The organism is Pseudoalteromonas sp. XMcav11-Q (assembly GCF_040104525.1).
Lineage (GTDB): Bacteria > Pseudomonadota > Gammaproteobacteria > Enterobacterales > Alteromonadaceae > Pseudoalteromonas.
Genome location: NZ_JBECOX010000022.1, coordinates 1 through 57,671 on the forward strand (window position 1 = coordinate 1; position 57,671 = coordinate 57,671).

A 57,671-nucleotide genomic window follows, 5' to 3' on the forward strand; every position below is an offset into this window, starting at 1 on the left:
CAATTATCCGCTGAAAAACACGCTCAACTACAGGCAGCGATAATTCACCTTTTACAGTCAAGGCCACTGGCATGTTGTACTCTGGTGAGCCTCCTTTGAGATGATCTATAAACCATAAACGCTGCTGCGAAAATGACGTTGGTAACGTCTGGCTTTCTCTTGGATAGGCTTGAACTGTTCTATCTAAGTTGCTCTGGGTTAACTGTAGTTCTAAGTGCTCGATAACAAGGTCTTTGTTAGCAACTACCATTGCTTTTATATCGTCGGGAAAACTCCCTTTGTTTAATTTATACGCTAACCGACCATCTTTTAAATAGAGGTGAACACCGCTCTTGACTGCATTAATTATTATATTTTCAGCTTTCATAATTATCTTAGAGGTAATCTACTCATTCCTTGCCCCTCCAAATCCACATGTAAGCAGATTTGGAGGGTTTTTATTGTTCTTGTTGTACGATTCAATACACGTTCTTATAAAAAGAACTCTTCTTCGTCTTCTTTGAGAGAAACTTCCCCTCTACTCAATTGAATAGACTCAATATAGGAAGCAATTGTCCGCACCGTGGCACTTTCAAAAAGCATAGAGAGCGGTAACTGCACTTTAAACTCTTGCTCAACGAAACTAGCAAATCTTGTTGCTAAGATTGAGTGGCCACCAGAGTCGAAGAAGCTCGCTTCAACACTAATTTTTTCTACTCCCAAAAGAGTTTCCCACTGCTTACAGAGACTGCTTTCAATTTCTGTGTCGGGGGCAACATAAACTACTGTTGAATTGACTTCTCCCACCTTGGGCAAGGCTTTCCGATCTATCTTTCCATTGCTATTGATTGGCATTTGCTCAAGTTTTTGAATAACGCTTGGAAGCATATAAGAAGGGATCATCTCGCGTAAGCGCTCTTTTAGCTCTTGCTCGGATATATCGGATGATTCATAAAAAGCAAGTAACTGAGTCCCTCCGAGCGTATCTTCGTGTGTCGTAACCGCAGCTAATTCGATGTTACACGCTAAAATGGCAGCTTCCACTTCATTTAAATCGATTCGGTAGCCTCTTATTTTAACCTGTGAGTCTTTCCTTCCGACAAACTGCAATACCCCATCAACGCTCGCTTTCACAAGGTCGCCACTGCGATATACTGGCCATTCCAGGCCTGCTTCAGCACATACACTTTGGCTTAGAAATGCTTCGTCATCTACCGAGTTAATATAACCTTTAGCCACCCCAAATCCGCTAATGTAAAGCTCGCCTACAACCCCTGCAGGTACAGCTCTCATTTCATTGTCTAATATCGATAGATTTACATTGAGTATGGGTGAGCCAATATGAGGGCTTGAGTTTGTTGTTATTTCTCCCCAACAAGTGTTGATGCTACATTCAGTTGGACCATACATATTAAAGGCTTTTCTTGCTATAGATTGCTGATACTTGGCTACTTTATTCCACATCACAGGATCAATTGCATCCCCTCCGATAAGCCAATTTACTTGAGGTATTTCAGCTAGCCTGAAGATTTCATTTATCATCACAGGAGTACTATCTACAATATCAGCCTTTAGTAACTGTAGCTCTGAACACAATATGCTAGGGTTATACCTAGCTTGTTCGGACACCATACAAAGTGAAATACCGTTTAATAAAGCAGATATACCCTTCATCGCCCCATCAAATGCACCTGATAGTGTCCAGCCCCAGCGACTCGCTCCGGTTGCTTCCAGAATGTCTGCCTTTAGTGCTGTACTATGGTTTACCAAATTTTGGTGACTTACAACGACTCCCTTAGGCCGACCAGTAGAGCCCGAAGTGAAAATCACATAAGCTGCACTTTTGGCATCAATAGTCGTTGGTTGTGGTTCTGAGGTATAGCTTGTAGCCTCCTCGATGCATAAATCCAAGTTAGCAAAAGGTGCGCTGACCTTTTTTGACAGCTCGTCATGATCACCTAGAACAACTGTCACATTAGCTTGGTCACATATGTAGCTCACTCGCTCTGTTGGGTAACTTGGATCAATGGGTACAAAGGCTGCACCACATTTCAAGACAGCTAGAACTGCAACGACATAGCTCTGTGAACGATTGACGACAATACCGACAAATTTGTTTTCTTTAACACCATGAGTTTGGCGTAAGTAATTTGCTAACTGATTCGCCGATTTATTAAGCTCAGCGAAAGACAGTGTATTTTGCGTTGTAACCACTGCATCCACATCAGGCGTCTGAACGGCAGTCGCTTCAAACAGGTTGTGCGCTAAGGGTATTTCTTTACAGCTCTTAGGCCACCCCGTTTTAGATGTTATTTTGGGAAGCTCACTACTAGGTAAGCAAGCTAGCTTCGTAACTTCTCCAGCATGACCAGATACTAGCGCCGAGCAAATACTTGCCATCGCAGATGCAAAAATATTTTGCACTCTTGAGGCGTACTCTCCCATCGCTTTAACTTCAACGGTGAACGACTTCTTATCATTGAAATCATCAACTGAGACAACCAAAGGGTAGTTCGTTGTTTCCTTCAGGGATAAGCTACGCAGACCTAAAGTACTTTGCACCGCACTCTCAGATTTTGACCGTCTATAATTAAATAGCGAACTAAACAAAGGAGTATCCGAAGTTAACCCACTCTGTTGCTGCGCTATAGCCAAAGGTACATGCTCAAATAAAACGAGTTCATTTAAGCATGCTTCCGTTTTTCGCAACAGCATTTCGGCACTCAGGTTCTTAAGTTCTAAGTGTACTGGGACAGTATTTATCATCGTCCCCATCACTTTATCAACCCCACTTACACCATCAAGCCTACCCGACATCACCGTCCCGAATATCACTCGACTACTAGCACTTGCAATAGAGATTGTTAGAGATAAAGCCATGTGGAATAGAATAGCGGGAGATACACGATATGCTCGAGATAATGCTCTGATTTCTGCACTCAATTTTTCAGATAAATCATGATTCAACTGAACAACATCGCTACCATCACCATGGACACTCGACAAGTTAAATGGATAACAACCTTGCGTTACATCATTTAAGTAATCTTTATAAAATGCCTTTGCCGCTTCTAAGTCACAGTGTTCCTTAATAAACGCTATTTGCTCTCTAAACTGATGCGCAGGCGCTTTTAATTCTTGCCCATTTAAAATTGCAGCAAGCTCTTGACCAATCATCTCTAAACCAGCGTGATCTACGATAAGGTGATGGCACTGAATAACTAAATAAGACTTTGTAGTCGTTGAATTTCTTGCCAAGGTTATATTTACTAAAGGTGCTTGGCTAATTGTCATCTTTGAGCGTAACGACGGTGCTATCACTTCTAAAACGTCGGTATCATCGTCATCGCAACTGAACTCCCATTCATCCACAACGAATTCAACTTCTTTACATACAACTTGCACAGGTTCAGCAACGCCTTGCCACTGAACTTGCGTTCTTAGTACATCATGCCTTAATAGAATGACCTCAAAGGCCTGCTGCAACGTTGATAAAGAAGTTGTTTGTGGTAATTCGATGACAGAATTTAGAATATAAGGATCCACGTCAGCGCCAAGCATATAGTGGAATAGAAACCCTTCTTGAACAGGGCTCAGTGGATAGATGTCCTGAATATTATCAATTCCTTTAGGAACTAGCTTCGCAATACTTTCGAGCTCACTGTTAGAAAGGTTTACAAGTGTCAAATGTTCGGGTTTAAGACTTTCTCCATCTTGCAACTCCTTGTTCTTAGGCGCTTGATACAGCCGCTTTTCACCTTCATTTACGCTCACTACATCCGCTAACTCTGCTAACGTATTTACGGAAAACAAGTGGCGAGCTTCTATAATGATGCCTTTACGCTTAGCTTTTGAGATCAGCTCCATACCTAAAACAGAATGCCCACCAAGAGAAAAGAAGTTATCTTTCCTTCCTACTTTTTCCAATCCCAAACATTCTGCAAAAAGCTCACACAATAGGGCTTCAATTTTATTTTTGGGAGCTTCATACTCAGCGAGTGCTTGGCTAAAGTCAGGTTCAGGTAAAGCTTTGCGGTCAAGCTTCCCATTTGCGGTCAACGGGAAGCTTGGCAACAACATAATTGCACTTGGCACCATATAATCAGGTAAGGTACCGAACAGATACTCGCGAATACGTGATGGCTTCCATTCTTCTGTCATTACAACGTATGCAACTAACTGAATGTTTTTTGACTTGTCTGGTACAGCTACGACATGCGCACCTTCAACTTTTGGATGAGCAAGCAACTGACTTTCAATATCACCTATCTCAACTCGGAATCCCCTAACCTTTAGTTGATTATCTAAGCGACCTACAAACTCAATGTTACCGTCTGGTAAATAACGTCCTAAATCACCTGTTCGATAGATTTTTTGTTGTAATTCAGGATGGTATAAGAAATGCTTTTCGGTGATTTCACTCGCATTGTAGTATTCACGAGCAACACCTTTTCCGCCGATAAACAACTCGCCCGTCACACCGGTAGGACAGTGTTGGAGCTGCGAATTAAGTATATAGAATGCTTGATTACCTAAAGGCTTACCGTATGGCACACTTCGACGATCGCTCAAATCCTCAGTAATGGGGTAATGAATCGACCAAATCGACCCCTCCGTTGCTCCTCCAAGACTAAAGAGTTTTGCATTCCTAAAGCGACGCCATATACGCTTAGGTAATGAGGTTGGGATCCAATCTCCACTCATCAACACGATACGTAAAGGCGCAATATCTTGTCGGTTATCAGCTTCGAGTAACTCAGTGATTAGTCCCATAGATAAGGGTACTGTATTCCAAACTGTTATTTCATGCTTTTCCAGCATGTCAAGCCAGTGATGAGGGTCTTTCGCCAATTCAGGAGCTGGAAAGACTAGCACTCCACCGACCGCTAACATACCAAAAATATCATATACAGACAGGTCGAAGCTCAATGCAGATACACATAAAACTTTATCCTTATGCGTAACCTCATATTTACTGTTGATATCAAGTAAAGTGTTAACTACAGCTTGATGTTCAATCGCTACCCCTTTAGGTACACCTGTTGAACCTGATGTGAAAATGACATAGGCCAACTGATTTATCTGTTGCGGAGCTCGATAATTTTCAAAGTATGCAATAACCTCTTTGGTAGAAATACCTGTGTTGTCGATGCGGCTCAAGTCGATATATTGATACTCTTCTGATGATAATAACTGCTGTTGACTATCAACTAAACAGACTTTTACCTGTGCCTGCACTAAAATATCGCGACACCTTTCAACCGGCCAGCTGGTTTCAAGAGGCAAATATGCCCCTCCTGCAATCAAAATAGCTAATGTGGCAATGACCTGCGCTCTACCTTTTTCAGCTCTTACAGCAACCAGCTCCTCGACAGTAATCTGCCCAGATAGCTTGCTCGCAACGAGCAAAGCATGTCTTAGCAAATCAAAATAGGTCATCTCCCCTTGAGAGTCTACGAGTGCTATGGCAGCTGGAGTTTTTAGTGCTTGCTGTATAAACAATTCATGCATACACAGGTCTTCAAGATAAGCAACAGAAGTCGCATTCCATTTATTTACAACTGTCTCGTACTCAGATGCTGTCAGCAAAGGCATTGTATCTAGTGAGGCGTTGGGGTTAGCTACCGCTTGAGTGATTAGCTGGTTAAAATGCCCTGCCATCACTTTAATCGTATCATCATTGAATAACGCTGTTGCATACTCCCATGTGAACTCTATCTGCTCACCAACTTCTCTCACATGCACTGTTAAATCAAACTTCGTCGTGGTTATTGGCTGTTCCACGTTACTCAATGCCAAATTAGGCAGCTTGAGTGCCTCCTGATCATTATTTTGCATCGCCAACATAACCTGAAATATAGGATGATATGCAGGGCTTCTTTCGATATTTAGAATTTCAACTAAGTTCTCAAAGGGAATAGCTTGGTGCTCAAAGGCTTCAAATATGGTGTTCCGGCTTACTTCTAGCGCCTTAACTAAACTTAATTTGGCAGGGTTGATAGTTCGTAAAACAAGAGTATTGACAAACAACCCAATTAGTCTTGCAAGCTCAGCATTATCCCTTCCCGCGACAGGGGTTCCTATAACAACATCATTTTCATTACTGTAGCGAGACATCAATGCAGCGAAAAGCGCATGAACTCCGGCAAAAAGTGATGCATTTTGCTCAACACAGAATGTTTTCAAAGCCTTACTTTGTGATGCGGGAAGTTGAATACTAAATGTCGTACCTTGGTTATCCGGTCTTTGTGGTCTCGGTTTATCAAGTGGCAAGCTATGCGCCATAGGTATGTCTGCAAGCTGCGTTTTCCAGTAGCTACCGAGTTGATCTAGTAACGTTCCGCGCAACTGTGCCTTCTGCCACACCGCAAAGTCTGAATATTGGATAGGCAATTCAGGTAAGCTTACATCACGATGTTCGAGCACTGCACTATAGCACTCTACAAATTCGTTTATTAAGATCCCTAACGACCAACCATCAGAGGCAATATGATGCATGTTCACCCCAACAACATATTTGTTATTGGAGAGCTTGATGAGATGACAACGGATCATAAGATCATTTTCTAAATCAAAACTTCTAGATGCCTCTAGGCTGAGCAGTTCAGTGAGCTTTTTATTTACCAGCTCCGCACTTAAATGCTCGATAGAGGTTTGCTTGATAGGGAAACTTTCAATATCGTGGACCTGCAAAGTAACTTGACCATCTAGTTCATGGTATGTTGTGCGTAGTACTTCATGTCGCTGTATAACTTCTACAAACGCCCGTTCAATAGCGTGTAAATCTATTTCACCCTCTAACTGAAAAGCACCTGGCATGTTATAGTGGGCGCTTCCGCCTTCAATATTATCAATCAACCAAAAGCGCTGTTGGGCGAAAGATACCGATGCCTCAGATGCTTTCTCGATAGCATCTTGAGTACTGTAACCGGGACTTGAATTTAAACTTGATAATCCTTCAAAAAAGGCAATGATTTCATTTTTATTTTGAATAATTTTTTGCTTTAGCTGTTCTGGAAACTCATCTACAGATAGTTCATATTTCAACTGTCCTGCTTCATCTAATGAGAGAAAAACCCCTGCCGACGCAGCATCATTAATTAATTCCTTCACCATTATCATACTCCTTAATAAGTGACTGGTGAGCACAAAAACTCAGGCCGGCTTGAAAGAGACTTGCTTACGTTACTCACTTTGTTGTAGGTCAGAATAAGCAATCGTCTATCCGTTGGCCCTAAGTTATTAGGGCTACCATGAATAGTTTGTGGATGGAAAACGATGACATCGCCTTTTTTACCTATTGCGGGAGCAACACCATTCATCTGAATTTGCTTGTCAACTTCTTCAATTGGCACTTGGAAAGTAAGCGCTGAAGCCACATCATTCGACCATGATTTATCAGGCTGAGCTTCAAGCGTTATATTTTGGCAGAGGTTCCCTTGCGTATGCGAGTTTGGAATAAACCACAAAGGACCAGAAATAAAGTCCACATCATCGAGAAATATGGCGATATTGACTAGTTCTTCTTTCTCTATATGGTCATTATTATGCCAAAACACAAAATCTTGATGCCATGGCCAGAATTCCCCAACCCCTTTTTTCTTAACATTTACTTTGGATTGATGCACATAGCAGTTGTCACCTAGGGTTTTCCGAACGATACCAAGTAATTTTTCCTGTTTTACTAATGTGGAGAAAAACTCATGGTACAAGTGAATACCATGAATGCCGCGTACCGTAACTCCATCTTGCTCATAGACAACCCCCCGTTTTTCAACACCAATATGATCTCGAAGGTGCATTTCTAAGGTCTCAATATCGTTTTGAGAAAACACGCCCTCTAACTTAACCACGCCTTCATGTAGATAATTTTCTAGTGATAGTTTAAGTTCTTTCATAGCACCCCCTCCTCCTTGATTGTTTGTCCAGCCTTTAGGCTCTCAACATTCTGCAAATAATTTAGCTCATCGAATAAGCGCGCTTGCTCCCTCAAAATAGGGGCTTCCATAATCGTTTTTACTGATAGTTTTATGCCGGTTTCTTGCTGGATCCCAGCAGAGAGTTGTGATGCAAGTAACGAGTGCCCACCTAAGTTAAAAAAGTTATCATTACGGCCTACTTTTTCAACATTGAGCAATGATTGCCACGCACCTTGAAGGCGGTACTCTGTCGGAGTTTCAGGTTCACTATAGTGACTTTCTAGTACCGAGAAATCAGCCTTAGGCAACGCATTTTTGTCTACTTTTCCGTTGATATTAAATGTAAATGAAGTGACTTCGATAAATAAGCTTGGACACATGTAGTAAGGTAGCTTGGAAAGCAAAAATTCATTTAGCTCAGTTTGTGAAGGTGTTCTTCCCTTTACAGTAAAGTAAGCAATTAGCTTGCTATCTCCGTTGAATTCATCACACTTTACGGATGCCATATCTACGTCTGGATGCAATGCTAAGGTAGTCTCCACTTCACTTAGTTCAACTCGGAAGCCTCTCAGTTTCACCTGTTGGTCGCTTCTACCTAAATACTCTAAGTTGCCATTTGACGTCCAACGAACCAAATCTCCCGTACGATAAAATCGCTCACCCAAATGAGGATAATGAGGTAGCTCAGTAAACTTTTCCTTCGTCAGCTCAGGCTCTCCGAGATACTGATCGGCCAAACATGCACCTGTGATATACAACTCCCCCATAGCGCCTACAGGTACTTGATAGCCAAACTCGTCAAGTACCAAGCAGCTCACATTCGCTATTGGCGACCCAATATTAGGTATATCAGCCCAAGTCTCTGGTACTTTTGAGAGATTTAATGCAGTCACAACGTGTGTCTCTGTAGGACCATAATGATTAACAAGTTGTATTCGATTATTGCGTGAAAAGAACTTTCTGATCGCTGGAGTTATTTTTAGTTGCTCAGCCGTAGATATCACACAATTCAGTTGCGCTGGATTGACGTGACTTTCTACCCAATAACTCAATAAAATGTGCAGCATTGAGTGTGGCAAATTTAAAACGCTGACATCATGATCCACAATCGTTTTACTAAGATAGTCCAGGTCACTCATACACTCTCGACGAGTTAATACCAACTTACCATGGTTACTAAGTGCCATAAAAATATCAGTAAAGCTCATATCAAAACCGATTGATGCGTATTGCAACCAAGTAGGCTGTTTCGTTAAAAGAGGTTGAGCAACCCCAATGGTCACAATCAAATTCAACAGCGCTTTATGTGACATCTGTACCGCTTTTGGCTTACCTGTAGAGCCTGAGGTGTGTAAAACATAGCAGGGCGACTCTAGTAGCCCCACTTCGAGCACCGGATTAGTAACTGGGTAATTACTCAAAATTAGCGATGACAGTTGCCTTTTATTATTGTGCTCACTGATGCACGCCTGAGAGCAGTCTCCATATATCAACAAGCTATTTGGGTAATTTTGTAATATCTGATCAATACGCTCTAAAGGTAATGCTTCGTCGATTGGAATATAGCCTGCACCCGCTTTCAATATGGCCATCAACGTTATGATTTGATCTATGCCCCTCGGAACTAAAAATGCCACTAAATCACCAGGTTTAACATTCTCAGTCTCAATTAAGTAATGGGCTAATTTATTCGCTTGCGCGTTTAAACTGCCATAGCTAATTGTCTCTTCTTTATCAACTAACGCGATACTCTCTGGGTAATCTCTAGCCGTGCTCTCAAATGCTTCTTGCACAGAGGCACCAGCAAGAGGAACCGCTTCTTTCGTCTGTAATTTCTCTAGCTGTATTTGTTGCTTCTTATTAACTATCGAGAAATCTGAACAATTTATTTCGGGATTATTTAAAAAGGTATCAATGAGCAGTATGAAGCTGTCATGCAAACTCTTAATCGTTTCTTCTTTAAAAAGTGCTGTTGCATACATCCAACTAATATTGAGCTCATCATTAAGCTCCGTGATGTGAAGCTCTATATCAAATCGCACAGTATGGGCATCAAAGTTTTTCAGCTCCATTTTTGTGTCAGCGAACTCAAGCATCATCTCAGGCGTGTTTTGCATCACAAATAGCACCTGAAATAGATTTGAACCGCCTACCAAGCGCTCTCCCGCCCTCTCAGAAATAAGCACATCGATTGGCACTTCTTGATGCGAAAAGTCATTCAATAGATTAGTTTTATTCTGTCGAAGAATATCAATTAAGCTTTGTTTAGCATCAATTTGTACTCTTGTTGGTAAGGTATTAACAAAAAAGCCTATTAATGACTCCAGCTGAGGATTCAGCCTATTTGCAATGGGTGCACCTATAGTGTTGTCGTATTGACCACTCACTTTAGCGATTAGCACACCAAGCAGGCCATGTAACAGCATGAACAAGGTTGTCTCTTCTCGTGCAGCAAGTTTTTTCAGTTTAGCCAGCCTCAGGGAATCAAGCTTAAACTGCTGTGTCCTACCGCTATAATCCAACTGACGTGGGCGTGGAAAATCATATGGAAGTTGATTTACTTTTGGCGCACCCTCTAGCCTTTCAAGCCAATATTCAATCCCTTCATTTTGCATTTCCATCCATTCAGGGGAACGCTGCCAAAATGCATAATCTGCATACTGAATATCTAATGGAGCCAAACTCTCATCTGATTTCTCAACCGCATGAAGATACAATTGACATAGCTCTTTACTACAAACACCACCGGAAAATCCATCTGTTGCGATGTGGTGTATAACAAACAACACTAAATATCTTTCTTTCGTTCTAAATAATTTAACTCTGATAGGAGCATCACGTTCCAAATCAAAATAGATATTTATACTTGTTCTGATCTGCGCTTCTATTTCTTCATCGTTTTTATGAACCACGGAAACAAGCTCGCAGATTTTTGTCATGTCGATACTTTCCATTGGCATCACAAACTGAAACGGCATTCCTAAATTTTCGCCATAACAAGTCCGCAATATTTCATGCCGCTCTATCAACTTGCGCACAGCAAGTTGAAAGCAGGAAAAATCAATCTCACCACTAATATCGAATAAGAAGTGACTGTTGTAATACTCGTTGCCTGACGCAAACTTTTGCGCTAAGTACAAGCTTTGCTGTGAAAATGACAGTGGTATTTCACAAGCTTTATCGACCTTTTGAATCGTGTGGCGTTTCTTATTATCTTTATAAAGCTTATTTAAAAACGACTTCAACGCTTCTTTATTACTTATCAGTGTCGTCTTCAGGCTATCAGGAATTCCCGTTTTTGGTAATTCACAAACCAGCTTGTCACCTTTGATATTTAATTTAACGTGATGAGCCCGAAGCTCTTGTAAAAGTGCCTCAACATTCATAGTTCAAGCACCTCAACAGGTTCAGTCGTATCGGCCTCACTATTTTCTTGCTCAAGTAACCACATCCGAGTTTCAATTAATTCGGAAAGTGCAGAAATAGTTGGTAATTGCAATAATTCCTGAAGTGGTATCTCAAATTCAAACTGCTTGCGCATTTTGGTTACTAAGGCAGCCGCCATTAAGCTATGCCCACCCATTTCAAAGAAATTATCTTCTATTCCAACTGGGCTATACCCCAAAACTTCTTGCCATTGCTGCGCTAGTAGTGATTCAAGCTCCGTTCTTGGTTCAACATAATCAGGCGCAAAACTTGGACGGCTATGATTGGAAGCCAATGCAAGGTCATCACTACTACCATCAATTTGAGACTCTATATTTGCAAACTTTAACTCTAAGCCTTCACCTTTGACATCCATACTACTACCAAGAATAGTCGCAAGCTGCTCTGTAACACCTTGTTGCATCGCCTTGATAGCTGCCAATTGTGCGTCTGACAACGTCGTATGTTGTTCAACCGCTTTTAACTCCCAACGTAATGCCCCCTCTACAAGCGGTTTTGTGGTGCTGGGCATATCAGAATCTTTCGTTAAAATTAAATCAGGTTTAAATAACTGCTTACCTGTTGCTGCAGGTTCAATCCAATATCTTTTTGGCTCAAATGCATAGGTAGGAAGACGAACTCTGTGGCGCTTTTGCGTAGAATAATACTCTTCAAAAGGTAGTGTGATCCCCGCTGCCCATATTTCAGCACGCGTAAATGCGATACTTTCCAGTGTCAACTCTTGCTCTGCAGGTTTAGGTAATGTACTTGCAACATGAGCTTGGTTATTGCTCAACGTCTTTATAAATGATCGTAAGGTAGTCCCTGGGCCAACTTCAACGTACACACGGCTAGTATCCTCAGACCATAATGTCTCTAAGCCATCATTAAATTTCACAGTTTGACGCAGGTGTTTAGCCCAATATTCTGGGCTGCAAACTTCTTCCTCAGCCCAATCACCCGATACATTTGAGATAAACGGGATAGTTGGTTTATTCATCGGTATTGTGCTTGCAAACTCTATGAATGGCTGAAGTGCAGCAGCCATCATCCCGCTGTGAAACGCATGAGATGTATGTAGCAGAGAAGCTTCAATTCCTGCTGCATTTAGTTCAGCTAATAAAGCGTCAACTGCTTCAGGCTGCCCTCCCAAAACCTGTGAATGTTCGCTATTTTGAACGCAATGCCAAACTCCCTCTCTTACCCAGTTAGACACTTCACTTGCAGCGATTGGAATCGACAACATTTTGCCATGTGGCATACCCGCCATGAGCTCACCACGCTTTGCAACGAGTCTTATTGCATTTTCCAGAGTAAATACACCGGACAAACACGCTGCAACATACTCACCGATACTGTGACCAATCATGCTTTGTGGTTTTACATCCCAACTTATTAGCAGTTTAGCTAGTGCATAACTAACACTAAATAAACTTAATTGAGCATTCTGAGTTTGTTTAAGTTGTGTACTGGCAGCAGTTGAATTCTCACAAAACAAAAGTTCTTTTAAGGACAAAGAGCAATGCGTGTGTATTAATTCAAAGCACTGATCTAAATGCTTTTTGAACTCAGCTTCATTTTCATATAAAGCTTTCGCCATACCGACATACTGACTACCTTGACCGGGGAACATAAAACAAATATCTCGCTCTGTTTTGTTCTGGGCACTATGGATCGTGAATCGCTTGTCGTCTCCTGTCAGCTTATTCTTTAATTCATCTATTGAACTGACAACAGTGACAAACTTGTGTTTAAAATTTCTCCTACCGACTTGTAACGTGTAAGCAACGTCAGCAATATTTAGCTCTGGGCAGCACTTCAAGTGCTCAAGCAGGTTTTCTTTCGTTTTTACTAATGAGGATGCTGTTTTTGCAGACAACACGATTAGATGAAGTCCACTAGCTGAATCAGACTTAGGTAACTCAGGCGCTTCTTCTACGATTAAATGTGCATTCGTTCCACCAATGCCAAATGAACTAATACCAGCTCTTAACTTGTCACCTGCACTTGGTTCCCACGGGATCGTTTTATCAACAACGAAAAATGGGCTATTAGCAAAATCAATTTTTGGATTAGGTTGTTCAAAGTTTAGACTTGCAGGTATCTTGTGATGCTCCATCCCCTTCAACGTCTTTATCATACTGGCAACTCCCCCCGCTGATACGAGGTGCCCAATATTTGTTTTCACAGAACCAATGCCACAGAATTGCTTTTTATCCGTATAGCGTTGAAATGCTCTAGTCAAACCAGATACTTCTATCGGATCCCCCAAGTTAGTACCTGTTCCATGTGCTTCTATATAGCTAATCGTCGCAGGATCTATCTCTGCGCTTTCAAGAGCTTCTGTAATACACCTCGATTGCCCTTCTGGGCTTGGCGCGGTATAACTTGCTTTGTCCCCGCCATCGTTATTAATTGCACTGCTCTTTAGTACACCAAGGATCTGATCGCCATCTTCTAGTGCATCTTCCATGCGTTTCAAAGCAACAAGCGCAATACCATTCCCAGCAACTGTACCGGCAGCCCTCGCATCGAAGGCTCTACAGTGACCATCAAAGGACCCTATGCCGCCCTCTTGGTAAAATAAAGCATCTTCTCTTGAGTTTGATATTGTAACTCCTCCAGCTACCGCAATGTCACATTGATATGCAAGCAACGCTTCCCTCGCATAGTGAACAGCAACAGCTGAAGACGAACATAAAGTATTAATATTGATACTAGGTCCAGATAAGCCAAGCTTGTAGCTTGCTCTTGTCGAGACAAAGTCTTGTCCCGTTGAGAGAGAGACTTTAAAGGTCCCAACGTCCCTTACATAGTCTTGGTGTGATAATAAGTTTCTCGACAGATAGGAACTAGCACCGGCTCCACTATAAACACCAATGATGTTGTCGCCTTCTTCAGCACCATAACCCGCTCTTTCTAACAGCTCCCAAATTACCTCAAGGAAGATCCGATGCTGTGGGTCTAACAATTCAGCTTCTCTAGGCGAGAAACCAAAGAATTCAGCATCAAAATTCTCAACGCCTTCAAGTACCCCCTCAGCACCAACAAAGTTCGGGTTTTCTAAAAGTGCAGGATCAACCCCTAAGTTCAATAGCTCTTCTTGACTAAAAAACCTGACTGACTCGACACCATTTTCAAGGTTATGCCAAAACTCTTCGACACTGTTTGCACCGGGGAAGCGACCAGCCATTGAAATAACGGCAATGTCATCCTGATAATATTCTTTTAATTCTTCTGTTGATTTCATTTTCTGTTAGTCCTTTTGTTGTTTTTTTCTGCGGCGAAGGGCTGCTGCTTTTTTCTTCTCAACTCGAGAAGAAACCTGAGATAAAGTATCGTCATCTTCGTTAGATGAAGAGTCTATATATTCGGCGAGTTTTTGAATTGTCGGATAGTTATACAGTTCAACAACCGCTATTTTTTCATCAAATGTTTGTTGTACTTTTTTATGGATCTGCATCAAAACGAGAGAGTCCCCACCAAGCTCAAAGAAGTCGTCTTGAATCCCTACTTTTTCTAATCCAAGCATTTGCTCCCAAATTGACACTAATGATTTTTGAGTGGGAGTTTTTGCTGCAACAAAATCCACTTCCAAATCAGGTCTAGGTCGTGTTTGTTGTGGTAACGCGTCATTCAGGTCGAATAAACCAGTGTCACCATCTGCGGAGTTTTCATAGCGTTTTATAAAATCCGATGCTGCATACAAAGTTACTGGCTGACGGTGAGCTAATGTCTGTTCGATAACACTCATTGCAGTACTATTATCAATGCCTGCAGGCATCGCTTTATGTTTATATACAAATTCACTAAGAGGTATATTGCTTACCTTACTTGAAGAGCTAGCTAAGTCTGTTTCAATTTTCTTCATCGTGAAATTTGAAATAGTTACTAGCTGCTCTCCTGTTAAGCTGAGTAAACAAATATCAAAGCTCATGACTCCCGATTTGCTGTCCTGACTCTGCAACTCGACAAAACTATAAAACTGACCTTCTAGCTTCGAATATTGGGTAAGCTTTGCATAGCTAATTGGTATATAGACGCCACCATCAATAAAAGCTCTCAGATAAGAGGTTGCGCAATCCAGTAAGGCAGGATGTAAACTGTAGTCATTAATATCAGTATCGAACTGTGCAGGTAAGTGCATTTTAGCTAGGCCTGAGCGCTCGCCGATCCACACCTTTTCAAAACAGTTCCATCTCTCACCATACTTCATCAACTGATCGTGCTGCTCTGCATTTCGGCTCACACCAAGAGCTTGAGCCCCAAGGTCTGCAGCACCAGAAACATTGTCGAATACTCTTCCTTGAATTGAATTAATTAGCTCATTAATCGACATGCTTTCTGGCTGCGCGCTCGAAACTCCACTTACCTGCCCTTTCGCATGAATTTGGTACAACTCATTACTCGGCTGATAACTCGTAATTTCGAATTGAGTACCATTGCCATCGACTGTTAGGTTGGTATATAAATCAGACCAATCTCCTGCAGATAGGGCTGCACCAGATAAAAAGTATACGTCTTTTAAAGTGATGTGCTTTGAAGGGGTTGAATGCTGAAATGCAGCTGCAGCCATCTCCAAATAGGTTGCACCAGGAATCGTTGGTAAACCCATAACCCAATGCTCAGCAAGCGGCCAATCCCTCTCTGTATGAAATTGCTTACAGTAGACTGTCTGGCCTGACTCATTGATAATTTGATCGCCCAACAGTGGATGAGTTTGATGCGCTGTAATCCGTCTTCTGCCATTTAATGCCTCTACAGCCATTCCAGCTTCTTTCCAAGCATCCCAGCGAATACTGAAAACTCTATCTATACCTCTACTGTGAGCTGCTTCTGCTATACAATCCAAACCAGCATTGGCTGAGCTATAGTCACTTTGACCCATGCCACCTAAAATCCCCGTAACCGAAGAAAATAGTACGACGAACTCCATCTCTTCACGCTCGCAAATATCAACCCAAGCGTTGGCGGTTCCCAGCTTTGCAGCTAGTACCTTATGCACAATTTCATTTGTTTGGTTCATCACCATCGTTTCACCTGGCAGTCCCGCTAGGTGAAATACACCGCTAACTTGGCCAAACTCAGTGACGGCTTTGTCCCAAATTATTTGAGCTGATCGCGGTGTACTTACATCCGCCTCAAGGCAAGTTACATTGGCACCATAGGAGTTCAATTCAGCAATAAGAGGAGAAGATGAACGGTCTGTTCGACTCACTAACACTAAGTTAGCTTTATATGTTGACGCTAAATAACGAGCAAGTTCTTGTCCTGCACCTCCGAATCCACCTGTAATTACATAAGTCGCATTATCACGAATAACTACAGGTGAACTGCTCTTTTCTAGCTCCTTGCCAATTTTTAGAAACTCTGGTTGCCAAAGATTTCTGCCTCGCACCGCACTTACAGTGGACAATTTTTTAGAACGTATTATTGGAAGTAACTGAGACTGACTAAAACTTGAACTATCAAAGTCAATTTGATGCGCTGAGATGTTCTGATGCTCTTGAGAAATTACTTTCAGTGTGCCGTACACCAGCCCTTGTTCGGGTTTAAGCAACTCTATACCTGTAACGTTACAAGCTTCTGTTGTTATCGCAAACCAACTCATCTCATCTTGGTAAGAGACATTTGAGAATGCTCTTGCTAAATGGAGATATGTGAGGATGCTATGATAGTTGTCAATAGTGCTTAAACTTGGCCAAAATGAGATAATTTTTGTCGGTAATGTCACTAACCGCGTTAATTCCGCAACTAGCTTTTCATAATCTTCAAATATTTCCGCTCTCATAATGTAGCGGTTTTCATCCTCTCGCTTAAATACTTCTCCAACCCTAACAGTCGTTATTGTGCTTGCTGTTTCCAACTCTAACTGCTTGATAATATTTTGGGAAAAATGACTGTTATCATCGAGAACGAGTATATTACCTTTATTGTCACTATCCTGTGATAGGAGTGATAGCGCTTGTTTACTCCACTGTTGCTTATAAAATCCTTCAACATCCTCTTCTGCCGTTTCTCTAAAACCTGAAAACTGAGTTTTATAAACTTTGCTATCAAATTGATAAGGAGGAAGGTCGGCGATCTTGTTAAAACCTTGAAGTACCCTGCTCCAATCAGGTTCAATATCAAGCGTATAAAGCTGCCCTAAACACTTATTGAATGCTGTATGTTCATTCTTTTCGTTTCTTTTTGCGCGGGTGGTATGCAGGACTAAACTCTGACTTTCTAATTGCCCATGGCGTGACACAATGTTGGCTAGCGTATTACCTGGACCAACTTCAACAAAAGCTCGACTTGGTCCTGACAACAGCGTGCTGATACCTTTGTGAAATTGAACCGTATGACGCAAGTGCTTAACCCAATAAGAGGCATCACATAGTTCCTGCTCACCTGCCCAATCACCTGTCACATTTGAGATAATCGGCATATTGGGAGTATTCAGTTGAATCCCTTTGAACTCAGCTTCAAAGTCACTTAACAGTGGATCCATTAATGAAGAGTGAAATGCACTTGATGTATTGAGCTCTGTAGTTTCTAATCCATTGCTTCGTGCATCTGAAATAAATATCTCAATATCCTGGACTGCTCCAGCAACAACATAGTTCTTTTCAGAATTAATAGTCGCAATTGATACATTCGACCACTTTGACGTGTCAAACTGAGTCCAACTGCCATTCACTGCAATCATTTTCCCCGGCGTAGCACGAGACATAATTTGGGCTCTAGCGCTAATTACCTTTATCGCGTCTTGAAGGCTGAATACCCCAGCAACTGTCGCAGCAACATACTCACCAAGACTATGCCCAATTAACGCACTAGGCCGATACCCTTTATCAATTAGACTTTGAGCAATTGCAAACTCAACGGTGAACAGTGTAAGTTGCGCAAGTTTTGTTGCTCGTAACTGTTCGTCACTTGCTATCTGCTCAGTATTTCCCCAAAGTAATTCGCATACATTAACACCTGTGAGCTCATCTATGTGTGTAGAGCATAACTCTGCTACTTCTCTAAATTTTGTATCATTCTTATATAGCCATTGTGCCATCTTAGAGTATTGAGAGCCTTGACCACTAAACATGAATACCAGTGATTCAGGGTGCAGCTCCTTATTAAACGCTGTCGCTATGTATTGATTGTCGGCATCATGAACAAGTGCAGACTTAATACTCTGCTTTGAACGCTTAAATAACATAGTATAAGCAGCAGATAGTGAATCGTTAGTATTTGACCGCAACCAGCTCTGCATTGCGGCTAAGTTACGTTGTAGACTCTCTTTAGAATGACCAGTAACAGGAATAAAGGCAGCACTTTGTTGCACTGATTCCATTGCGGGTTTTCGATACTCTTCTAAAATAATATGCGCGTTTGTTCCACCAATCCCAAACGAGCTGACGCCGGCACGTTTTACCCCTGCTGATGGCCATTGCTGGAAGTGATCCGATACCATTAGCCCAGATTCAGAAAACTGGCACTTCTGATTTGCATCCTTGTAATGCAAGCTTGCTGGAATCCCGCCATGCTTTATAGCGAGTACCGCCTTAATAAACCCAGCGATACCTGCTGCGGTATCTAAATGGCCAAAGTTGCTTTTTACTGAGCCAATTAAACAAGGCGTTGATCTATTAACGCCATATACTTGGTTCAAAGCCTGCACCTCTATAGGGTCTCCCAGCTTTGTTCCTGTTCCATGAGTTTCAATGTAACCGATGCCTTGTGGCTCAACACCAGCAATCTGTAGTGCTGTACTTAACACATCTCGCTGGCCTGCAACACTTGGTGCGGTATATCCTACTTTATTGTTACCATCGTTATTAATTGCTGAACCTTTAATAACAGCATGAATTTGATCACCATCGGTAATTGCATCATGTAGTCGCTTTAAAACGACAAACCCGACTCCATCACTCAAGACCGTCCCCTGAGCACTTTCATCGAATGGCCTACATTGACCATCAGGAGCGAGGATCATTCCCTCTTGATAAACATATCCTTGTATATCTGGTTCAACTAAAGCTGGGTTGGTAGATAATGAAACAGCTCCAGCTAACGCAATATCACTATCCCCACTTAACAGACTTTGACAAGCTTGGTGAATTGCAACTAAGCCTGTTGAACAAGCTGACTGTACCGTCACAGCTGGACCATTTAGATTGAACTTGTATGCCAAACGAGTATTAAAAAAGTCTCGACTAACGAGATTAATTATCTCGTAAGCTTGTGCACCACCTTCAGAAGCGGCTTGGCTAAATTGAGCTGTCCATAATGGGTTTGCTGAAGCTCCACCAAAAACGCCCAGCAACCTCTCATTTAACGTCTCTCTCCCACAACCAGCATCTTCAAGAGCTTGCCAAGCAGTCTCATGATAGAGCCTCAATTGAGGATCCATTAAAATAGCTTCACGCTCACTATATCCAAAAAACTCTGCGTCGAAGGCCATCGCATTTTCCACAACCCCCTTAACTGGAACATAAGAGTCTTGCGATATCAGCTCACTATCCACACCTGCACGCTCTAACTCTTCAGAAGAGAATGTTGACAATCCACACCGGCCTTCTCGCAACAATTGCCAAAACTCTTGTGTCGAGTTCACTTTGGGGAATCGCGAAGACATACCTATGACTGCGATTTCAGCACCATGATAATTTTGATTAGTACTCATTGACTTGTTTCCTTGTATTCAATCTTCTTTGAAGCCTTGATTTGCCTGATTGAAGTTGCTCTGTTCGGCTTTTTGCCTCGGAGTTGCGGGTCGCAGAGGCATCAATGACTTGAGCCAGCGCGTTAAGTGAGGGATAACTAAACATATCGACAACAGTTAGTGACAAACTCAATGCTTCATTCAACTTTGGCACAAGCTCAACCATTTCTTGGGATCTTGCTCCTGCATCAAAAAAGTTTGTCTCTGCATCAAGGTGAGGTATCTGAAGGTGATGGCAAATAACGGCTGCCAGCTCCTGTATCAAACGATCTTCATTTTCAGTTGTGCTTACCTGTGCAAAACTCGAAGGTAGTGAAAGCGACTTACTATCTAGTTTGCCACTTGGTGTTAAAGGAAACGCTTTAAGTGCTTGCCAATGGCTTGGAAGCATATGTAATGGAAGGTATTCAGAAGCGGCGGCTCTCAAATGTTCAGAGGATAACTCATCATTTTCAGAGATATAGTAAGCACATAAACACTGATGACCAGAGTCAGATGTCTTGATTAGAACAACTGCGTCAGAGATATTCGGTAACTTTTTCAGTATTGACTCTATTTCACCTAGTTCTATTCTGTACCCTTGGAATTTAACTTGAGTATCTATTCGTCCTACAAATTCAACACTACCATCTGCCTGTATTTTCGCTAAATCTCCCGTATTATACCAACGCTCTCCATTACAACTAATGAAGCGACTAGCAGTTAGCTCAGGTTGATTAAAGTAGCCTTTTGCCAACCCCTTACCACTGATGTATAACTCACCCGTCCAACCCACAGGCATGAAGCTATGCTGGCTATCTAGAATTGCCATCTGTGTATTAGCGATTGGATGGCCTATTGAATTTACACTCCAACTCTCTTCCACTCGGATACAGCTTGACCAAATTGTTGTTTCAGTTGGCCCATACATATTCCAAAGCGCATCAACCTTGCTTGTTAGCTCAGTTGCTAAATGCTGTGGCAGAGCTTCTCCTCCCACAAGCGCCTTTAAGCTAGGTTTACCTTGCCAGCCAGAAGCTAATACCAACTTCCATGCGCTAGGAGTCATCTGTACGATGCTGGTATCAGGTTTGTTAATTTCATCAACCAAACCTTGCAGATCATGGGTTATACGTGAAGGAAATACTTTGACCGTCGCTCCACTTATTAACGGAAGTAATAGTTCTAAAATAGATATATCAAAACTAAATGGAGTGACGGCTAATAATCTATCTCCACGGCTGATTCCTGGTTTTTTCCTCATTGAGAGCAAAAAGTTAGCTAAAGATAGATTCGAAATTTCAACGCCTTTTGGCGTACCTGTAGAGCCCGAGGTATATATAACATAAGCAGTGCTATCGTTTTTGGCTACGGTAGTCGAGCCAATTTCAACAGCGGTATTTTCACAAAGTGACTCTACAATATAAATCTTATCTGTTAGCTCAAATGCTAACTCAGAGAAATCACTATCGATGACAAGCAATGAAATATTACTGTCATGTGCCATATGCTTTAGGCGGCTAACTGGATAGCTCGGATCCATCGGCACAAAACCAGCTCCAATTTTACTCAGCGCTACAATCGCTTCCACCATTCTTTCTGAGCGATGAAGCATTAGCCCTACGAGATCACCGGCTTTGACCCCGATTTCCTTGAATCTCAATGCAAGCCGCGTTGAAGAAAGATCTAAGGCTTCATAAGTAAGTTCTCTGTTTTGACACGACACAGCTACGGTATTCGGAGATTTCCGCACTTGCTCCAAAAATAAGGTAATAAATGGTTGTATTTCCTCATCAAGTCCAGTGTCGGACAGAGATAACGATTTATTTTTCTCAGATGTAAGCATTAATTCAGAGAGTTTTACCTCTGGATTATTTGAAACTTGTTCTAGAAGAGAAAAAAGTATTTCTAAAAGCTGTGCAATTTCCTCTTTTGAAAAGTACCCCATGTGATAATCCACCTGTAGTTCAACAGGCTGCACTTCTCCATTGTCCCAAATGGTTAAGTTAAAAGGAGTAGTTTGGAAAGGGTTTTCGATATAATGGTAAGATGCATGCGCTTTAGCAAAGCGACAACTATTATTTAATTTTAAGAAGTTCACACACACATCATAGAGACCACTTCTTGCTTCAGGGCCCATATCAGAAACAATATGACCAATTGGGTATTTCTGATGTCGATATATTTTTTTTTGCTCAGAAGCTACATAGCTAAGAAACTGATCAAATGAGGTGTCTGATGTATAAGCTAGCGATATAGGGCTAACACTTGTATATAGAGCTATATCATTCTTTTGTTTCGCTGATTTTCGATTGTGAGCTGGTAACCCTACATTAAAATTACGCTCTCTATATAGTCTAGAGAACATTATAAAAACAAGAGACAAAAATACAGTACCAGGGGACTTAGCTAGAAACCCTTTGTTTGAAAATAAGCTTTCATACTTATCTCGCGCTACTGAAAAAACAACTCTCTCACTTGAGCTTTTCGATTCCAATTTCCTATTTGGAATAAGTATATTCCTTTTAGAACAATGCAAGTAAGACTTCCAAAATTCCTTATCTTTCTGATACCGTTCTGACTCCAAGTATACTGAGTCTTGTTCAAAATAGTTTTGCTGCGCGTGCTCATTAACCTGATATTCTTTTGATTCATAAGCTTTTGAAAGTGCCTCAGCCCATAGCGCAAACCCCCAGCCATCAATCAGCAAATGATGCGCTACACCTACAAACCAGATCCTTTGATCTGTCAGTTGAATGATATAAGTTTTGTAGAGGCATCTTCCCTTAAGATCAAAGGGCTGAGAAAATATTTCTTTCACAAGCTCCTGCGCTGACTTAATCGGTTCAATAGCGTCTCTATAATCAACCACCGTAGACTTAATATGTAAAGCGTTATCAAATCTTGCTTTGGGACCATCATGCTCATGCTCAATAGTCAAACTAAACATAGGGTTACTTGCTATAACCTGATCACTTGCTTCTAATAAAGATGTGACATTTGCCGAGCTTATATCAACATATCCACCAATATTATATTTAGCATTACCAATACAATGTAGCTGATCGAAGTAAACATCCTTCTGCGCTAGAGAAAAATCAAACCTCATATGCGTTATCCTTATTATTTTCTGAGTTTTTAAAATTTGATTTTTCAGCCTTAGCCTCGCCATAATTTAACCTTGAAGCACTTAGCTGAACCTCTCCTTTATCTAAATGAACGAGCTGATCTGATAAGTTATAATATCTATCATCATGAGTTATAACTATAATCAACTTATTTCTTGACTTTAAAATAGGTAGGATTTCTTTGTAAAAAATCTCTCTAAATTGAGGATCTTGATCTGCAGCCCATTCATCAAATAAATAAAAATCTTTATCTTCTACAATACTAGCTATTAATGCTAACCTTCTTTTTTGACCATCTGAAAGTTCTAAAGTAGAGAATCCATCTCCTTCTAAAAACACCTTCTCATCGAGGTTAAGCTTCACTAACCAATAATTAATTTCATCTATAACATCACTATTTTCTAAATCAATTCCATGCAGCTTTTCAAATAAGTGATAATCACTATAGATAACACTTATTGACTGGCGATAACTATCAATATTGCTTTCATCAACTTTCACATCATCAAAGATAATATTTCCTGATGTTGCCCTATAATGAAGTGTAGCGACCTTACAGAAGGTTGATTTACCCGAGCCATTCCCTCCAACAATAAAAGTTATTTCTCCGCGTCTACAACTAAAAGAAATTGGGCCAACTTCAAAATTAGATTTTTTATAAGAAAAGCAAGTATTATCGAAAGTTACTTTTTCCCAGTTACTAACCGGGGTTAATTCACTCTCTACCTCCTTAGACAAAGATGCAAGAATCAGATCTACTTTATTATATGACGCATTAGCTCTATAAATTGGAGCTATTGATTGCAATATCCATCGAATTGGGCCGGATATATATAGCAGAACCATAACTATACCCAGTAATTCACCATGACCAATCGAGTAGTAATTAACAAAAGAGAAAACCAAAACGGCGATAATTAGATAGGTTAATAGCATCCCATAGTTTTCAGCAAAGATTGTATAGTTATACGTTTTAGTAAGTGTTTCACGCATTTCATTTTCAGCTTTAAGCAACTCATTTTTAATAAATGACTCTCGCTTAACATTATTAACTTTCAACTCTTTCGCTCCCATTAGTAAAGAGCGAAATGATTTTTGAAGTTCATCTGTTTCTTGTCTTGATTTATTAAAAAACCTCATGGAATAGATGATAGGAATTTGATAGGTAATAACTGAAACAACTAAACAAACCAATAAAAATAGAAATGCCCCCATACTTAAAAAGTAGATATATAAAAATACACCTAACAAAATAACTGAACTGACTAACAGACCAGGAACTGCTTGCGCCCCCATCATAATTCGACTGATATCTGTACTTAATACAACGAGTAATTTAGAAGTTCCAACTGACTCAAGGTTCTCGATTGGAGCCCCTAGAATCTTTTCAAACAATCTTTTTCGGATATTACTCGCAAGCATTAATGCTGACTTTTGTAATGCAATCATTGACACTGATTGCAAAATAAAAATCGCAGCGCAAATACCTAAAAATAACAGCGCTAAATTTGGATGTGCTATTTGCACGCCCAGTACCTCAACAAAATCTGCGGTGCCGTCTAATACATAGCTAAACTCTTCAATTGCGATTAGAATAACTGGAACTAGCGACGCGTAGATAAGGCCTGCGATCGCGCCGCTCAACAGTGAAATAAAGACAGAGTTAGGCGCCGTCTTTCCTAATTCGGAGAGTAACCTCATTACAATTCCTTTTTATTAATTATTATATTTATTGCGGTGTTTCAGTAACTAATTGATTACTTTCATATAAGTCGATCATGTCATCATAGTGTGGGCTCATGATATTGCCGGACTGACCCGTTGAATTGATGTACCAAGACTTAAACCCTTCCTGCTTACTCGACACCATAATTTGGCGAAACCCAGCACCAAATATCTGCTCATATCCATCAGCACTATCAAACCGATAACCGGCGGCATTCACGGTATCTAATGAACCAGCTCCAGTGATCTGCCGCTCAAAAATTCGTCTCGAAAAGTCCGCTTCACTAAAGGGTTGATGCGCGAAAGTTCTCGGCGCAAGCTCTCCCCATGACCACGGCCTAGCGCCAAACTTACGCTCAAGTTCAACTAAAGTCGCTTGATAGGAATCCCTAATTTCATCTGTACATTTTTCTGAAGTGTCAGAACACCATAATTCATGGTCTTGTAAGGCGAGCAATAACTGTTTGTCGGTTAGACTAGATGCGGTTAGCCCGCCACCAAATTGTGTAGCAAGACTTTGTGAATGGAATAATTTGACTTTTAAATTTCTGATCATGACTTGGTATATAGCACCAACGTCAGGGTCAGATTTATAATCTCCGTCCCAATGTAGTAGCTCACCAAGTAAAGGCTTCAGATTTGGATAGTCATTTCTAAGAAGGTTGAGTAGATCTATCGCTCCTAAGTCAAGTACATCACCTTGAATACTCCGGAAAGTATCGATGGAAAGTTTGTGTCCTCGCTTTAACTCACCTTCTATAAGAGATGCTATACGTTCCGCTCTATATGAAGGAGCCCAGTCCATAGAAATGAAGTAAGGATAATCCTCAGAGACATGTTTTTGGTTGGCATTAATGATATAGCCTTTTTTAGGGTTGAATTCCGTTGGCATACTTTCCCAAGGAATGTACCCAGTCCATTCAAACTCATACTGATTAACAGGTATGGCTCCAGAATGTTTTTTGCGAAGCGGAACTTTACCCGCGCTATTGAGGCCTATATTGCCTAGGCGATCTGCATAAACAAAATTGATTGTCGGCGTGATAAGAAGCTGGAGCGCATTCCTGAACTCTTCCCAATTAGAAGCATAATTCAGGTCGATCAAGGCAGAAATAGAAGTATCACTGTCATTTAAAGCTGTCCATCTCAGTGCATACCCATGAGACGCGCCAGCACTATAATCTAGAATAGGCCCATATTTTGATTGTGCAACCGTATGTTTTATAGTCTCTGGGGCTTTTCTAAATTGAGCTGGGAAGTCAGCCTTAACCGCGATCTCCTCTACCCTTTGAACAATTTTCTCTCCTGCAGAATTCCCTCCTCGATTAAGGTCCACTATGACCAAATCTTGCGTATCCGCGGGCATGTTAGTACCGCCCCAAGCAATATGAGCATTATGTCCAAATACAATTACAGGCAATCCTGGAATGGTCATACCTGATGCGTTTACTTCGCCGCCTAACAAAGACGCTCGATACCATAATGAAGGCATTTGGAAAGAGAGATGAGGATCATTCGCCAACATCGCATCGCCCGAAGCACTTAACTCCCCAGAAATTGCCCAAGCGTTACTCCCGGCAAATTTGCCTCCAATCCCATGCTCTAGCAATAAAGCTTCTTCGATACTCGCTAACTGGCTTAACGTCTCATCCAATTTAGCGACACGTGATATATCCTCTGATAAAGATTGCTGATCATTAAGCTCTGGATAGATTGAGTGTAAATAGTCCACTGGTAATTTAGCGGCAGCTTGTACTCTGGCGCGTTCATAATTAGCAGCAAAACTCAGAGAGTAAGAAAGTAGCTTACCTACCATTAATGAATCTTCAGGAGACCAATTTGAAGCAACGACACCAAAAACCCTAAACTCAATTGGTAGGTTTTCAGAATCTCTGATATACGCATTCACTCCTTCAGAGAAGGCAACTAAGATGCCTTTTTCCCGCTTCCCTAAACTTTTTAGCGCCTCTTTTGCAGCATCAGCAAGCCCCAAAGTACGCATATATTTATCACGCTCAATTGTTGATGCTCCAAAGACCTCACTCAAAGTACCTTTAATTAATCGGCGCTGTAACTCCATTTGCCAAAGCCGATCTTGAGCTTGAACATATCCCATAGCGAAAAAAGCATCATGATCACTTTTCGCGCTTATATTTGGAACTCCGTACTTATCTCTAGAGATACTCACTTTGTTACTCAAAGCGCTATCGCTTAATGTTATATTATCCAGAGGTAAAGTTTCTCTCTCGTCTAAGTAAAAATAAGAGATGATTATAATGAGGGGAATAAATACTAAAATAACAAATCTTAATGCTAATGACTCTCGAGAAAACACCTTACTTCTTCCTTGCATATCAACAGTAACAAACGAAAATTTAGCCTATTAGAGTGCATCAAGTAGCCCCTTTAACATTAGACTCAACTTATTAATATCAGGTACATAGTACCCAAAAAATGAAACCGATCAACACAAAAAACAAAACAAAAATTAACTCGATTAACACAATTAACACACAGGACACAATTGAGAAATACAAAATTGCATAATGTACATACAACTTCCTCACATGCAGTATCATTCACCTAAATACAGACAAATAAATGGTGAACAAAAAGTCGCCTATAAAATGCGGGCTCTTTGGTGTTAGCGTATATAAACAAAAGATGTAAAAATTAATCTAAGAAGCAGTTAATGAGCAAAGAAAAGTTTCGATTAAATACCTAAAGAAAGGTGCTTTATATGCAATATTTAGAATGTATTTTTTCTATAAATTTAGAAATTAATTTCAATTTTCTGCTCAATACCAGACCACCATTAGTGCAGACAACTGAATATACTCGAGCAATTTTTAGCTATTCGATATCTTGATACCTTGAGCATTTAATCAATATCAACTACAACAGAAATGGAAAGTGTCGTTGTCAGGAAAAATATTACGCACCACCATGGAACACTTACGCACCAATTTAGTGCAAAACATCCGTTCACAGATCAGTGAATTTAAATAAATCACTAAAAATCAAACAGTTAAACAATTGGCACGATTAACGCTTATCAAGGTGCAATTGCAGTACATTGCAGCAAAAAATAACCCAACGAGTCGGAGGACACATGTCACAATCGGTTTTAGATTTTATTAAAGAGCACGACGTAAAATTTGTTGACTTACGTTTCACAGATACAAAAGGTAAAGAACAACACGTATCGATCCCGCATCATCAAGCCGATGAAGACTTCTTTGAAGACGGCAAAATGTTTGATGGCTCATCTATCGCTGGTTGGAAAGGCATCAACGAATCTGACATGGTACTTATGCCTGACGCAGAAAGTGCTAAGCTAGACCCGTTCGCAGAAGAAACAACCCTTATCGTCCGTTGTGACGTGGTTGAACCAAACACACACCAAGGTTACGAGCGTGACCCACGTTCAGTAGCTAAACGCGCTGAAGAGTTCATGCGTTCAACGGGTATTGCAGACACCGTATTATTCGGTCCTGAGCCAGAGTTCTTCTTGTTTGACGATGTTAAATTTAAAACTGACATGTCTGGCTCAATGTACAAAATTGATGCTGAAGAAGCGGCTTGGAACTCAGACAAAGACTACGAAGGTGGTAACACAGGTCACCGTCCTGGCGTAAAAGGTGGTTACTTCCCAGTAGCACCGGTAGATTCGTCTAATGATTGGCGTGCAGCTACTTGTTTAGTACTTGAAGAGATGGGCCACGTTGTTGAAGCGCACCACCACGAAGTAGCAACTGCTGGTCAAAATGAGATTGCGACTCGCTTTAATACTATGGTAACTAAAGCAGACGAAATCCAAGAGATGAAGTACGTTATCCACAACATGGCTCACCTATACGGTAAGACAGCAACCTTTATGCCTAAGCCAATCGTTGGTGATAACGGTTCAGGCATGCATTGCCACCAATCACTTGCTAAAGACGGCAAGAACATCTTCGCAGGCGACAAGTACGGCGGTCTATCTGAAGAAGCGCTTTACTACATTGGTGGTATCATTAAGCATGCTAAAGCAATCAATGCATTCACTAACCCAGCAACAAACTCTTATAAGCGTCTAGTACCAGGGTTTGAAGCGCCAGTTATGCTTGCATACTCAGCACGTAACCGCTCAGCATCAATCCGTATCCCGGTGATCCCATCAGAAAAGGGTCGTCGTATCGAAGTACGCTTCCCAGATCCTGCGGCTAACCCATACCTAGCTTTCGCAGCGCAGTTGATGGCTGGTCTTGACGGTATCCGCAACAAGATCCACCCTGGCGATGCAATGGACAAAGATTTGTACGACCTACCAGCGGAAGAAGCAGCAGAAATCCCAACAGTTGCAGCATCACTTGACGAAGCGCTTGCTTCTCTAGATGCTGACCGTGAGTTCTTAACTCAAGGTGGCGTATTCACTGACGACCTAATCGATGCGTACATCACACTTAAGTCGAAAGAAGTTGAAAAATTAAACATGACAACTCACCCAGTTGAGTTCGAAATGTACTACAGCGTTTAATCGCTAACAGACTACTACGCTCAGTACCGCGGTATTGAGCTTGTAGAGCCAAAACTCATTATGCGTTTCTGGCACTCTTAATCATATGTGTTCTCAAGCCCGTAATTACGGGCTTTTTTAATTTAATTCAAAAGGTTAAATTAAATATCTCGAATAAATTTATTATCGGAGTTACTCATTTGTAACTCGCAATTCCAACAACACTATACTAAAGTATGAACAGTAGTTTACTGTGGAGAGTTGTGGTGCGTCAGTGGTTTCTTATAATGTCGGTTAGCATGACGCTAACCCTAACAAGCATTGATGCTGCAGCAGAGTCCAATCCAAAAATCTATCGCTGGAAAGACAAAAACGGCCATTGGGTCTATTCGGATGTACCGCAACCAGGTTCAAAAGAAGTCAAACTCAACGCCAGCGCTTTAACCATGCCAAGTGTTGATACTAAAATTCTCGAACAAACGGATACAACACCAACGATTCAATATACAGCTAAAATCACTTCTCCTGAGCATGAGCAAACAATCCGTGATAATAGTGGCAGTGTATACGTAACTGGCACCATAGAGCCAAGATTTACCCAAGGACTAAGCGTGCAACTCTTTCTCAACGGAACAGCCACAGGGCCAAAACAAAGTAATACTCAGTTTTCTTTGCGTGGTATCAATCGTGGCGAGCACTCTTTGGTTATGAAAGTGTTTAATCAAAAAGGTATGTTAGTCGCCCAAAGCGATGCTCATAAGTTCTTTTTGCACCGCAATACCGTGAATAATTAGAGCGATATTGCTTACCTACACTGACTTTTAACCAGTAGTTGCAAACACACCATACTCATCCCTCCTGCTATTGAGGAGGCCAAACTCGACATTTCATTGTGTTCAATCCACAACCTTTGCTCACCCACCTGGATTTGATAGTAGACTTCAGCCTTTGTTTGCAGTAGATATTTATCTCGCCAGTTAGGTTGAACGACCCGCATTACGCCTGTAAGGGTGGTTTTCTCGCCATTCGTAGCCCGATGTAAATTAGCGGTGTAAGGAGGAAAGCAACCCGTATACTCGGTAACATACCTAGCGCCTTGAAAGTCACAACCACTCATGCAGAACGTGACAAAAAGGCTCCCCCCGCAAGCACAAGCTAGATGTATTTTTTGAAACAAAGCATTAATAATGTGGGCACCTTAAAGTTGGCATGCTTTATTAATACCAAGTTTAGGATACGAGTTCGAAAACCCCTAGTTTCTGAGCTCAGGTAATAATTTAATCCAATGGATGCAAAGCTATGCTATTCTCATTGCACCACATTGGTGCACGGTGAACATATATGGATCAACATAACTCGATTGACTTGGATAAAGTTTGGCAATCTCTCTCAACCGCGATTTTAGTGCTCGATCAAAATTTAATGATCCACTATGCCAATTACAGCAGTAGTGAACTACTGGGACTCAGCACTAAACGGCTTGTTGGGCTGGCGGTTGATAGTGTGTTTAATCATCATCATATAGACTTGCCACGGCTCTCTAAATACGTGCTACAAGATGGTGTAGACTGCCAGCAACACAGGGTAGACGTGGTGTTTGTAGATAATCGTGTTGCGACACTAAGTCTGCATGCCAGACGAGTTTACCTTGCAGAAGAGGCGTTCATTTTAGTGGAATGTCGCCGTGTTGATGATGCCCTGCGTTATGACCAAGCATCCAATCAAATGCACCAATTTCAAGCAGCTCGAAACCTCATTCGCAGTCTTGCCCATGAAATAAAAAATCCACTTGGTGGGATCCGCGGTGCGGCGCAATTATTGCAGTATGAAACTGATCAACAAGAACGGGAAGAATGTGCCACGCTCATTATTGAGCAAGCAGATAGATTACGCGAGTTGGTAGATAAACTGCTTGGACCCAATCAGTTACCACAAAAAGAGCCGTGTAATATCCATCAGGCGTTAGAATCGGTGATAAAGTTAACCACCTTGGAGCGCGATGCCGATATCACCTTGGTAAAAGATTATGATCCCAGTATTCCGGCTATCGTGATAGATCAAGCCAAAATTCAGCAGGTTCTGCTGAATATGCTACGCAATGCTCAACAAGCGCTACAGCATGACGGTACGATCACCATAACAACGCGTATTAAACACCGTCTTCATCATGGTGAGCGACTATTGAAAAAAGCATTACTCATCCGTATCAGCGACAACGGTCCAGGGATCGCCGATGAGGTAAAAGAGACATTGTTCTTTCCGATGATCACGAATAAAGAAGGAGGCTCTGGACTTGGGCTCTCTATCGCGCAAACTTTGGTAGAGCAACACCAAGGATTTATCGAATGCGATAGTTGGCCAGGACACACTGAGTTCAGTATCTACCTTCCCTTTGACAACACCGAAACAGGAAACGTGCAATGAAATCAGTTTGGTTAGTCGATGATGACGCTTCAATCCGATTTGTTTTAGAAAAGGCATTAAAGCGAGCTGAGTTTGAAACCGAGAGCTTCGCCAGTGGTCAAGATGTATTGACCGCGCTTGAATATGAGCAACCCGCAGTGCTGATCTCAGATGTACGTATGCCAGGTATCGATGGCATGGCCTTGTTAGATAAAATTGCAGGGCTCTACCCAAACTTGCCGGTGATCATTATGACCGCACACTCGGACTTGGATTCTGCGGTCAACGCATTTAAAAAAGGGGCGTTTGAATATCTCGCCAAACCTTTCGACTTAAACGAGGCCGTTTCCCTTGTGCAACGTGCATTTCGTGCAGGCCAGCAAACTAAAAAGCAAAAGCGCCAAAGTGAAAAAGCCAATAGCCCCGACATTATTGGTGAAGCCCCAGCGATGCAGGAAGTGTTCCGCGCCATCGGTAAACTTTCCGCTTCAAGCATGAGTGTATTGATTAACGGCGAATCAGGCACGGGTAAAGAGCTTGTGGCAGGCGCGCTGCACAATCACAGCCCGCGCAAAGAGGCTTCTTTTATCGCGCTCAATATGGCCGCCATCCCCAAAGATCTCGTCGAGTCTGAGTTGTTCGGCCATGAAAAAGGCGCTTTTACCGGTGCTGACAGCATGCGCCGTGGCCGCTTTGAGCAAGCCGATGGCGGCACCCTATTTTTAGATGAAATCGGTGATATGCCACTGGACGTGCAGACTCGGCTATTGCGCGTACTCGCCGATGGTGAGTTTTATCGGGTTGGTGGCCACAACAGCGTGAAGGTCGATGTCCGTATCGTCGCGGCTACCCATCAAGACTTAGAGACACTGGTCAAGCAAGGTAAATTCCGTGAAGACTTATTTCACCGCCTCAATGTCGTCAGGTTAAAACTACCAGCCTTACGTGAACGCCCTGAAGATATCGCCGCCCTGTGCGATCACTTTCTTGCAAAAAGCGCAAAGGAGCTAAAAGCCGAGCCAAAAATCATCTCCAAACATGCTCTGCAAAAAATGCAGGCGTATCATTGGCCTGGCAACGTTAGGCAATTGGAAAACACCTGCCGTTGGTTAACGGTAATGGCCCCGGGTGAACTTGTCACCCCTGCGGATCTTCCCGAAGAGCTAGAAAAGCCACAACAGATTGACGCCTTAGAGCATGGCAATTGGCTGGACGCATTCCAAACTTGGTTAGACTCAGAGTTACGTAAAGGAAAAGACCATATTTGGCCCGATGTACAGGCACAATTAGAAACACGACTGATCAAATCCGCACTCAATGCCTGTCATGGTCATAAGCAAGATGCGGCGTTAAAGATAGGTTGGGGACGCAATACATTGACCAGAAAACTAAAAGAGAGAAATATTCAGGACTGACTCGATTGCTTGAGTCACATAGTTCCGCTACGTGGGCAGCAATCAAGTCAGAAAAACAACTTAACCTAATGATATATAAGTGACTTTAAAAATCCATCAGAACAGTCTACACTCTCTAAGTTAGGTCCAGTTAAATAGTGCTAGTGTGTCATCTTTTATAGTCGCTTTAATAATAATCTCAAGTGCTTTAGGTGCGGGAGAAGCTAAGGTAGAGCATACCTATGAATATGATAGAGCCGAGTATTTTCTCAACAAAGACCCTGCTCGTGCTTTACAAATCATTCAGCAGGTTGAGCCAGACAGGCAAACGAATAAAGCTCAATATATCAAAAGACAGCTTTTAGAAGCTACAGCACTAATGCTGCTGCGAAACAATGATGTTGCGCAACAGCCTGTGGCACGGCTTTTTGAGCTTTCTCAGACTGCTGAGTTTCGAGGCGAGCTTTTCCAAATCACCTTTTTATCCGCAACTTTGCTTAGACGTGCAAATCGCCTGGAAGACGCCACACAAGCCTATACTTGCGCACTTAAATACACAACTAATTTGAAGCAACAGCTGAGGGTATTAAATGGACAAGCAAATACACTCAGAGAACAAGGACGATACCCAAAAGCAAGCGCCATTTACGCTCAAGCAATCAAGGTCGCAGAGCAACTCCCTGATAATATAGCCATGGCTTCTATCTACAACAACTTAGGGGTGCTGCATCTAGATGCCAATAACTTAACAGATGCAAAATCAGCCCTTCAGCATGCTTTTGAACTTTTCCAGCTAGCCACAGTCAAGTCAGCCGTTTTAAATTCCGGTCTCAATCTTCTACTCGTCGCGGTGTTAAGCAAAGATGAAGTCCTTTATCAACGCCTCCAGCCTAGATTACAAGCACTAACAGAGGATTACTTAAATGAGTCTCGATCGGCTTATCTTGACTGGATAAAAGCAGGACAGGCGTTTTCCCAAGGAAGCCACCTCAACGGATCAGAAAAAGCCAAGTTAGCGGCATCTTTTTTGAAAATAGATGACTTAGGCTTGAAGCGATTATTAAAAACACACTTAGCTGTACCAATGAATGTGCGTCTAGATGCATCAGCATTTAAGCAAAACGCGTTTTCACTGAGTAGTTTAAAAGCAGCTCCTGTATGGGTCAAAAAGTTACTCAACTGCAACTGGTGAGTTGATTTATTCACAGCAGCTTGTATTCATACCTCAGAATCAACCTGCAAATGGGGGGTAATCATTGACGAGAAAGTCAAAAGCACGCAATATTCAAGAATAAGTTTGATTTGTGAATAGTTTGCATGAAGTTACTTGAAAATGTGCCACTGTTTAAACAACTAGAGATCATCAATCGCTTAGCGTTTTTTAAAGAGTTTACGCTTGCCGAGCGCCAGGTATTGCTTGAGTCTTTTGGTCACTTATATCTGGTGCAACAAGAGCGTCATGCTTTCAAACGCTTTGAAAAAGACAATCGCCTGTATATTATATTAAGCGGTGAGTTTTTGATTTTTAAACAAGATGCGGCCCATGATTTAGGTAAAGTTGGTCCTGGAGAGTTTTTAGGTGAAGGTGCATTTATCACTAACCGAGAACGCAGCACTAGCGCACAAGCGTTAAAAGACAGCATCATATTGGCGATAACCCCAGATGCATTAACACGCTTGCCCAATGTGATCCGGGAAAAAATCAAAGATAAGCTCATTGAAGGTATGAGCCATCGCATTGCTAAGCTCAATGCATTTATTGAAGGGCAAGAAACCTAAATGAGCAGTGGGAGCCGTAGCTCCCACTTTGTATTATGCTAACAACTCACTAAATGCATCAAACAAGCTATCTAGTTCTTCTATGGTGTTGTAATGCATACAACCGATGCGAACAACCCCACCTTTATCCATCACCCCTAGCTGCTCGCAAAGCCCTTGGGCGTAGAAATTACCATCCCATACGCACATGTGCTTTTTACCTAAGAATTCCGACACGGTACGTGGCTCGATGCCATCAAATGTCAAAGCAAACGTTGGTGTACGCTCAGCGAGTCGCTCACGTGACTCGATACCAAAAAGTTTAATCTTTTTAAATTCGGCTAAACGCGTTAAGAAGTGCTGGCTAAGCTGCATCTCATGCGCTTTTGTGCGTGCAAACGCCTCAACCAGTTTCTCACGGCGTGGTGTATCTGCACTCATCTCGCTAAGTGAAGCAATGTAGTCAATCGCCGCAACAACACCCGCTAGTCCTTCGAAACTCTGCGTACCAGTTTCCCAGCGGCCTGGGATAATGTCTTTTGCCGGCTCCACCTTATACGGAGTAAAACCTTCTAAATGCTCACGCTTACCATAAACAATGCCCACATGCGGACCAAAGAACTTATAAGCAGAGCACGCAAGGAAGTCGCAATCCAAACCTTGTACATCGATTAGCTCATGAGGTGCATAATGCACAGCATCAACATATACCAATGCACCAACTTGGTGCGCAAGCTCCACAATGCGTTTGATATCGTTGATTGAGCCCGTTGTATTCGATGCATACGTCACCGCAACTAACTTAGTCTTGGCATTTAGTAGTGATTCAAAATGCGCAAGATCAAGCGTGCAATCGGTTTCATTAATACGCACCGCATGTACCGTCGCACCTTTATCTTCGGCAGCTTGACGCCATGAAGAAACGTTTGAATAGTGATCGGCATTGGTCACAATGACTTCATCACCTGCTTGCCATTCGCGAGATAGCGCACGGCTAAAGCTAAAGGTTAAGCTAGTCATGTTGGCACCAAATACAATTTGATCTGCACTTGGCGCATTGAGTAAGTCCGCAACCGCTTGGCGCGCTTCACTCATCAAACTGACGGTCTTATCGCTTGAGAAAAATGCACCACCTAAGTTAGAGTTAAAATAACCAAGGTAAGCAGACATCGCGCTCAACACGGATTGCGGTACTTGAGAGCCACCCGGGCCATCAAGGAAAATTGGCGTGGCTCCACCAATACTTTGCATAAGCGCAGGGAACTGACGACGCACTAGATTTAAATCCATACTACCCTCTTAGGCTGTAAATACGAAGCAGTCTAGGTAACCGACTTGCTCGGCATCTAGCTTGTTCATCGGTGTTGCGTTATGCCACACTTCACGGTCATTCACCAGTGCAAATAAACCATCTTTGATTTCCATTTTGAAACAGGGCTCAGCTTCTTTGTGCTCATATACCAATAGCTCGCCACCGGCGATATTTTCGTGAGAAACACCGCAGACACAGACATGGTCAAAGCCATCTTGGTGCACACCTTCTGGCGCAGGAGGGGTATCGCTTTCAATCGCTAACATGCGAAACTGATGCACTTCTATGCTGGTATCGTCTGCAATTCCCGTCATGGCTTTAAATTCAGCAAGCATATGCTTAAAGCCATCGGTGTTTAACATGTCCTGCTCAAGGTTTTCGTAAACACGCTCAATATTACCTTGGAAAGTATTAATTGAGTCGTCTTGCACGAAAGCTTTCGTCGGCTGCAATGTTACTTCACCGTCAGTGAATTTAACCACAGAGTAACGGCGCTTTCTGAATGCACCATCGGCATAAGGGTTATCTGGAAGTTGATTGAAAAAAGGCTTAACTGCGTCGATATGTGACTGCGGTAAAAAGCGTAGTTGTAATAAATTCTGGTTGTTTACTGTTGTCATGATCCTCTCGCCCATTGATGAGAATTTGCCGACAATTCTAATAAAACCAGAGAAAATTACTGTTTAAAAAAACGGGATTTTAACAACCAAAACGCAATAAAAACCCACTTATAGCCATTTTAATAGATTACTTATCTAGGTTTAAAATAATGCTTGATAACACCATTTAACTTGAGTGCTTTATGTGCATAAAAAAAGCCAGCATGCGCTGGCTTTTTTCTTTCAATGTATTCTAGAGCGAGTAATTAAACCGCTTGTTGAATGATCACTGAGTCTGCCTTTTTAGTGTACTGAGGCATCTTATGGAAGTTCAAGTAACGGTAAGTGTCCGCAGCCGTTGCATTGATCTTCTCTGCATACTCTTGATATTCAGCAGGTGTTGGTAGTTTACCAAGAATAGCAGCTACCGCTGCAAGCTCTGCTGATGCAAGGAATACGTTTGCACCTGTACCTAAACGGTTAGGGAAGTTACGAGTCGAGGTAGAAACAACCGTTGCTTTATCAGCAACACGTGCCTGGTTACCCATACATAGTGAACATCCTGGAGTTTCGATACGTGCACCTACACGACCGTAAATACCGTAGTAACCTTCGTCAGTTAACTGATCGCGGTCCATCTTCGTTGGCGGAGCAACCCATAGTTGCGTTGGTAGACGACCACCGAAATTATCCAGTAGTTTACCAGCTGCACGGAAGTGACCGATGTTAGTCATACAAGAGCCGATGAATACTTCGTCGATCTTCTCACCAGTTACCGCTGAAAGTAGACGAGCGTCATCAGGGTCATTTGGTGCACAAAGGATTGGCTCTTTGATATCAGCAAGATCAATCTCAATGGTGTGCGCGTATTCTGCATCCGCGTCAGCAGTCATTAGCTCAGGATTCGCTAGCCACTCTTCCATCTTAGTGATACGACGCTCAATGGTACGTACATCACCATAGCCTTCAGAGATCATCCACTTAAGCATCACGATATTAGAGTTTAGGTACTCTTCGATAGACGCTTGTGAAAGCTTAACAGTACAACCTGCCGCACTACGCTCTGCAGATGCGTCAGATAGCTCGAACGCTTGCTCAACCGTTAAATGCTCAACACCTTCGATTTCAAGGATGCGACCAGAGAATTCGTTGATCTTACCTTTTTTCTCAACCGTCAATAGACCTTGCTGGATTGCATAGTAAGGGATAGCGTGTACTAGGTCACGTAATGTGATACCCGGCTGCATTTCACCTTTAAAACGAACAAGGATTGACTCAGGCATATCCAACGGCATTACGCCCGTTGCTGCTGCAAACGCTACTGCACCTGAACCGGCTGGGAATGAAATACCTAACGGGAAACGAGTATGTGAGTCACCACCTGTACCTACTGTATCTGGAAGTAGCATACGGTTTAGCCATGAGTGGATAACACCGTCACCAGGGCGTAGTGATACACCGCCACGGTTCATGATGAAATCAGGAAGTGTGTGGTGTGTGTTTACATCGATTGGCTTAGGATAAGCTGAGGTATGACAGAATGACTGCATTGTAAGGTCAGCAGAGAAGCCAAGACAAGCAAGATCTTTAAGCTCATCACGCGTCATTGGACCCGTAGTATCCTGAGAACCTACTGTTGTCATTGTTGGCTCACAGTATTGACCTGGGCGTACACCTGCCATGTTACATGCTTTACCAACCATCTTCTGTGCAAGCGTAAAGCCTTTACCAGAATCAGCCACTAACTTAGGCTTACGGAAGATATCTTCAGCTTCTAGGCCTAGTGAAGCACGAGCTTTATCAGTTAGACCACGACCGATGATCAATGGAATACGGCCACCAGCACGCACTTCATCAAGAATTACGTCTGATTTCAGTGAGAACGTTGAGATAACTTCGTCAGTACCGTGACGCTTAACCACACCTTCGTATGGGAAGATGTCGATTTGGTCGCCCATATTTAGTTCGTCAACTGGAAGCTCAATCGGTAGTGCACCTGAATCTTCCATGGTATTGAAGAAGATTGGCGCAATTTTACCACCTAGACACACACCGCCAACGCGCTTGTTTGGTACGAATGGAATGTCATCACCCATGAACCAAAGTACGGAGTTAGTTGCAGATTTACGAGATGAGCCTGTACCAACAACGTCACCTACGTACGCTAGCGGTAAACCTTTACCATTAAGCTCTTCCAGTTGTGCAATTGGACCTACTTCACCTGGCTTATCAGGGTTGATACCGTCACGCTCGTTTTTAAGCATAGCCAGTGCGTGTAATGGGATATCTGGACGAGACCAAGCATCTGGTGCTGGAGACAAGTCATCTGTATTTGTCTCACCCGTTACTTTGAATACAGTCACTGAAATCTTGTCTGCAACGGCTGGCTTCTCAAGAAACCATTCTGCATTTGCCCATGACTCAATCACTTGCTTAGCAAACTCATTGCCTGCTTTTGCTTTTTCTTCTACATCGTAGAATGCGTCAAACATCAGTAGCGTGTGAGACAAACCTTTAGCAACGATTGGCGCGATAGCGGCATCGTCTAGTAGGTCGATCATAGGCGCGATGTTGTAACCACCAAGCATAGTGCCAAGTAGTTCAGCTGCATACTCTTTTGAAATGAGTGGTGATTCAGCTTCGCCTTTCGCTACTGCAGCCAAAAAGCCTGCTTTTACGTAAGCGGCATCATCTACACCTGGCGGTACACGATTGATAAATAGATCAACGATGAACTCTTCTTCACCTGCAGGTGGAGTTTTTAGTAATTCGATAAGGTCAGCAGTTTGCTGCGCGTCTAACGGCTTAGGCACGATACCTTGCGCGGCACGCTCTTCTACGTGTTTACGATATTCTTGAAGCACAATATTGCCCTCTTGGTGACGTGGACAGACAAGTAAATGATCTGGCTGCGATTATTGATGCAATCGCCTGAACCATTCCCTTGACCATAAAATATAATGAACAATTATAAGGTCTTTGAGTATAGATGAAAATCTTGCATGCGATACCTCGCCTTATAGTCACTATAAATACAATGAATAAGCATACCGAAACAAGTATATTTTGATGAATATTAGTCAAACGAGAATCATTTTAATTTTGCGAAAAGGTACGCTTGGTGGGATTAAAAAAGGCTCCTGAAGGAGCCTTTTTGCATAAGCTAAGTAAAAATTAACGCTTAACTTTTACTTTCTCTTTAGAAGAAACGTGCGCTTCTACGCGACGGTTTTCAGCATGCGCTTCAAGCGTATTAGCTGGGTTTTTCAAACGCTCTTCACCGTAGCCTACTGTGGTAATACGCATTGAATCAATACCCATATCTACGAGTTTCTCAGCAACGTTTTTCGCGCGGCGCTCAGAAAGCTTTTGGTTGTAATCCGCATCACCTACTGCTGATGCGTGACCTTCAATCACTACATCTGCATTTTTATGTTCTTTTAAAAACTTAGCAACCGCGTTGATATCATCAACATATTGCTGTGAGAAAGAAGCATCATCGTGCGGGAAACGAACCAGTAGATTTACTTTGTCTTCATTCGTTTCATATAGAGTACAACCTGACGCATCAACAGCATCGGTCATTGGTGTATTGGCACATTTGTCTTCGCTATCCACAACACCGTCTTTATCACTGTCTTGTGGTGCTTCTGCAACTACAGGTGCCGGAGCAGGTGCAACTTCTTCCGTTTTACCAGCGCTACCGAATGAGTAGTTGATACCAATTTTACCGCCAACATCAGTAAAACCTGCTTCTAAGCCTTGGTAAACTGCCGCTTCTGCATTCACGAACAAGTGATCGGTGAAGTAGTGACGAACACCAGCACCAACGTTAGCAAAAGTGTTATCTGAAATGACGTCCAGATTCATCTTTTTGATACCCACTAGACCATAGAATGGGCCACCATCAAAGTGATATAAACCATCGATACCATAACGCTCTGCGTCTAGTGAACCATTGCTGATCCCACCAAGATCAAAATCCATGTCTGCATACTCAAGACGACCACTCCAATATTTATCAAAACGGTAGCCGATTTCAGCACCCCAACCAGTAGACTCTTCTACGTCTAAGCCAGCCATATCACGGTGATTTTGCCAGTCAGCATCATAGTAATCACCGAATACACCAAGATATACACCTTCAGTAGGTTCAGTGGTGTTTGCATTTGCATTGGCTGTTACTGCCATCGCAACTAGTAAGCTCAAAGTTTTAATTTTCATCATTCCTTCCCATCTCTGTTAGTTAACGCATTGAGTATTGACTCGGATAGTCTACCAGAAAATGCGTCTACTGATTACGTTGCATAGATAATATTAGCTCGTCCATTAATGTTTACTTAACGTTACATAAGGAATTTTTGCTATTTATGAATTAATTTTGATGACCAAATAGGATTTGATACAGACCTTGTTCCTTTAACAAATCCTTATGTTCTCCATACTGGGACACTTCACCATCATCTAAAACATAAATTAAGTCGGCTTGTTTTATTGCGCTCAGTCGATGTGCAATAATCAAAGTCGTTCTATCAGCCAAAAACGCTTGCAAATTGCGATGAATTTTTGCCTCAGTCTCAATATCAAGTGCCGAGGTTGCTTCATCCAGCACCACCACTTTAGGATCGGCAACAACCATTCTAGCAATGGCTAACCTTTGCTTCTGTCCTCCGGACAATTTAATCCCATTGCGACCAACTTGCGCATCTAATTTGTCAGCCAGAGCAAGTACGGTATCAGCTAGCTCTGCAACTCGGAGTGCCTGCCACAGCACTTGGTCAGATACCTCTCGTCCCATTGCTAGATTTTCACGGATGCTGGTATTAAAGAGTATCGGCTGCTGCAATACGGTCACTATATTATCTCGCACTGCTTCGTAACCAATTTGCTCTACTGGCGTGTCATTTATATGAATCTCGCCACTTTGCTTTTCATACAATCCCAAAAGCAATTGCACCAAAGTAGATTTACCACCTCCAGACACCGCTACTAACGCTACTTTCTTCCCTGCTGGAATATGCAAAGACACCTGCTTGAGCACGGGTTGCTCTGCAACGTAAGCGAAGTCTATATTGGCAAATTTGATATCAACCTGAGATGAATCAAAGACGGTTTTCGTAGCGGGATATTGTGCTTCTGTCGCAAAATTAAAAACCTGATTTAACCTACTAAGTGCCGCCGAGGCACCATAGTACGCATATTGAATACCAAGAATTTCCTGCACAGGCCCCATCATGAACCAAAGGTAACCAAATACCGCAAATATCTGGCCGACCGTTAAATCAGAAAACACCACCATAAACATAGCGACAGCACGGAAAAACTCGAACCCCACCAAAAACACGGTAAAACTTAAGCGGTTAACCGCATCCGTTTTCCATTGTGACTGCACCGCGTAATGTTTGAGATCTTTGGCAGCTACTTTAACTTGTGCAAAGTAGTTACCCTCTCGACGAACGGCTTTTAGTTGAGAAATAGCATCTAGCGTCTCGACTAGTGAGGTTTGTAGTGCCTCAAATGCAGCATTCTCTTCCTTTTTCAGCTCTTTAACATGTTTGCCAAACTGCCGAGAAAAATAGATGACCGCTGGATTGAGCAACAGGATCACCAGTCCCAACATCCAATCAATCCAAAGCAAAATCGCCGCAGTGCCAATGATTGTGAGTAAACCGATTAAAAAGCGTGACAAGGTTTGGCTGATAAATTTATCCAAGGTTTCCACATCGGTAATACAGCGAGAGCTAATTGCTGCACCACCTTGGCTTTCGTACTCCTTAAGTTGAACTTTAGGTAAATGCGTAAGTAAGCGCTCACGGATTTGATAACTAATGTCCTTGCCAATAATAGTAAACTGGCGTGACTGCATCACCCCTAGCACCAAGCTGGCCAAGCGCATGGTTATTACAGCCAACAAAATAACCACGATATAGCCACTGGGGCCATGCCATTGCTCGGGCAATACCGAGTTCATCCAAGCGACTGCTCTACTTGGTGTGTCTAGTAAGACTTCATCGACCAGCAACGGCATCATCAAAGGGATAGGGACACTCACCAACGCGGCAAACAAGGCGATGATATGTGCCTTCATAAGCGGCCGTTTGTGCTCAAGGACTTTACGTTTAATTTCTTGCCAAGAAAGCTGCTGTTCTGCCATTTAGGTTCCACAAAAAGTTTGATAGTGGGCCGGTGTAGACGCGCTGATCCACGATTCAGGATAGTCTTTGTAATCATAGGGCGACGTCAACGCAGTTAGCCAATCCTCTAGCGTTTTGCTCATGCCTTGGCGATTAAACAGCGCAATCTCAGCCTCCACCAACGCATTACGGGGGATAAGTATCGGGTTAGCTTGGCTCATCAAGTTAGCCGCAACGTCATCGAGAGCACGCCTTTGCGCCCATTGTCGCTGCCAGCTCTCCAACTCCGTTGGCACGGATAAAGCTTTGTTTGGATGACCAAGCAAGCTATTAGTTAGTGCCGCAAAGGTATTGGTAAAGTCTAGTTCGTGCTCCGTCATCAACTTGAGTAAGTCACTAAGTAGAATGTCGTCTGCGTCGCTCCATTCATCAATACCAAGCTTAGCCGCCCACATATCTTTGTACTTGCGATTAAACGATTCAGAAAACTCCGCTAAAATTTGACTAAATGCTTCAATTCCCGCTTGCTCATCCTGCCATAACACCAATAAGGCCTCGGCAAGTCGCGCACAGTTCCAATTCATGATGTTTGGCTGATTACCAAACGCATAGCGGCCTTGGCGGTCGATAGAGCTAAACACGGCGTTAAAATCAAACTTTTCCATCATTGCACAAGGGCCGAAGTCTATCGTTTCGCCACTGAGCAAAATATTGTCGGTATTCATCACGCCATGAATAAAGCCAACCCGCATCCACTCGACAACTAAGTCCACCAACTGCTCACACACTTCACGAAACAATTCGAGTACATCCTGTTCGGTCTCAACTTTAAATCCCTCAAATAATTGCTCGCCCAGCAAGTTAAGTAGGCTCCATAGCTCATCTTTATCTTGCTGTGTAGCCAGATATTGCAAGGTACCGATGCGGATATGACTTTTTGCCACACGACATACAACTGCGCCAGGTACTTCACCTTGACGATAAACATGGTGTCCAGTGGTTACAACAGCTAGGCATTCCGTAGTTGGAACCCCCAAGCCAACCATAGCTTGGCTCATTATAAACTCACGTACCGCAGGTCCTAGCGCACAAAAGCCATCACCACCGCGAGAAAATCGCGTCGCTCCAGAGCCTTTCAAGTGCAGGTCGTATTGACGTCCGTCATCGAGCTTCACCCCGCCAATTAAATGCGCTCGGCCATCACCAAGTAACGGGTTAAATTGCCCAAACTGATGACCACTGTAGGCTAAGCTCGTAGGTTCAATATAACCTAAAGGGCGCTGACCACTTAACAGCTCAGCAAGCGCTGTGGTGTCGTATTCCTTTAGCTCAAGCTTAACTAGCAACGGCGTATTAGATAGTAGTAATGTGGGCTGATTAAATCTTGCTGGTTGCTCCTTAAAGAGCAGAGCAGAACCCTGATAGGGCTGAAAAAATACCATGCGATCATCTCTATTTTTAGCGCCTAGCGAATATTATCACCAACACTCATTGACACAATTTGGCTTAACTCTTGTAAGCTAAGCCCGCTATATTGACGCATTTCATTGAAAAACTGCTGCGCCGATTGCAGTGACTTCTGACTTTGTAAGCCTCCGTCTATGATCTTCTCGGCACGTAGCACCGTTTCGACGTCTTTACTCAGTAAAAACGTATCTTTACCTAACACACGAAGTGCGTAAGGCCCGGTATTCCCACCGAGTCTCGAACCATGCTTTTTCAAGTACAGCCACAGACCTACGATATTGTCTTCAGGCCAGTGTGCGACGAAATCACTAAAGCGACCATACTGTTGTTGCACTGCAAAAATCATATGGCAATTGTCAGCGATACTTTTTACCTTTTTAGCATTACGAATGATCCGTTCATCCTGACTACGTTGCTCATACATTTCAGGTGACATCATAAGCAACTTCTCAATTGAGAATTGCCAAAATACTTCTCTAAAGCCATCCCACTTATTATCAACCACCGCCCAATAAAACCCGCTCTGGAAAATCTTGCGAGTAAATTCTTCTAGCCATTGATCATCACTTAATGCCAATAGTGATTCGGCACTCAATGGTTGGTTAAGCTTAGCTTTTAGCGCCGCCTCAGAGCCTTTGCGCTCGGCAGCTCTATGATAAATTTTTTCGAATACTTTCATGCTCATGACCGAGTTTGATTGTTATCAAATACAGGGTAACTTATCTGACTTTTCGGTGTGAGTTAATTTTAATAAAAGTAGATTGCTCAGGTTGCTCTTATACAAGACAGATATCCCTTTAACATCATACCAACACCATCAATATTAAGAGCAGCTCAAAGCCGACTCTTTTTTCCAAGCACCCAACAAAGCACATTGTGATTACCGCTCCCTAACGAACAGCCATACAGTTAGTTTTCATTTTGTTAACTTAAACACTTCCATTGTTAGAGAGCACCAAGCTCACCTTGTAGAGATAAAGCCCATGTTGACCGTAATCTGCTAGCAACTTTCTCAGTAATTGTAATGACAATAGAATGTTAATATATGGTGCAAAAAATTGCGTAAAAGTATTAATTTAACTTGACATGAACCCATAACAGAAAATAAGATCGCACAGCAAATGATAAGTGTTTTCATTTGCAATGGTAAAATATAATTAACATAGGAGTGTGATCTGTGTCCAAGTTTGCTATCAAGTGGGCTAACGTTATTTCAGACAACAAAGGGAAGGTACTCGCGTATCTCAACAGTATCTTAAAATGCCCCTATCTTGCCGAAGATGCGTTACAGGACACTTTTATCCGTCTTAGCAGCATGTCACATACACAAAATGCGCAAATCAATAACACAACGAGTTTCTGCTTCCAAGTGGCTAGGAATATTGCAATCGATATGCTTAGAAAGCAAAGTCGAGAAAGCTTAGTTGCCCTTGAGGCAACGCATGTAGAGTACATGTCAGACACAGATTCAGATATCGAAAACAAAGTCGAGTCGGCACAACTGGATAGACGCATGGACTCAACAATCCAAAAACTGTCAACTCGCCATCAAAATATCATTAGCTTTTATCGTACTGGTCGATTCAAACAAAAAGAAATTGCGAAGCTTTATAAAATCTCACCAACCTTGGTTAACTTTATGATAAAAGAGGCTGTACACAGCTGCCAAAAGGAGTTTTTAGCTCACTAGAATAGAGGATTATACACTAGCTGATTGTTGTACTCGTAGCTTCGCAGCAATGAAATCAGGGTGGGCAACATAAAACAGCCCGGCTATTTTCCGAATTATATGGTCTTCATGACTGTCTAACTCACCATCAGCATAAGCAACGTGCCACAACAGCTCAATGACCTCGATGCGCTCAATGTCGCTGGTGTGATTGTTCACTTGCTTGGCAAAAGAATACATATCTACTGCCTGTTCCACCAATTGCTGCGCTTGTGTTATCAGTGCACTGACTTGTGGTTCAGGCAATTCACAACGTGTTTTGAGTAACTCCGCAATTTTATCGAATTCCGACTGTTGTAGTTTGCCGTCCGCTCGCATCACTTCGACCAGTAATGCAGCAAGCGCGGTATTAAAGTCGATTTCTTGTCTCGGTGACGACTCCTGCAAGCTTTGAAATAGTTTTTTAAGTTGGTTAAGCAAGTGACTAAACTCCCATGTGATATACTAGTAATGTAGCAGACTAAAAGGATGGTTATGCGTAAGTTATCATTGAGACTAAATTCATTAAAGCTAAGTTCCCTAATTGTAAGCGTAACATTGCTCTCAGCGTGCCAATACACACCGGTTCCAAGAGGCGAACCTGAAAAACTTTATGACTTTGACCATAAAGTACATTATGAGCAAACCACGTATAACGATGACCACTTTCGACTGGCAATTAAGCCAGATAGTTATGCGCATTTTAGGCAACAAAGCGTTTTTTTGCTGCGCCATGCCAAACGCTTATGCCAAGGTAGTAACCCACAATTGACATTACTCGGTGGCGTCCAAGGCTTTGATAAGATGCCATTAGAGCCAAGACCTTACCAGAATGACTTAACAGTAGACGTAAAGTGTGTGGCCAAATAGCCACACATTTTTGTTAGCGCTATAAATCTTTTTCTGTAACCCGCTCTGGGTTTAGTTTTCATACCCCCAAGGTGCTGCTGGTGCGGTTACTGGTTTTGTTAAATCAAAGTCCACTCGGAACTCTCGCCCTTCACGCACTAAACGATAGGTAAACTGCTCTGGATAGATATACATCTGCCATGTATTTCCAATTGATTGTGGGATCCCTTGTTGGACAAATAACTGTTTTGAGTATTCATCAGCAGGGAACGACTGCACGGTATTAAATCCCGCATCTAGGGTATGACCCCCATACATAGTAGAAACATCGTCACTGCCATCTTCATGGCGGTGATCGTGCTTTAAGCTCAAACCACTCCCTGTTTTGGTGATGATCCAAGTTCTTGAAGCATCTTTTCCTACATGAAATGGGACTTGAAGCTCAGCGTCGCCACATTTACGAACGTGCATCACAAGACGCGCATCGCTAAAGCTGCTTGGACCTTGATTATCCATCGTTACTTTACCTTCGTAGGCTTTACCACAATGCGCTTTAATAGCGTCAAAAAATGCATCATGGCTTGGGATGGAAACCAGCGGGGCAGGACGCGCGAAGGCTGCGCAGCTCAAGGTTGCGAGTAGCGCTAAAGTTAATTTTTTCATTGGAGACACCTAAAACAAATAAAGCCAGAGCTTAATCAGCTTCTGGCTTTGTGGCAAAATTATTCGACCAAATTGAGTAAACAGCTATTATTGCCAAGGTCTTGTCGTAGCAAGCTGCTGCTCAAAGGCATCAATTTGGGCATTTAATAATTCGGTCTCACCGATAAAGTCAAGGCCACTCAAGAGGCGTGCTTTGATGTCTTCTCGCACCTCAAAGTCAATTGGTGCAATACCCGCTCCGCTTATCTGCTGCGCTTCTAGGTCAATACTCAAATGCACTTGTGATTGTTGCTCACATGCATCGAAGAGCGTATCTAACGTGCTGGCTGGTAACGCAATGCAAAGCATTTGGTTATTACCACAATTGTTAAAAAAGATATCGGCAAAGCTCTCGGCTAGGATCACGGTAAAACCATATTGTTTTAGTGCCCAAGGAGCATGCTCACGAGACGAGCCACAACCAAAGTTGTCACGCGTTAACAAGATTGACGCGCCCCGATATTGTCGATAGTTAAGTACAAAATTCGGATCTGGCTGGCCATCGTCAAGATAGCGCCAATCATAAAACAGCGCTTTATCAAACCCGTCGCGGCTGGTTGAAGTTAAAAACTGCTTGGGAATAATTTGGTCTGTATCAACATTGTTTTTGTCTAATGGCGCAACTAGGCCCTGATGAAACACGCTCATGACGCCTCTCCTCGAATATCAGTAAAGTGACCTGCAATTGCCGCTGCGGCAGCCATTGCTGGACTCACCAAATGCGTACGACCGCCTCGCCCTTGACGCCCTTCAAAGTTACGGTTTGAGGTCGATGCACAGCGTTTTTCTGCGCCAAGCCGATCATCGTTCATCGCCAAGCACATAGAGCAGCCCGGTTCTCGCCACTCAAATCCCGCAGCTTTGAAAATATCGGCTAAGCCCTCTTGTTCGGCTTGCTGCTTTACTAATCCAGATCCTGGGACGATTAGCGCTTCAACGCCTGCCGCTACGTGCTTACCCACCACCAGTTGTGCCGCCGCACGCAAATCTTCAATACGGCTATTGGTGCAAGAGCCAATAAATACGGTGTCGACTTTGGCATCGCTTAGCCTTTGTCCTGCTGTGAGGCCCATATATTTCAACGCGCTGCGCATCGCATCCGCTTTGACTAAATTAGGTTCATCGTCAGGGTTCGGTACTAAGTCATTAATACCAATGACTTGCTCTGGACTTGTCCCCCACGTTACTTGAGGTTGTACACTGTCAGCATCCAGCTCCACGACACGATCAAATTCAGCATCCGGGTCGCTATGCAAGGTTTTCCAGTAGTGCACCGCAGCATCAAAGTCTTCGCCTTGAGGTGCAAATGGGCGACCACGTAAATACGCAAAGGTTTTCTCGTCAGGTGCGATCAAGCCAGCTTTCGCCCCCATTTCAATACTCATATTACACAGCGTCATCCGCGCTTCCATCGACAGCGCTTCGATCCCCGTCCCACAAAACTCAGCCACATAGCCAGTGCCACCAGCTGTGCCTAATTGCCCAATCACAGCGAGGATCAAGTCTTTTGCAGTCACGGTCGGACGCAAGACGCCATTCACTTGAATTTTTAACGATTTGGCTTTTTTCTGCTGTAATGTTTGCGTGGCCAGCACATGTTCAACCTCTGATGTACCAATACCGTGAGCCAGCGCACCAAATGCACCATGCGTTGAGGTATGGCTATCGCCACATACAATCGTTGTACCCGGCAAAGTGATCCCTTGCTCAGGTCCCATTACGTGCACTATGCCTTGGTTAATCGAATTTAAATCGTAAAGTACAATGCCGAACTCTTCACAGTTTTGTGCCAACGCCTGTAGCTGGTTTTTGCTCACCTCACTGGCAGCATCAATCGAACGGCTCTTGGTCGAGACATTATGATCCATTGTCGCAAAGGTTTTTTCTGGACATCTTACCGGACGGTTCTGCTCTCTTAATCCCGCAAATGCCTGCGGTGAAGTGACTTCGTGTACTAGATGACGGTCAATGTACAAGAGATCGGTTTGCTCATTTAATTTAGCAACCACATGGGATTGCCAAATTTTATCGTATAATGTTTTTGCCACTTGCTCTTACCTTTATTAAACCCTGTCGACGATCGCTTGCGCGACATCCATAGTAGTAAACCCTGCTTGAGGATAGATATCCGGTGTACCTACACCATATTTCACCGCCTCTGCTACTGCCTTTTCAATTGCGCGTGCCGCTTCGTCTTGCCCCAATGAATAACGTAGCATCAGCGCGGCACTTAAAATTTGTGCGATTGGGTTTGCCACCCCTTTCCCGGCGATATCTGGTGCTGAGCCGCCTGCTGGCTCATATAAGCCAAAGCCCGATTGATTTAGACTTGCCGATGGTAATAACCCCATGGAACCCGTGATCATTGCACATTCATCAGAAAGGATGTCACCGAACAGGTTGTCGCACAGTAGCACATCAAACTGGCTTGGTTGCTTTACCAACTGCATCGCAGCGTTGTCGATATAAATATGATCAAGCGCCACATCTGGGTATTCTTTCGCGACTTCATTGACTACTTCACGCCACAGTACACTGGTTGCCAACACGTTGGCTTTGTCTACAGAAGTCACATGATTGCTTCTAAGTCTCGCCGCATCAAAAGCAAAACGGGCGATGCGTTCGATTTCTTTGCGCGAATAGGTTTGCGTATCAAACGCCGACTCGCTTTCGCCCTCACCTTGACGACCTTTTTCGCCAAAATAAATCCCGCCAGTAAGCTCACGGACGCATAAAATATCAAAACCTTGCTGACTAATGTCGCTGCGTAGTGGAGAGGCAGCGCTCAATGCGGGTAATAGCTGCGCAGGACGCAGATTACAAAATAGCTGAAAGTGCTTTCTAAGCGGTAATAAGGATGCCCGTTCTGGTTGCTCATTTGGCGGTAAGTGCTCCCACTTAGGCCCACCCACAGAGCCAAACAGAATCGCATCAGCGGCTTCACATGCGGCCAATGTCGCCGCGGGTAAGGCTTCGCCAAATTGGTCTATGGCCGCACCACCAATCGCTTGTGGTGATTTTTCTAAAGCAAAGTTGAACTTAGTCGCCACTTTATCTAATACCAGCTCAGCGGCTTGCATCACTTCTGGACCAATTCCATCTCCAGCTAGTACTGCGATTTTGTAGTTTGTTTGACTCATCCTGCTTTCCTTTGTTGTTTTAGGCTAGACACTTTTTGTGCTCTATCAATTAGGTTATATACTCGGATCATGGCTCTCACTGACGCTTCAACAATGTCGGCTGCAAGTCCCACACCGTGATATTGCTTACCATCAAACTTGGCAATAATATCGACTTGGCCCAGTGAGCTTGCCCCCTTACCCGTCGCATCAAGGTTATATTCCACCACTTCCACCGCCATGCCAGTAATACGCTCGATAGCTAAAAACGCCGCTTCTACAGGACCGTTGCCGGTTGCTGCTTCTTGCTTAAGCTCACCATTCAAGGCAATCCCCACAGTCGCGCTCGCGATGGATTGAGAGTTAGAAGATGCATTGACGAACTGTAATTGGTAGCGCTCGTCTTTATCTTTTATTTGGTTGAAATAAATCATCGCTTCAAGGTCATAGTCGTAAACCGTGCCCTTTTGATCGGCTAATGCTAAGAAGCTTTCATACAGGCTATCCATATCGTAATCCGATTTCTGATAGCCAAGCTCGGTAAGACGATGCTCGATAACATGTCGGCCAGAGCGTGAAGTCATATTTAACTGATTACTCGGCACGCCAACGGTTTCTGGTGCCATGATTTCATAGGTGTTTTGTGCTTTTAAGACGCCGTCTTGGTGAATACCCGAGCTATGTGCAAAGGCATTTTCACCCACAATTGCCTTGTTTGGCTGCACCGGCATATTGCAGATTTTAGCAACTTGGCGCGACGCGCGATAAATCTCTTCGCTACGAATATCGGTGTGCACTTTTAGGTGGTCTTGGCGCATCTTCATGATCATCGCCACTTCTTCTAGTGAGCAGTTACCTGCACGCTCACCAATACCATTGATGGTACATTCGATTTGTCTTGCACCGGCTTGTACCGCCGCGATTGAGTTTGCCACCGCAAGTCCTAAATCGTTGTGACAATGGACGCTTAGTCTGGCTTTGTCGATGTTAGGCACATTATTACGAATATGGTAAATCATCGCTGCATACTCGTCTGGTGTGACGTAACCTACGGTATCAGGCAAGTTAATCGTGGATGCACCGGCATTAATCGCCGCTTCAACAATACGACACAGATCAGCGTGTGGCGTACGGCCGGCATCTTCACACGAAAACTCAACATCATCAGTGTACTTTCTGGCTTGAGAAATGGCCTTAATCGCCATGTTAGTCGCATCATCTAGACTCATTCTTAACTTATGTTCTAGGTGCAGAGGACTGGTTGCAATAAAAGTGTGAATGCGACGCTGCTCAGCACCTTTAAGGGCTTCGCCACACGCGTCGATATCTTTACCAACCGCACGCGCAAGGCCACAAATTGCTGGACCTTTTACCTCGGCAGCAATGCGTTGTACCGCACGAAAATCAGCCGGACTTGATACTGGAAAACCCACTTCCATGACATCCACATTGAGACGACTAATGGTATGCGCCAGTTGTATTTTATCTTCTTCTGTTAAGCTGGCTTTTAACGCCTGCTCACCGTCCCTTAATGTTGTATCGAAAATCCAGACTTTATCTTGCATACCCTTATCCTCAGCCAAAAAAAACCCCGCAAGTGCGGGGTGTCTACAGTAAATGTCGCTCAATTCGCGCAATTACACCCCATCCCTCTGGTTTACCAGTAGGAGGTTAAGAAAGAGTGAAATACGCGCAGTCATTTTCATTGAGCTAAGTGTTCCTGTTGATGAATTGGTTATGTTTTAACATGCTTTAAAAGCGACAATCAAGCATAAATTATCCCAAAAACAGAGCTCAAACCTCGACTTATTGGAAACTTAAATCACAATAACGCCAGTTTTAGAAAATATATTTCAAGATCAGAAGTGAACACAGATAGGATATGAAGTGAGCAGGGTTATTTTGAATTTTAATTACCAATAAAAAAATAGCCAATTTAGGCTATTTTTTTATTGGTTCTGGATGTTTTGCATAACCAGAGGCACCTTTTGCGATATACCGCAACTGCCACTTCAAACGCTCGGTCAGTTCAGCGCGTTGTGGGGGATCTTGATCTAAAGCCTCAGCACCAGAGCTAAATACTAAGGTGACCATTGCTTCAGCTTGCATGTGGGCGTGATGAGTATCTACTCCCGTTTCTGTTTCAAGGTAATGAGCAAGCTCTAAGATAAAATGTTTGATTTCTCTAGCCACGGCGGCACGAAACGCAGGCGAAGTACCCGAACGTTCACGCAGTAATAAACGAAATTGGTTGCTCGACTGCTCAATAAATTCCATAAAGGTGTGCACAGAAGTATTGATCACGCTACCACCTTTAGCGATGCGACGCCTTGCTTGGCGCATTAATTGTCGCAAGGTTAAACCCGCTTCATCTACCATAGTCAGCCCGAGCTCGTTCATATCCTTAAAATGTCGATAAAAAGAAGTAGGTGCGATACCCGCCTCTCGTGCGACTTCACGCAGGCTTAAATTCGAGAAACTATGCTCAGCACTTAGTTGATTAAATGCCGCTTCGATAAGCGCTTGACGGGTCTTCTGTTTTTGTTGGGCGCGTACACCAGCCATGGACTTTCCCCAATTCGCTTCGAAAAATAAGAACAATAAACCGCAGTCTAAACCTTGACGCAGCAAGAATGAAATACTATTTTAGCGTACAGTTGTACGCTGAAATTAGATTTTGAGATTAATTGATGAAAAAACCACCCATTTTATGGACCAATGTGCTGTTCTTTAGCTTATCGTTTTTAGCTGCGATCACTTTGGTGCCTTGGTATGGCTTTGAATACGGCTATACCACCAGCCACTGGGTAGCTTTTGTTGCCTGTATGTTTTACGCCGGTCTGTCGATCACCGCAGGGTATCACCGTTTATGGGCGCATAAAGCCTATGACGCCCATCCTGTGATTCAAGTTATTTTTGCGTTGGGTGGCGCATTCGCGTTACAAAACAGTATATTACATTGGAGTAGCGATCACCGTGTACACCACGGCCAAGTCGACGACCCAGTAAAAGATCCGTACGCCGCAACACGAGGCTTCTGGTATAGCCATATCGGTTGGATGCTGAGAGATTATCAAGGCGAGACTTACGGTGATTATAATAACGCCAGAGACTTACAACGTAACCCTATCGTGATGTGGCAACACAAGCACTATATGAAATTGGTGTTACTTACAAATATCGGCATCCCGTTAGTGCTAGGTTTATTACTCGGAAATGTGTTTGGTATGTTGTTACTTGCAGGCGTACTCAGACTCGTACTCAGTCAACACTTTACCTTCTTTATCAATTCACTGGCACACATTTGGGGTAGTCGTCCTTACACCGAAAAAAATACCGCGCGAGACAATGGTTTGCTAGCCCTATTCACTTACGGTGAAGGCTACCATAACTTTCATCATATTTTTGCCAGCGACTACCGTAATGGTATTCGCTGGTATCACTATGACCCAACTAAATGGCTGATCCGCACTTTTGCAGCACTGGGCCTTGCCAGTAAGCTAAAACGCACTCCGGTTGAGCGCATTGAAAAAGCCAAAGCGGAGACCTTGTTGAATAAGACTAAAGTCAGTCTCGCAAAATTGCCTTTGGCGCAAGATAAGCTTACATTGTTACAACAAGAGTATGATTTACTTCTTAAAAAGCTTCAAAACTACTGTACTGTACAAAAGCAGGTACTCGAAGCGAAGAAAGAGGCAGTACTTGCACAGTGCGAACATTCCGCACTGATGCAACAATATAAAGAGCTAGAACAAGCTTGGGAAAGCCAAAAACAAGCTTGGATTGCACTAAATTCGAGGCTACTGAAAACGGCATAATGTTCAGCGGCCTCAATAACTAAAGGGGTGAGGCCGTGAGCAAAAAAGCTGCAGAAAAAACCGAAACTGTTCCACAATCCTATCAATACGATGCCATTATTATAGGCACCGGACCTGGCGGCGAAGGCGCCGCCATGAACCTCTCTAAAAGTGGTAAAAAAGTCGCGGTTATCGAACGCCAGCATGCGGTTGGCGGTGGCTGCGTTCACTGGGGCACCATTCCCTCAAAAGCGCTTCGCCATTCTGTCAGTCGTTTAATTGAGTATAAAGCGAATCCACTTTACCGTTTTACTGAGCGCCCGCAGCGCCATACCTTTCAAGATATTTTGCACCATGCCAGTGATGTGATCTCAAAACAGTCAACATTGCGTTCTAGCTTTTATGGTCGTAACCGCATTCACTTATTTCAAGGCGATGCCAGCTTTGTTGACGCGCATACAGTACAAGTCATTCACCAAGATGGTTCACAAGAGCTACTCACCGCTAAAACCATTGTAATAGCCACAGGCTCGCGTCCATACCGCCCACCAGGCGTTGATTTTAACCACCCTCGAGTCTACGACAGCGACACTATTTTAAGCCTTGAGCATAATCCTCAGCGCGTATTGATATACGGCGCGGGGGTCATAGGCTGTGAATATGCCTCAATCTTTAAAGGACTTGGCGCAAAGGTAGACCTCATCAACACCCGCGACCGCTTATTGGCCTTTATGGATGCCGAGATCTCTGACGCACTCAGTTACCATTTTTGGAATAATGGTATTGTTATTCGCCATAACGAAGAGTTTGCGAAAGTAGAGACCCATGACAAAGGGGTTATTGTGCATCTACAGTCTGGCAAGAAAGTACGTGCTGACTGTATTTTATGGGCCAATGGCCGCTCCGGTAATACCGAAACACTCAACCTTGCAAGCGTAGGCCTAAAGGCTGATAGCCGTGGCCAGCTTAAAGTCAACGAACACTATCAAACTGAAGTGGACAACATTTTCGCAGTAGGAGATGTGATTGGCTATCCCAGCCTAGCCAGTGCGGCGTTCGATCAAGGGCGTATTGCGGCCAATGCAATTGTGCATGGTGCCTGTGATGATCGTTTGATCACCGATATCCCAACCGGCATTTACACCATTCCAGAAATGAGCTCTGTTGGTAAAACAGAGCAAGAACTCACCGCTGCGCGCATTCCCTATGAGGTGGGCCGTGCCCAGTTTAAACATTTGGCTCGTGCACAGATCACAGGCACTGAAGTCGGTAGCTTGAAAATTTTGTTCCATGCAGAAACCAAAGAGATATTAGGTATTCACTGCTTTGGTGAACGTGCATCCGAGATCATCCATATCGGCCAAGCCATTATGGAACAAAAAGGAACGGGTAATAATATCGAGTACTTTATCAATACTACCTTTAACTATCCAACAATGGCCGAAGCCTATCGCGTTGCAGCATTAAACGGCATTAATCGTCTGCTGGATTAGCGCATCGTATGGCATGAATAAGCGTGACACCTTGAGCGTCACGCTTATTGTTATAAATTAAAACGATACTCCGCGCTGAGTCGCCACACATTATCGCTTTGCTTAGGTTTACCATTAAAAGCCTCGCGGTTTGCAACTGTGGTTGTCAGCCTCAAAAACTCACCGCCCACCAGCCAATTGCTATTAATTCGATACTTCACTGTAGCGGTCAGTGCATGGCCATCACTTTGGTTTGGGTCGAACTGCCAATCATCTTTATCGATGACTTTGAACTGCTCCCCCCGCATGGAAAAGCGCCACTCATCGCGCTGATGTGTGAGTAGCAAAAACCAACTATTAAAGTCATTATCGACGCCGCGATTGACTCCCATGGCGGTATTACCCAGCATGCCTTGTGCAAGTATATGCGTCTGCGGGGTTAACTTGTAACGCCAAGCTGCACTAATAAATTTAGTGTCCCACGCATACTGCCCAGTTCGGTAGTTGATCTTACTTGGATCGCCATTATTATCGTACCAATAGACATTGATCTCACTGCGGTTTGAAAATTCGCGATGATATCCAAGATAATAACCAAATCGGCCATCTACTTCCGAAAACGGTTCAACATGCTGTGCTTGATGTTGTAGCTGCGGTGTGTTCAACGACTCTACCGCGGCAAAGGGGAGACTTTCGTTAAACACCGACTGCCTATCATGCACGGTAAAACCTCGCCATGCGAGTAAAGTGCCAGCCGGATCATTCCCCTTAAAAACACCAAACACACCTTTGAATCCCTGACCGCGGCTACGACGCGTCTGCGGCTGCTCAATCGCGACTTCACCTCCAAATACTCGCACTTCCTCACCTATCCAAGCGTTGATGGCCGAATACTGATATGTATAGGGTGATGACCAGCCAATATCTGGGTTTTCAATAGAAAACTTCGGATAAAAGCCGCCCGCTCGAACAATAAAGCGGCGACCATTTTTAGGCAGTGTTCGATACTGCAAATACAGTTCTGTAAAGCCGAGCTTGTCACCTGGGTCTGGCACATACTGTGTTACCCCGTGCAAAGACCAAGCGCTGGCAAAATCTACACGCCAATCAATAGCGCCACGGCTAAGCGTAATATCTGACTCCCCTTTCCCAAAACGCGTAACGCCCCACCCAGGCTGATACCAAGCTTTACGATTATCATCATGCTGCCAAGTCGTTTGCAGTTGTCCTTGTCCAGAAATCTCAACGGCACCTGCTTTCCCTATCGCGAATAATGCCAGAGCGGCGCTTAGCTTAGTAATCATCGAAGCCATCGGAGAAATCCTGAAGTGGGGCAACCAGTGTTTGCTTAATTTGATAGGTAATTGCTTGAGTGTTGTTCACAGCAGAGAGCGGATGCTGTTCTATTTTGTCTATATTTTCGAATCTTTCATGCCATACATTCAGCTTAAGTGCGCTGGCTTGCTTGGCACCTAGGTCGATTGATACTTTGCCGCTGCTATCCGTTACCGCAAATAATGGGCTATCTACAACCACGATATAACCCAACATCCAATCGTGAATATTGCAGCCAAGCTCAACCACACCGGTTTGATCAAATAA

Annotated in this window: 34 protein-coding genes and 1 pseudogene (1 of these 35 running past the window's edge); 10 read left to right on the forward strand and 25 right to left on the reverse strand. The window is 43.1% G+C overall.

Annotated features, from left to right (window positions below; all coding sequences use genetic code 11):
- The 9 genes and pseudogenes from ABMY45_RS22160 to ABMY45_RS22200 all read right to left on the reverse strand — a co-directional run.
- Window positions 1–367, reverse strand: a pseudogene (locus ABMY45_RS22160) (hypothetical protein); the annotation flags it as partial.
- A 104-nt stretch (window positions 368–471) separates the two neighbouring features.
- A complete protein-coding gene (locus tag ABMY45_RS22165) occupies window positions 472–7,095 on the reverse strand; it encodes a non-ribosomal peptide synthetase (RefSeq protein WP_239422174.1) in 6,624 nt (2,207 codons plus the stop codon).
- 11 nt (window positions 7,096–7,106) lie between these two features.
- Complete coding sequence (locus tag ABMY45_RS22170; RefSeq protein WP_010604336.1) at window positions 7,107–7,877, reverse strand: phytanoyl-CoA dioxygenase family protein; 771 nt, start codon at window positions 7,875–7,877, stop codon at window positions 7,107–7,109.
- Window positions 7,874–11,284, reverse strand: coding sequence for a non-ribosomal peptide synthetase (locus tag ABMY45_RS22175; protein ID WP_211867495.1), 3,411 nt, complete (start codon window positions 11,282–11,284; stop codon window positions 7,874–7,876). The genes ABMY45_RS22170 and ABMY45_RS22175 overlap by 4 nt, the downstream gene beginning before the upstream one ends.
- Window positions 11,281–14,574, reverse strand: a complete 3,294-nt coding sequence (locus ABMY45_RS22180) for a type I polyketide synthase (RefSeq protein WP_206472328.1) — start codon at window positions 14,572–14,574, stop codon at window positions 11,281–11,283. The genes ABMY45_RS22175 and ABMY45_RS22180 overlap by 4 nt, the downstream gene beginning before the upstream one ends.
- A 6-nt stretch (window positions 14,575–14,580) precedes the next feature.
- Entirely contained in the window at window positions 14,581–19,986 is a 5,406-nt protein-coding gene (locus ABMY45_RS22185; protein WP_349289517.1) for an SDR family NAD(P)-dependent oxidoreductase, read from the reverse strand.
- Window positions 19,976–23,113 carry a non-ribosomal peptide synthetase gene (locus ABMY45_RS22190; protein WP_010604332.1) on the reverse strand — a complete coding sequence of 1,046 codons (3,138 nt, stop codon included), beginning with the start codon at window positions 23,111–23,113 and terminating at the stop codon, window positions 19,976–19,978. The genes ABMY45_RS22185 and ABMY45_RS22190 overlap by 11 nt, the downstream gene beginning before the upstream one ends.
- Window positions 23,103–24,833 carry a cyclic peptide export ABC transporter gene (locus ABMY45_RS22195; RefSeq protein WP_010604331.1) on the reverse strand — a complete coding sequence of 577 codons (1,731 nt, stop codon included), beginning with the start codon at window positions 24,831–24,833 and terminating at the stop codon, window positions 23,103–23,105. The genes ABMY45_RS22190 and ABMY45_RS22195 overlap by 11 nt, the downstream gene beginning before the upstream one ends.
- Window positions 24,834–24,861: 28 nt before the next feature.
- Window positions 24,862–27,045 (reverse strand): penicillin acylase family protein, encoded by a 2,184-nt coding sequence (locus ABMY45_RS22200; RefSeq protein WP_158299088.1) that lies wholly within the window; start codon window positions 27,043–27,045, stop codon window positions 24,862–24,864.
- 924 nt (window positions 27,046–27,969) lie between these two features.
- Here ABMY45_RS22200 and glnA point away from each other — a divergent pair.
- From glnA to ABMY45_RS22230, 6 genes are all read left to right on the forward strand, one after another.
- Window positions 27,970–29,376 (forward strand): glutamate--ammonia ligase, encoded by a 1,407-nt coding sequence (glnA, locus tag ABMY45_RS22205; RefSeq protein ID WP_010604329.1) that lies wholly within the window; start codon window positions 27,970–27,972, stop codon window positions 29,374–29,376.
- A 266-nt stretch (window positions 29,377–29,642) separates the two neighbouring features.
- A complete protein-coding gene (locus tag ABMY45_RS22210) occupies window positions 29,643–30,149 on the forward strand; it encodes a DUF4124 domain-containing protein (protein WP_010604328.1) in 507 nt (168 codons plus the stop codon).
- Between the two features lie 547 nt (window positions 30,150–30,696).
- Window positions 30,697–31,779 (forward strand): nitrogen regulation protein NR(II), encoded by a 1,083-nt coding sequence (gene glnL / locus ABMY45_RS22215; RefSeq protein ID WP_174171038.1) that lies wholly within the window; start codon window positions 30,697–30,699, stop codon window positions 31,777–31,779.
- Window positions 31,776–33,173 (forward strand): nitrogen regulation protein NR(I), encoded by a 1,398-nt coding sequence (gene ntrC, locus ABMY45_RS22220; protein WP_010374447.1) that lies wholly within the window; start codon window positions 31,776–31,778, stop codon window positions 33,171–33,173. Before glnL ends, ntrC begins: the two co-directional genes overlap by 4 nt.
- A gap of 145 nt (window positions 33,174–33,318) precedes the next feature.
- The gene (locus tag ABMY45_RS22225; protein WP_211867469.1) at window positions 33,319–34,344 is read left to right on the forward strand and encodes a tetratricopeptide repeat protein; all 1,026 of its coding nucleotides are present in this window, start codon (window positions 33,319–33,321) and stop codon (window positions 34,342–34,344) included.
- A gap of 125 nt (window positions 34,345–34,469) precedes the next feature.
- Window positions 34,470–34,931: a cyclic nucleotide-binding domain-containing protein gene (locus tag ABMY45_RS22230; RefSeq protein ID WP_227387619.1), complete on the forward strand. Its 462-nt coding sequence runs from the start codon at window positions 34,470–34,472 to the stop codon at window positions 34,929–34,931.
- Window positions 34,932–34,964: 33 nt separating this feature from the next.
- Here the strand turns inward: ABMY45_RS22230 and ABMY45_RS22235 are convergent, their stop codons facing one another.
- From ABMY45_RS22235 to ABMY45_RS22265, 7 genes are all read right to left on the reverse strand, one after another.
- Window positions 34,965–36,200, reverse strand: coding sequence for a cysteine desulfurase-like protein (locus tag ABMY45_RS22235; RefSeq protein WP_010604323.1), 1,236 nt, complete (start codon window positions 36,198–36,200; stop codon window positions 34,965–34,967).
- Between the two features lie 9 nt (window positions 36,201–36,209).
- Window positions 36,210–36,842, reverse strand: a complete 633-nt coding sequence (locus ABMY45_RS22240) for a 2OG-Fe dioxygenase family protein (protein WP_010604322.1) — start codon at window positions 36,840–36,842, stop codon at window positions 36,210–36,212.
- A gap of 245 nt (window positions 36,843–37,087) precedes the next feature.
- Window positions 37,088–39,685, reverse strand: coding sequence for a bifunctional aconitate hydratase 2/2-methylisocitrate dehydratase (gene acnB, locus ABMY45_RS22245; RefSeq protein WP_206472319.1), 2,598 nt, complete (start codon window positions 39,683–39,685; stop codon window positions 37,088–37,090).
- Between the two features lie 310 nt (window positions 39,686–39,995).
- Window positions 39,996–41,045 carry an OmpA family protein gene (locus ABMY45_RS22250; protein ID WP_206472338.1) on the reverse strand — a complete coding sequence of 350 codons (1,050 nt, stop codon included), beginning with the start codon at window positions 41,043–41,045 and terminating at the stop codon, window positions 39,996–39,998.
- Window positions 41,046–41,196: 151 nt separating this feature from the next.
- Window positions 41,197–42,975: an ABC transporter ATP-binding protein gene (locus ABMY45_RS22255; RefSeq protein WP_227387621.1), complete on the reverse strand. Its 1,779-nt coding sequence runs from the start codon at window positions 42,973–42,975 to the stop codon at window positions 41,197–41,199.
- Complete coding sequence (locus ABMY45_RS22260; protein ID WP_227387622.1) at window positions 42,976–44,397, reverse strand: protein adenylyltransferase SelO family protein; 1,422 nt, start codon at window positions 44,395–44,397, stop codon at window positions 42,976–42,978. It abuts the gene before it with no gap.
- Window positions 44,398–44,420: 23 nt separating this feature from the next.
- Entirely contained in the window at window positions 44,421–45,101 is a 681-nt protein-coding gene (locus ABMY45_RS22265; protein ID WP_174171032.1) for a DNA-3-methyladenine glycosylase I, read from the reverse strand.
- Window positions 45,102–45,599: 498 nt separating this feature from the next.
- Here ABMY45_RS22265 and ABMY45_RS22270 point away from each other — a divergent pair, with 498 nt between their 5' ends.
- Window positions 45,600–46,112 carry a sigma-70 family RNA polymerase sigma factor gene (locus ABMY45_RS22270; RefSeq protein WP_010604316.1) on the forward strand — a complete coding sequence of 171 codons (513 nt, stop codon included), beginning with the start codon at window positions 45,600–45,602 and terminating at the stop codon, window positions 46,110–46,112.
- 9 nt (window positions 46,113–46,121) lie between these two features.
- On the opposite strand, the gene ABMY45_RS22275 is transcribed toward ABMY45_RS22270, so the two are convergent.
- Window positions 46,122–46,571, reverse strand: coding sequence for a TerB family tellurite resistance protein (locus ABMY45_RS22275; protein ID WP_010604315.1), 450 nt, complete (start codon window positions 46,569–46,571; stop codon window positions 46,122–46,124).
- Between the two features lie 54 nt (window positions 46,572–46,625).
- Between ABMY45_RS22275 and ABMY45_RS22280 the strand changes: the two genes are divergently transcribed.
- Window positions 46,626–47,000, forward strand: a complete 375-nt coding sequence (locus ABMY45_RS22280; RefSeq protein WP_010604314.1) for a hypothetical protein — start codon at window positions 46,626–46,628, stop codon at window positions 46,998–47,000.
- A 51-nt stretch (window positions 47,001–47,051) separates the two neighbouring features.
- On the opposite strand, the gene ABMY45_RS22285 is transcribed toward ABMY45_RS22280, so the two are convergent.
- The 6 genes from ABMY45_RS22285 to fabR all read right to left on the reverse strand — a co-directional run bounded on the left by ABMY45_RS22285 (window position 47,052) and on the right by fabR (window position 53,365).
- On the reverse strand, window positions 47,052–47,642 hold the full coding sequence (locus ABMY45_RS22285; protein WP_227387624.1) for a hypothetical protein: 591 nt from the start codon (window positions 47,640–47,642) through the stop codon (window positions 47,052–47,054).
- An 87-nt stretch (window positions 47,643–47,729) separates the two neighbouring features.
- On the reverse strand, window positions 47,730–48,329 hold the full coding sequence (gene leuD / locus ABMY45_RS22290; RefSeq protein WP_010604312.1) for a 3-isopropylmalate dehydratase small subunit: 600 nt from the start codon (window positions 48,327–48,329) through the stop codon (window positions 47,730–47,732).
- Window positions 48,326–49,729 (reverse strand): 3-isopropylmalate dehydratase large subunit, encoded by a 1,404-nt coding sequence (gene leuC, locus ABMY45_RS22295; RefSeq protein WP_174171030.1) that lies wholly within the window; start codon window positions 49,727–49,729, stop codon window positions 48,326–48,328. The genes leuD and leuC overlap by 4 nt, the downstream gene beginning before the upstream one ends.
- Window positions 49,730–49,744: 15 nt before the next feature.
- Window positions 49,745–50,821: a 3-isopropylmalate dehydrogenase gene (gene leuB, locus ABMY45_RS22300; protein ID WP_206472309.1), complete on the reverse strand. Its 1,077-nt coding sequence runs from the start codon at window positions 50,819–50,821 to the stop codon at window positions 49,745–49,747.
- The gene (leuA, locus tag ABMY45_RS22305; protein WP_227387625.1) at window positions 50,818–52,365 is read right to left on the reverse strand and encodes a 2-isopropylmalate synthase; all 1,548 of its coding nucleotides are present in this window, start codon (window positions 52,363–52,365) and stop codon (window positions 50,818–50,820) included. Before leuA ends, leuB begins: the two co-directional genes overlap by 4 nt.
- Window positions 52,366–52,741: 376 nt before the next feature.
- Window positions 52,742–53,365 carry an HTH-type transcriptional repressor FabR gene (gene fabR, locus ABMY45_RS22310; protein WP_010374371.1) on the reverse strand — a complete coding sequence of 208 codons (624 nt, stop codon included), beginning with the start codon at window positions 53,363–53,365 and terminating at the stop codon, window positions 52,742–52,744.
- Between the two features lie 125 nt (window positions 53,366–53,490).
- Here fabR and ABMY45_RS22315 point away from each other — a divergent pair, with 125 nt between their 5' ends.
- Both ABMY45_RS22315 and sthA read left to right on the forward strand, forming a co-directional pair.
- Entirely contained in the window at window positions 53,491–54,618 is a 1,128-nt protein-coding gene (locus ABMY45_RS22315) for a fatty acid desaturase (RefSeq protein ID WP_010374369.1), read from the forward strand.
- A gap of 35 nt (window positions 54,619–54,653) precedes the next feature.
- Window positions 54,654–56,090: a Si-specific NAD(P)(+) transhydrogenase gene (gene sthA / locus ABMY45_RS22320; protein WP_102055852.1), complete on the forward strand. Its 1,437-nt coding sequence runs from the start codon at window positions 54,654–54,656 to the stop codon at window positions 56,088–56,090.
- Window positions 56,091–56,140: 50 nt separating this feature from the next.
- Here sthA and ABMY45_RS22325 read toward each other — a convergent pair whose 3' ends face one another.
- Both ABMY45_RS22325 and ABMY45_RS22330 read right to left on the reverse strand, forming a co-directional pair.
- A complete protein-coding gene (locus tag ABMY45_RS22325; protein WP_174171026.1) occupies window positions 56,141–57,382 on the reverse strand; it encodes a hypothetical protein in 1,242 nt (413 codons plus the stop codon).
- Window positions 57,363–57,671, reverse strand: partial view of a methylamine utilization protein gene (locus ABMY45_RS22330; protein WP_174171025.1) — the 3' end only. Its footprint extends 339 nt past the window's final position; 309 of the gene's 648 nt are visible here — the last part of the coding sequence; its start codon lies beyond the right edge, outside the window; the stop codon is at window positions 57,363–57,365. The genes ABMY45_RS22325 and ABMY45_RS22330 overlap by 20 nt, the downstream gene beginning before the upstream one ends.

Coding starts and splice junctions, on each gene's coding strand:
- ABMY45_RS22165 (WP_239422174.1), bottom strand. CDS start 7,095: ATGGTGAAGGAATTAATTAATGATGCTGCGTCGGCAGGGGTTTTTCTC.
- ABMY45_RS22170 (WP_010604336.1), bottom strand. CDS start 7,877: ATGAAAGAACTTAAACTATCACTAGAAAATTATCTACATGAAGGCGTG.
- ABMY45_RS22175 (WP_211867495.1), bottom strand. CDS start 11,284: ATGAATGTTGAGGCACTTTTACAAGAGCTTCGGGCTCATCACGTTAAA.
- ABMY45_RS22180 (WP_206472328.1), bottom strand. CDS start 14,574: ATGAAATCAACAGAAGAATTAAAAGAATATTATCAGGATGACATTGCC.
- ABMY45_RS22185 (WP_349289517.1), bottom strand. CDS start 19,986: ATGAGTACTAATCAAAATTATCATGGTGCTGAAATCGCAGTCATAGGT.
- ABMY45_RS22190 (WP_010604332.1), bottom strand. CDS start 23,113: ATGAGGTTTGATTTTTCTCTAGCGCAGAAGGATGTTTACTTCGATCAG.
- ABMY45_RS22195 (WP_010604331.1), bottom strand. CDS start 24,833: ATGAGGTTACTCTCCGAATTAGGAAAGACGGCGCCTAACTCTGTCTTT.
- glnA (WP_010604329.1), top strand. CDS start 27,970: ATGTCACAATCGGTTTTAGATTTTATTAAAGAGCACGACGTAAAATTT.
- ABMY45_RS22210 (WP_010604328.1), top strand. CDS start 29,643: ATGTCGGTTAGCATGACGCTAACCCTAACAAGCATTGATGCTGCAGCA.
- glnL (WP_174171038.1), top strand. CDS start 30,697: ATGGATCAACATAACTCGATTGACTTGGATAAAGTTTGGCAATCTCTC.
- ntrC (WP_010374447.1), top strand. CDS start 31,776: ATGAAATCAGTTTGGTTAGTCGATGATGACGCTTCAATCCGATTTGTT.
- ABMY45_RS22230 (WP_227387619.1), top strand. CDS start 34,470: ATGAAGTTACTTGAAAATGTGCCACTGTTTAAACAACTAGAGATCATC.
- ABMY45_RS22235 (WP_010604323.1), bottom strand. CDS start 36,200: ATGGATTTAAATCTAGTGCGTCGTCAGTTCCCTGCGCTTATGCAAAGT.
- ABMY45_RS22240 (WP_010604322.1), bottom strand. CDS start 36,842: ATGACAACAGTAAACAACCAGAATTTATTACAACTACGCTTTTTACCG.
- ABMY45_RS22250 (WP_206472338.1), bottom strand. CDS start 41,045: ATGAAAATTAAAACTTTGAGCTTACTAGTTGCGATGGCAGTAACAGCC.
- ABMY45_RS22255 (WP_227387621.1), bottom strand. CDS start 42,975: ATGGCAGAACAGCAGCTTTCTTGGCAAGAAATTAAACGTAAAGTCCTT.
- ABMY45_RS22260 (WP_227387622.1), bottom strand. CDS start 44,397: ATGGTATTTTTTCAGCCCTATCAGGGTTCTGCTCTGCTCTTTAAGGAG.
- ABMY45_RS22265 (WP_174171032.1), bottom strand. CDS start 45,101: ATGAAAGTATTCGAAAAAATTTATCATAGAGCTGCCGAGCGCAAAGGC.
- ABMY45_RS22280 (WP_010604314.1), top strand. CDS start 46,626: ATGCGTAAGTTATCATTGAGACTAAATTCATTAAAGCTAAGTTCCCTA.
- ABMY45_RS22285 (WP_227387624.1), bottom strand. CDS start 47,642: ATGAAAAAATTAACTTTAGCGCTACTCGCAACCTTGAGCTGCGCAGCC.
- leuD (WP_010604312.1), bottom strand. CDS start 48,329: ATGAGCGTGTTTCATCAGGGCCTAGTTGCGCCATTAGACAAAAACAAT.
- leuB (WP_206472309.1), bottom strand. CDS start 50,821: ATGAGTCAAACAAACTACAAAATCGCAGTACTAGCTGGAGATGGAATT.
- leuA (WP_227387625.1), bottom strand. CDS start 52,365: ATGCAAGATAAAGTCTGGATTTTCGATACAACATTAAGGGACGGTGAG.
- fabR (WP_010374371.1), bottom strand. CDS start 53,365: ATGGCTGGTGTACGCGCCCAACAAAAACAGAAGACCCGTCAAGCGCTT.
- ABMY45_RS22315 (WP_010374369.1), top strand. CDS start 53,491: ATGAAAAAACCACCCATTTTATGGACCAATGTGCTGTTCTTTAGCTTA.
- ABMY45_RS22325 (WP_174171026.1), bottom strand. CDS start 57,382: ATGGCTTCGATGATTACTAAGCTAAGCGCCGCTCTGGCATTATTCGCG.